The organism is Bacillus sp. FSL W8-0519 (genome assembly GCF_038005585.1).
GTDB classification, from domain to species: Bacteria; Bacillota; Bacilli; order Bacillales; family Bacillaceae_G; genus Bacillus_A; species Bacillus_A paranthracis.
The window spans coordinates 315,001-372,671 of the sequence record NZ_JBBOTL010000001.1 but is presented as its reverse complement, the minus strand read 5'-3'; the positions used below and the strand labels follow the sequence as shown (position 1 = coordinate 372,671).

55 protein-coding genes, 2 rRNA genes and 3 riboswitches (2 of these 60 only partly in view) are annotated in these 57,671 nt (G+C 36.4%); of the genes, 17 read left to right on the top strand and 40 right to left on the bottom strand.

Annotated features, from left to right (window positions below):
- The 4 genes from NST14_RS02000 to NST14_RS01985 form a co-directional block, all read right to left on the bottom strand.
- Positions 1–200, bottom strand: the beginning of a protein-coding gene (locus NST14_RS02000; protein WP_229143084.1) for an AIPR family protein. 1,801 nt of this gene lie to the left of the window's left edge; the window shows 200 of its 2,001 coding nt (coding positions 1–200); it begins with the start codon at positions 198–200; its stop codon lies off the left edge, out of view.
- A 2-nt stretch (positions 201–202) separates the two neighbouring features.
- Positions 203–1,414: an FRG domain-containing protein gene (locus tag NST14_RS01995; protein WP_229143083.1), complete on the bottom strand. Its 1,212-nt coding sequence runs from the start codon at positions 1,412–1,414 to the stop codon at positions 203–205.
- Positions 1,415–1,585: 171 nt separating this feature from the next.
- Positions 1,586–1,813, bottom strand: a complete 228-nt coding sequence (locus NST14_RS01990) for a hypothetical protein (protein WP_229143082.1) — start codon at positions 1,811–1,813, stop codon at positions 1,586–1,588.
- A gap of 82 nt (positions 1,814–1,895) precedes the next feature.
- Entirely contained in the window at positions 1,896–2,114 is a 219-nt protein-coding gene (locus NST14_RS01985) for a hypothetical protein (protein ID WP_229143081.1), read from the bottom strand.
- A 355-nt stretch (positions 2,115–2,469) separates the two neighbouring features.
- On the opposite strand from NST14_RS01985, the gene NST14_RS01980 reads away from it, so the two are divergent.
- The 5 genes from NST14_RS01980 (at position 2,470) to NST14_RS01960 (ending at position 6,663) form a co-directional block, all read left to right on the top strand.
- Positions 2,470–3,240, top strand: a complete 771-nt coding sequence (locus NST14_RS01980) for a rolling circle replication-associated protein (RefSeq protein WP_229143080.1) — start codon at positions 2,470–2,472, stop codon at positions 3,238–3,240.
- Positions 3,224–3,415, top strand: a complete 192-nt coding sequence (locus NST14_RS01975; RefSeq protein ID WP_229143079.1) for a helix-turn-helix domain-containing protein — start codon at positions 3,224–3,226, stop codon at positions 3,413–3,415. The genes NST14_RS01980 and NST14_RS01975 overlap by 17 nt, the downstream gene beginning before the upstream one ends.
- On the top strand, positions 3,412–4,149 hold the full coding sequence (locus NST14_RS01970; protein WP_229143078.1) for a hypothetical protein: 738 nt from the start codon (positions 3,412–3,414) through the stop codon (positions 4,147–4,149). Before NST14_RS01975 ends, NST14_RS01970 begins: the two co-directional genes overlap by 4 nt.
- An 889-nt stretch (positions 4,150–5,038) precedes the next feature.
- Positions 5,039–5,200: a hypothetical protein gene (locus tag NST14_RS01965; protein WP_229143077.1), complete on the top strand. Its 162-nt coding sequence runs from the start codon at positions 5,039–5,041 to the stop codon at positions 5,198–5,200.
- Positions 5,197–6,663: a recombinase family protein gene (locus NST14_RS01960; RefSeq protein WP_229143076.1), complete on the top strand. Its 1,467-nt coding sequence runs from the start codon at positions 5,197–5,199 to the stop codon at positions 6,661–6,663. The genes NST14_RS01965 and NST14_RS01960 overlap by 4 nt, the downstream gene beginning before the upstream one ends.
- 11 nt (positions 6,664–6,674) lie before the next feature.
- On the opposite strand, the gene rlmD is transcribed toward NST14_RS01960, so the two are convergent.
- Positions 6,675–8,051 carry a 23S rRNA (uracil(1939)-C(5))-methyltransferase RlmD gene (rlmD, locus tag NST14_RS01955; RefSeq protein ID WP_229143075.1) on the bottom strand — a complete coding sequence of 459 codons (1,377 nt, stop codon included), beginning with the start codon at positions 8,049–8,051 and terminating at the stop codon, positions 6,675–6,677.
- 121 nt (positions 8,052–8,172) lie between these two features.
- Positions 8,173–8,274, top strand: a riboswitch (purine riboswitch).
- A 201-nt stretch (positions 8,275–8,475) separates the two neighbouring features.
- Here rlmD and NST14_RS01950 point away from each other — a divergent pair.
- Positions 8,476–9,672: a NupC/NupG family nucleoside CNT transporter gene (locus tag NST14_RS01950; RefSeq protein WP_001200498.1), complete on the top strand. Its 1,197-nt coding sequence runs from the start codon at positions 8,476–8,478 to the stop codon at positions 9,670–9,672.
- Positions 9,673–9,724: 52 nt separating this feature from the next.
- Here NST14_RS01950 and NST14_RS01945 read toward each other — a convergent pair whose 3' ends face one another.
- A complete protein-coding gene (locus NST14_RS01945; RefSeq protein WP_000875618.1) occupies positions 9,725–10,432 on the bottom strand; it encodes a hypothetical protein in 708 nt (235 codons plus the stop codon).
- A 536-nt stretch (positions 10,433–10,968) separates the two neighbouring features.
- Here NST14_RS01945 and NST14_RS01940 point away from each other — a divergent pair.
- Both NST14_RS01940 and NST14_RS01935 read left to right on the top strand, forming a co-directional pair.
- Positions 10,969–12,051, top strand: a complete 1,083-nt coding sequence (locus tag NST14_RS01940) for a polysaccharide deacetylase family protein (RefSeq protein ID WP_073541571.1) — start codon at positions 10,969–10,971, stop codon at positions 12,049–12,051.
- A 116-nt stretch (positions 12,052–12,167) separates the two neighbouring features.
- Complete coding sequence (locus NST14_RS01935) at positions 12,168–13,397, top strand: aminopeptidase (RefSeq protein ID WP_061536379.1); 1,230 nt, start codon at positions 12,168–12,170, stop codon at positions 13,395–13,397.
- Between the two features lie 40 nt (positions 13,398–13,437).
- Here the strand turns inward: NST14_RS01935 and NST14_RS01930 are convergent, their stop codons facing one another.
- The 5 genes from NST14_RS01930 to NST14_RS01910 all read right to left on the bottom strand — a co-directional run bounded on the left by NST14_RS01930 (position 13,438) and on the right by NST14_RS01910 (position 18,987).
- Entirely contained in the window at positions 13,438–13,761 is a 324-nt protein-coding gene (locus NST14_RS01930) for a DMT family transporter (protein WP_000263254.1), read from the bottom strand.
- Positions 13,762–13,808: 47 nt separating this feature from the next.
- Entirely contained in the window at positions 13,809–15,260 is a 1,452-nt protein-coding gene (gabD, locus tag NST14_RS01925) for an NADP-dependent succinate-semialdehyde dehydrogenase (RefSeq protein ID WP_000358101.1), read from the bottom strand.
- Positions 15,253–16,620, bottom strand: coding sequence for a sigma-54 interaction domain-containing protein (locus NST14_RS01920; protein WP_000225164.1), 1,368 nt, complete (start codon positions 16,618–16,620; stop codon positions 15,253–15,255). The genes gabD and NST14_RS01920 overlap by 8 nt, the downstream gene beginning before the upstream one ends.
- 116 nt (positions 16,621–16,736) lie before the next feature.
- A complete protein-coding gene (gene gabT, locus NST14_RS01915; protein ID WP_001022108.1) occupies positions 16,737–18,101 on the bottom strand; it encodes a 4-aminobutyrate--2-oxoglutarate transaminase in 1,365 nt (454 codons plus the stop codon).
- Between the two features lie 142 nt (positions 18,102–18,243).
- Positions 18,244–18,987: an HAD family hydrolase gene (locus NST14_RS01910; protein ID WP_061185503.1), complete on the bottom strand. Its 744-nt coding sequence runs from the start codon at positions 18,985–18,987 to the stop codon at positions 18,244–18,246.
- 248 nt (positions 18,988–19,235) lie between these two features.
- On the opposite strand from NST14_RS01910, the gene NST14_RS01905 reads away from it, so the two are divergent.
- Positions 19,236–20,405, top strand: coding sequence for an SAM-dependent methyltransferase (locus NST14_RS01905; RefSeq protein WP_061185504.1), 1,170 nt, complete (start codon positions 19,236–19,238; stop codon positions 20,403–20,405).
- Between the two features lie 12 nt (positions 20,406–20,417).
- Here NST14_RS01905 and NST14_RS01900 read toward each other — a convergent pair whose 3' ends face one another.
- The 5 genes from NST14_RS01900 to NST14_RS01880 all read right to left on the bottom strand — a co-directional run bounded on the left by NST14_RS01900 (position 20,418) and on the right by NST14_RS01880 (position 25,376).
- Complete coding sequence (locus tag NST14_RS01900) at positions 20,418–21,323, bottom strand: diacylglycerol kinase (protein WP_000977677.1); 906 nt, start codon at positions 21,321–21,323, stop codon at positions 20,418–20,420.
- Positions 21,324–21,792: 469 nt separating this feature from the next.
- Positions 21,793–23,220 carry an Asp-tRNA(Asn)/Glu-tRNA(Gln) amidotransferase subunit GatB gene (gatB, locus tag NST14_RS01895; RefSeq protein WP_001047674.1) on the bottom strand — a complete coding sequence of 476 codons (1,428 nt, stop codon included), beginning with the start codon at positions 23,218–23,220 and terminating at the stop codon, positions 21,793–21,795.
- Between the two features lie 14 nt (positions 23,221–23,234).
- A complete protein-coding gene (gene gatA, locus NST14_RS01890) occupies positions 23,235–24,692 on the bottom strand; it encodes an Asp-tRNA(Asn)/Glu-tRNA(Gln) amidotransferase subunit GatA (RefSeq protein ID WP_229143074.1) in 1,458 nt (485 codons plus the stop codon).
- Positions 24,693–24,707: 15 nt separating this feature from the next.
- A complete protein-coding gene (gene gatC / locus NST14_RS01885; protein ID WP_000087000.1) occupies positions 24,708–24,998 on the bottom strand; it encodes an Asp-tRNA(Asn)/Glu-tRNA(Gln) amidotransferase subunit GatC in 291 nt (96 codons plus the stop codon).
- Positions 24,999–25,139: 141 nt separating this feature from the next.
- The gene (locus NST14_RS01880; protein ID WP_001254393.1) at positions 25,140–25,376 is read right to left on the bottom strand and encodes a YiaA/YiaB family inner membrane protein; all 237 of its coding nucleotides are present in this window, start codon (positions 25,374–25,376) and stop codon (positions 25,140–25,142) included.
- Between the two features lie 231 nt (positions 25,377–25,607).
- Between NST14_RS01880 and NST14_RS01875 the strand changes: the two genes are divergently transcribed.
- The 4 genes from NST14_RS01875 (at position 25,608) to NST14_RS01860 (ending at position 28,061) form a co-directional block, all read left to right on the top strand.
- A complete protein-coding gene (locus NST14_RS01875) occupies positions 25,608–26,090 on the top strand; it encodes a MarR family winged helix-turn-helix transcriptional regulator (RefSeq protein WP_000942473.1) in 483 nt (160 codons plus the stop codon).
- A gap of 76 nt (positions 26,091–26,166) precedes the next feature.
- The gene (locus NST14_RS01870; protein ID WP_229143073.1) at positions 26,167–27,348 is read left to right on the top strand and encodes an ArsA family ATPase; all 1,182 of its coding nucleotides are present in this window, start codon (positions 26,167–26,169) and stop codon (positions 27,346–27,348) included.
- Positions 27,341–27,532, top strand: coding sequence for a DUF3926 domain-containing protein (locus tag NST14_RS01865; protein WP_000544090.1), 192 nt, complete (start codon positions 27,341–27,343; stop codon positions 27,530–27,532). Before NST14_RS01870 ends, NST14_RS01865 begins: the two co-directional genes overlap by 8 nt.
- 58 nt (positions 27,533–27,590) lie before the next feature.
- Complete coding sequence (locus NST14_RS01860; protein ID WP_002163768.1) at positions 27,591–28,061, top strand: HXXEE domain-containing protein; 471 nt, start codon at positions 27,591–27,593, stop codon at positions 28,059–28,061.
- Between the two features lie 170 nt (positions 28,062–28,231).
- Here the strand turns inward: NST14_RS01860 and NST14_RS01855 are convergent, their stop codons facing one another.
- The 3 genes from NST14_RS01855 to NST14_RS01845 are packed head-to-tail and all read right to left on the bottom strand — an operon-like array spanning position 28,232 to position 30,782.
- On the bottom strand, positions 28,232–29,086 hold the full coding sequence (locus NST14_RS01855; protein WP_000721603.1) for a MetQ/NlpA family ABC transporter substrate-binding protein: 855 nt from the start codon (positions 29,084–29,086) through the stop codon (positions 28,232–28,234).
- A 21-nt stretch (positions 29,087–29,107) separates the two neighbouring features.
- Positions 29,108–29,773 carry a methionine ABC transporter permease gene (locus tag NST14_RS01850; protein ID WP_001261859.1) on the bottom strand — a complete coding sequence of 222 codons (666 nt, stop codon included), beginning with the start codon at positions 29,771–29,773 and terminating at the stop codon, positions 29,108–29,110.
- Positions 29,763–30,782: a methionine ABC transporter ATP-binding protein gene (locus NST14_RS01845; RefSeq protein WP_000622978.1), complete on the bottom strand. Its 1,020-nt coding sequence runs from the start codon at positions 30,780–30,782 to the stop codon at positions 29,763–29,765. The genes NST14_RS01850 and NST14_RS01845 overlap by 11 nt, the downstream gene beginning before the upstream one ends.
- A 123-nt stretch (positions 30,783–30,905) precedes the next feature.
- A riboswitch (SAM riboswitch) is annotated at positions 30,906–31,011 on the bottom strand.
- Between the two features lie 242 nt (positions 31,012–31,253).
- Here NST14_RS01845 and NST14_RS01840 point away from each other — a divergent pair.
- Positions 31,254–31,817, top strand: a complete 564-nt coding sequence (locus NST14_RS01840) for a cysteine hydrolase family protein (protein ID WP_000844901.1) — start codon at positions 31,254–31,256, stop codon at positions 31,815–31,817.
- Positions 31,818–32,039: 222 nt separating this feature from the next.
- Here NST14_RS01840 and NST14_RS01835 read toward each other — a convergent pair whose 3' ends face one another.
- From NST14_RS01835 to NST14_RS01805, 7 genes are all read right to left on the bottom strand, one after another.
- Complete coding sequence (locus NST14_RS01835; RefSeq protein ID WP_001045034.1) at positions 32,040–32,198, bottom strand: hypothetical protein; 159 nt, start codon at positions 32,196–32,198, stop codon at positions 32,040–32,042.
- Positions 32,199–32,374: 176 nt separating this feature from the next.
- Positions 32,375–33,922 (bottom strand): L-glutamate gamma-semialdehyde dehydrogenase, encoded by a 1,548-nt coding sequence (gene pruA, locus NST14_RS01830; RefSeq protein ID WP_000259550.1) that lies wholly within the window; start codon positions 33,920–33,922, stop codon positions 32,375–32,377.
- A gap of 153 nt (positions 33,923–34,075) precedes the next feature.
- Positions 34,076–34,846: a TSUP family transporter gene (locus NST14_RS01825; protein WP_000343966.1), complete on the bottom strand. Its 771-nt coding sequence runs from the start codon at positions 34,844–34,846 to the stop codon at positions 34,076–34,078.
- 95 nt (positions 34,847–34,941) lie between these two features.
- A complete protein-coding gene (locus NST14_RS01820; protein WP_000717043.1) occupies positions 34,942–36,135 on the bottom strand; it encodes a CamS family sex pheromone protein in 1,194 nt (397 codons plus the stop codon).
- Between the two features lie 16 nt (positions 36,136–36,151).
- Positions 36,152–38,161 (bottom strand): NAD-dependent DNA ligase LigA, encoded by a 2,010-nt coding sequence (ligA, locus tag NST14_RS01815; protein ID WP_000031440.1) that lies wholly within the window; start codon positions 38,159–38,161, stop codon positions 36,152–36,154.
- 15 nt (positions 38,162–38,176) lie between these two features.
- A complete protein-coding gene (gene pcrA / locus NST14_RS01810) occupies positions 38,177–40,426 on the bottom strand; it encodes a DNA helicase PcrA (protein ID WP_002163769.1) in 2,250 nt (749 codons plus the stop codon).
- A gap of 12 nt (positions 40,427–40,438) precedes the next feature.
- Entirely contained in the window at positions 40,439–41,128 is a 690-nt protein-coding gene (locus NST14_RS01805; protein ID WP_000272089.1) for a heptaprenylglyceryl phosphate synthase, read from the bottom strand.
- A gap of 337 nt (positions 41,129–41,465) precedes the next feature.
- Here NST14_RS01805 and NST14_RS01800 point away from each other — a divergent pair, with 337 nt between their 5' ends.
- The 3 genes from NST14_RS01800 (at position 41,466) to NST14_RS01790 (ending at position 43,079) form a co-directional block, all read left to right on the top strand.
- Positions 41,466–41,843, top strand: a complete 378-nt coding sequence (locus NST14_RS01800) for a YgaP family membrane protein (RefSeq protein WP_000812349.1) — start codon at positions 41,466–41,468, stop codon at positions 41,841–41,843.
- Between the two features lie 209 nt (positions 41,844–42,052).
- The gene (locus tag NST14_RS01795; RefSeq protein ID WP_000660683.1) at positions 42,053–42,898 is read left to right on the top strand and encodes an SPFH domain-containing protein; all 846 of its coding nucleotides are present in this window, start codon (positions 42,053–42,055) and stop codon (positions 42,896–42,898) included.
- Positions 42,899–42,914: 16 nt separating this feature from the next.
- On the top strand, positions 42,915–43,079 hold the full coding sequence (locus NST14_RS01790; protein WP_001085171.1) for a toxin-antitoxin system HicB family antitoxin: 165 nt from the start codon (positions 42,915–42,917) through the stop codon (positions 43,077–43,079).
- Between the two features lie 37 nt (positions 43,080–43,116).
- On the opposite strand, the gene purD is transcribed toward NST14_RS01790, so the two are convergent.
- The 14 genes from purD to NST14_RS01720 form a co-directional block, all read right to left on the bottom strand.
- Positions 43,117–44,388 carry a phosphoribosylamine--glycine ligase gene (gene purD, locus NST14_RS01785; protein ID WP_001101951.1) on the bottom strand — a complete coding sequence of 424 codons (1,272 nt, stop codon included), beginning with the start codon at positions 44,386–44,388 and terminating at the stop codon, positions 43,117–43,119.
- A gap of 278 nt (positions 44,389–44,666) precedes the next feature.
- Positions 44,667–46,202: a bifunctional phosphoribosylaminoimidazolecarboxamide formyltransferase/IMP cyclohydrolase gene (gene purH, locus NST14_RS01780; protein ID WP_000745403.1), complete on the bottom strand. Its 1,536-nt coding sequence runs from the start codon at positions 46,200–46,202 to the stop codon at positions 44,667–44,669.
- Between the two features lie 24 nt (positions 46,203–46,226).
- Complete coding sequence (purN, locus tag NST14_RS01775; protein WP_000088580.1) at positions 46,227–46,814, bottom strand: phosphoribosylglycinamide formyltransferase; 588 nt, start codon at positions 46,812–46,814, stop codon at positions 46,227–46,229.
- Positions 46,811–47,851, bottom strand: coding sequence for a phosphoribosylformylglycinamidine cyclo-ligase (gene purM, locus NST14_RS01770; protein WP_074533160.1), 1,041 nt, complete (start codon positions 47,849–47,851; stop codon positions 46,811–46,813). Before purM ends, purN begins: the two co-directional genes overlap by 4 nt.
- Positions 47,852–47,952: 101 nt before the next feature.
- On the bottom strand, positions 47,953–49,368 hold the full coding sequence (gene purF / locus NST14_RS01765; RefSeq protein ID WP_000879021.1) for an amidophosphoribosyltransferase: 1,416 nt from the start codon (positions 49,366–49,368) through the stop codon (positions 47,953–47,955).
- On the bottom strand, positions 49,353–51,572 hold the full coding sequence (purL, locus tag NST14_RS01760; RefSeq protein WP_000055582.1) for a phosphoribosylformylglycinamidine synthase II: 2,220 nt from the start codon (positions 51,570–51,572) through the stop codon (positions 49,353–49,355). Before purL ends, purF begins: the two co-directional genes overlap by 16 nt.
- A complete protein-coding gene (gene purQ / locus NST14_RS01755) occupies positions 51,556–52,239 on the bottom strand; it encodes a phosphoribosylformylglycinamidine synthase subunit PurQ (RefSeq protein ID WP_000666778.1) in 684 nt (227 codons plus the stop codon). The genes purL and purQ overlap by 17 nt, the downstream gene beginning before the upstream one ends.
- Positions 52,236–52,490 carry a phosphoribosylformylglycinamidine synthase subunit PurS gene (gene purS, locus NST14_RS01750; protein WP_229143072.1) on the bottom strand — a complete coding sequence of 85 codons (255 nt, stop codon included), beginning with the start codon at positions 52,488–52,490 and terminating at the stop codon, positions 52,236–52,238. The genes purQ and purS overlap by 4 nt, the downstream gene beginning before the upstream one ends.
- A complete protein-coding gene (gene purC / locus NST14_RS01745) occupies positions 52,483–53,202 on the bottom strand; it encodes a phosphoribosylaminoimidazolesuccinocarboxamide synthase (protein WP_001170542.1) in 720 nt (239 codons plus the stop codon). The genes purS and purC overlap by 8 nt, the downstream gene beginning before the upstream one ends.
- Positions 53,203–53,290: 88 nt before the next feature.
- Positions 53,291–54,598, bottom strand: coding sequence for an adenylosuccinate lyase (purB, locus tag NST14_RS01740; RefSeq protein ID WP_000625676.1), 1,308 nt, complete (start codon positions 54,596–54,598; stop codon positions 53,291–53,293).
- On the bottom strand, positions 54,595–55,746 hold the full coding sequence (gene purK, locus NST14_RS01735) for a 5-(carboxyamino)imidazole ribonucleotide synthase (RefSeq protein WP_000196793.1): 1,152 nt from the start codon (positions 55,744–55,746) through the stop codon (positions 54,595–54,597). Before purK ends, purB begins: the two co-directional genes overlap by 4 nt.
- The gene (gene purE / locus NST14_RS01730; protein WP_000839371.1) at positions 55,743–56,228 is read right to left on the bottom strand and encodes a 5-(carboxyamino)imidazole ribonucleotide mutase; all 486 of its coding nucleotides are present in this window, start codon (positions 56,226–56,228) and stop codon (positions 55,743–55,745) included. The genes purK and purE overlap by 4 nt, the downstream gene beginning before the upstream one ends.
- 110 nt (positions 56,229–56,338) lie before the next feature.
- A riboswitch (purine riboswitch) is annotated at positions 56,339–56,440 on the bottom strand.
- A gap of 580 nt (positions 56,441–57,020) precedes the next feature.
- Positions 57,021–57,136, bottom strand: a 5S ribosomal RNA gene (gene rrf, locus NST14_RS01725).
- Between the two features lie 49 nt (positions 57,137–57,185).
- A 23S ribosomal RNA gene (locus NST14_RS01720) occupies positions 57,186–57,671 on the bottom strand (it continues 2,437 nt past the right edge of the window).

Genomic DNA, 57,671 nt, shown 5'->3' with positions numbered 1-57,671 from the left:
TCATCATCTTCATAATTCAATGAAAGATCTCCGTTAGATAATATAAAAAAATCATTTGTTAATCTAGTTTTTTTGAATTTACACTCATATTCAGTAATTAAATTCTTAACTTTATTTTCAATATCAACAGTTGATTCATCAAGTCCTGCTTCATTTACTTGAAACAGAATTATTTTCTCCATTTGCTGAATTAAATTCACGTTTATTCTTCCTTTCCATTAATTATTTTTTTATACGGTGTTAACGTAATTTCAGTACCTTGTAAAATTACGTTAACATTATTACACGCTTGTTCTACTGTATTTTTTAATATTTTCTCTATTTCTGTAAAGAATAGCAGTTCCTTCTGGTCTTCTTCTATATTATCCTTTTCCAGGAGTTCTTTTGATTGCACAAAATCTAAATAAAAATCATAAATATAGCATTCAAATTTAATAACCTGCTCTACCAACTGTTTTCGTAGTTCATCTAATAGTTTTTTAGTAGATATATTACTATTGTCAATACCTCGCTTTTTAAGATATTCTTTGAGTGATTCACTATCTTTTTTATCAATTAGTCTCCCTATTTCTTTTAATTCATCACGTGATTCTAATATTTCACATAAATAATAATTCAAGTTACGATCAAAGTTACGAAGTACTTTTTCGATTTCAGCCTTATTGTCAAATGTATCAAAGTTTGCATAAAGATCCGTTGAACTGATAATACTTGCAACTAAGTTATTTGACTCTGGATAAACATATGCATTAGAGATACCAAATAAACGTTTTAACTCATTACGAATCTTGCTCTTAGCGGTACTTGGAATCTTTATACGTTGTAGCTTATAGTCAGGTAATGGACGAAATTCATTACCGTAAAAAATAATAAAGCCACCCTGTTGCGCTTTAATTCTTTGGTTTTTACTATAGTAATCAACCATTTTATGTTGATGTGCTAGCAACATTAGCCTATTTTTAAGCGAATTAGTATTTAGAAGCTCATTTGCATACAGTTCTTCTAGTTCAACAGAAGATGGCGAAAGCATATCCTCTACCTTAATGATCACAACTTGTCCAGGTTCACTATCTTCCTCATGTTCAAGACGATTATAAAAAGGGGTCACCGCAAAATGTAATGCAATTAAAGAATTATAAGAGATGTCAAGCAGACGACTGGGAAACCCGCCATGTTGTGCTTCAATAGCTGTTAATAAATAGGATTGGTTACCATCTAAACCTTCTGAACGAATTTTATTTAAAATATTTTTCTCAAAGTTAAAGTTCGACAGTCTGCGGTGCTCCCTAAAAATATTTGGGACACATGAAGTAGAAAAAATCTTATTTTCACCTCGGTAAACATACGCATCGGTATTTTGTGTAAGCATTGAAATTAACGAAATATATTCTGAGATATTATTTGCGATGTACATGTACTCATACTCCTTCTTATAAAAATCATTACCTGTCATCTTTGATTGTACCGTAAATTACCTTAATTGATTATATATTTATATAAAATAGAGTAGTTCCAATTAGACCACTTTAGTCTAATAAATGGTAAAAAATTTCACCGTATACACAAAATACATATATTTACTTTCTTAATAAAAAAAGAAACTGCTTACTCCCATATATATTGAAAGGCCAGGATAACGAATTTCTTTCTTTTCTCTAATGATATGATAAACAACCATTCCATCAAAAATACCTCTTATAAAGTGCCTAACTAATTTCTTATCAATATTAGGCATTCTACATATTAGTGACTTTCTAGGAGCTATACCTATTTCCATTAAATTTTGGCACATTTTTGTTGAGTTAATTTTCAATTGAGAATCTCTTCGACCATTACAAACAAATTAACATCAAAAGGACGATTATCCCTTAACCGTACATCCTCTAGGAATACAATTACTTCTTTTTAGGTTGCCTCTCCAAATCATCCATAATGTAGGAATCGTAAATTACTTTTAATGCACCAACTAAATTTGCCAACTCCTCTGGCTTAAGAATCAGACTTATCTCATCTCCACACAAAGTTTGAAATGAAAGCTCTATATTGCCATTCTCTTTGTTAGGATCAATGCTAAGTGAATTAATCCCCATTCTTAAGTCCAAAGTTACATTCACCCAATCATTCCCCATGTCCACAGATTAGCTTATATAATCACCCTAAACCCGTTGTGCATTACATTCAATACCTATTTCTTAGTAATTCAAAGAAATCAGCGGAAATTTGAAGTAATTCTAGGACCACACACAAAAAAAAGCCACAAATCACTTCACGGCATTCTAGTCTAATAACTATAGCGAGACAGTGAATTGTACATCAGGGAAGTATTAAAAATATAATAAGAGCATGAACAAAAAATAAGGAATACAACGGTGTAAACAAGTTCATATACGATAATCAATTAATAATAACTTGATAAATAGTGATTAATTTGTCCCAAATTAATCATACAGAAATAAAAGGAGTACAAACATGAAACAGCCTATGAAAGCTACCATTAGCAATAAATACATTGAAGTCACTCAACAATCCTACTCACCGTGTGTAAGTAGGACTTCATTAGGTGGACGTAAATCCTTATCGCATCAAAGCAGTAAGAATTATGAAACTAACTTAAAAATCAGCACTAATCGTGCACGTAAAAAAATTCGTAGATTACTAGAATGCAATTTTCCTAACCAATATGCATTCCTTACACTTACCTTTGCCTCATCTAAAGAAATGGATATTACAGACATTGATGGGTGCTACGAGAAGTTTATTTACTTCAAAAAGCGTCTTTCTCGTTATTTAAATAAAAAGAACCTGCCTAAATTTAAATACTTAGGAGTAACAGAGTTCCAAGATAAGAATCGTCAAGGAGCAATTCATTATCATATTATTTGTAACCTAACAGAGATTCCTTTAAAAGAATTAAAAGAGCTTTGGCAATATGGCTGGGTGTCAAGAAGAACTACTACATCTGATGCTACCGAAAATGAAACGATTTCTAACTATCTCAAAAAAGGAATTACTGACGAGAGACTCAACGGCAGGAAAAAATACTTTCATTCGCACGGTCTAAAGAAGCCCATTATCGTAGAGATTGAAAGTTCCGAAGAGTTTTATAGCAAACTAGACAAATGCCAGTCAACTTTAATAATCGGTGGCACTTATCAGTCTCCTTTTTCCGGAGAAACCAAATATGAAAATTACTATGTAAAAAATGCAGAGGAGCTAATCAAATATGTACAAGAACTTTAAAGATTATCCAGACGTGCTAAATGTGTCAGATATCCAAGGATTACTTGGCATTGGCAGAAAACAAGCTTATGAATTGGTACATTCAGGCGAATTTCATGTAATAAACATCGGAAAACGCATTAAAATATCAAAAAATGTTCTAATTAGTTGGATGGAAGGAGACAATCAAAAATGAAAAAACAAACAAAATTAGTTAATTGCGGTTCCAAAGTGTTCGTTTATGATTTCAAAAGAAAAGAGAAAATCGAGAATTTAAACTTTGAGCAGGATGGTATCAACGGTAATATTACCCATCTCGAGAGACTACTCTTAACCAACTTCATAGATGACAGTCTACTCACAAACTTCTGTCTAAGCATTCCATTAAATGAATACGAATACGTACAGAATAGATTGAATTCCTTTATAAAAAGCCTTAAAAAAGCAACTGGGCATAAACAGATTAAGTATTTAGCTATAGCAGAGCCGTCACCCCATCATAATGAAGACACTGTAGATATTCACCTTATTACAAGTATTGAGATTGATGATTTGATGATACATTCAAACGAAGACATGACTGAAGAGGAGCAAGAAGAATATTTCGCAAACATCTGGGGAGACGAGTTATATATCGATGTATGTTTCCCAAATGAACTAATTAAAACCTTTACTGTTGCTTATAAAAAATCATTAATGAGTAATGCCCTTAGAGCATATCCTAAAAGTTTTCATAGCAACCTCCAGCAACCTTCTGTGCTTTGGAATGAAGATGCTAAAGCTTTTATTAAACATCATAAACTGCTTGAAAGGGCTTTACACCACTCTACTGAGATTTATGATGATATCGGTGGATTCGTAACTATAAATGAATACTCCATGTCTAACTATGTTTCTCTCTCAGAAGAAATGGATATGGCATTCTTCTAAAAATCAAGCAAGATTACCCAAAGTTTAAAACAAGGAACTCATTATTAGAGCTCCTTGTTTTAATTATTTTATAAAGAATTTTATTAGTAAGTAGAACACTTCTTAACATTGTTCTTCTTGTATTATGCATGCACATTTAAGATATCCAATATGCTAGTTCAAAAAAACTTGATCTTAGTCACCAAGTTTAGAAAAAGAGAACTTCCTACACCCACTCACCCAAATTACTTCTACACCTTTGTCCACTCTCTAGCCAGCTTATAAATGCTAATTTACAGATTTGTTGTACATTATTTTTTACTTTTCATACATATAGTTGAATGGGATTTGTGTAACAAAACCGTTTCAACTACATGTGTGCCAACAACTGCAGCGTTAGCGAAAGGCGTTAGTCCGGTTCTAACAACACACAATTTCTGTTGATATTAAAAGCATTTCTGTACAACTTTATGCAAGTAACACTGTACATTTAGGAATAATCATTTACACCAGCTCCATCCATTTCCAAAGACTTATTAGTAAACATAATCAAAGGGGTGGGGCACCGAACTCCACTAGCCGAAGGTCCTCTAAAACCTACTCCCCCTCCAAAAATTTTTTCATATTTTTTCTATATAAGCAAAATTCCAATCTATTGAACATAAAATCAAGCATTTGGCAGAATTACGCTGATTCCTTCTAAATTTTCCGCCTTTCTCAATGCCCACCATTTCAGAGCATGCCTCCTGTCATACTGCCGACTTAGACGAAAGCTCTTTATAAAAGATATACTTATTACTAGAAATCAGCTGAAATCACTGTGAATCATCATAGAATACAATTCTTATTGATTTATAGAACTTATTGCGGGTCTATAGACCTCATTTATATGGATGAGGAGAGTATACAGATGGATATCAAAAGAGTTTTTAATGAAAGTACAAATACTACAATTCAAGATATTATACATTCTCTAATTGACGCCAAAATTGACACTTTAATTGATGAATATTACCATCAAGATAAGGTGAACACTGCTACATCTCATGCAGAAGGGAAGAACATATCATGAGATGTGCTATTTATATAAGAGTTTCTACTAACAAAGAAGAACAAAAGGCATCCCTAAATAACCAAAAAGACCTCTTTCTAAGATATATCTCTGATCGAGGATGGGATATTCATGATTTTTATATTGATGTAGAAAGCGGCACTACAGATAAACGTGAAAAATTGCAACAACTTATCAATGATGCTGAAACTAAGAAATTTGATGTTATTCTAGCAAAGGAACTATCACGCTTAGCTCGGAATGGTGGCTTATCTTATAAAATTCGTGATATCGCTGAAAGACATAAGATTCATATTATAACTTTGGATAATGCAATTAACACTGTAACTGGTCAAAATAATATGTTTGGCATTTATGCCTGGATGTACGAGGAGGAAGCTAAAAGAACCAGTGAGCGTGTCAAAGCTGCTTTGAGAAGTCGAGCCTACAAAGGATTATTTAAGGGATCAAATGCTCCGTATGGATATCATGTAAAAGATGGAAGGCTCTCCATACGCTCTGATGAGACTTCAGACATAGTAAGACGTATCTTTAGAGAATATCTTTCTGGTAAAGGCTTTGATTGTATTGCGAGGCTATTATATAACGAGGGTTTAGCAACACCTGCTCAAATTGCTGGGAAGAAAAACGCCAATGACAAATGGCAAGGTTCAACAATAAGACGTATCCTAACAAATCCTCATTATACAGGTGACTTAGTTCAGGGACGTTCTACAACTAGGAGTGTTACAAACAAAAGTAGGGATCAAAATCATTCAGATAATTATATTATTGTATCAAACACTCACAAGGCTATTATTACAAAGACAGACTTTGAAGCTGTTCAGCAATTAATACAGAGTAGAAAACGTAATCGCCCTCAAGCAGAAAAACACTTATTCACTAATACCTTATACTGTGCCGACTGTGGAAGTGGCATGCACTATAAGAAGAACAGTCGAGGTTATATTTGCGGGAATTATAATAAGCATGGTTCAAAAGCCTGTAGCAATCATTTAGTTCGAGAAGCTGACTTACAACTAACAATCTCAAATGAGCTCAAAATGTTTTCATCTACTTTAAATGAACAGGACATTTTGCTTAAAATAGAAACTAAAATGCAGCAGCAAATGCAAATTTCAAAAAAACAAATAAAAACCTTTTCTGACGAATTAGAAAGACTAAAACGAAAGAAAAAGAAAAGTCTTAATTTATTGGTTGAAGACAAAATTTCGAAAGAGGATTATGATGATTTCACAATTGACATTAACAAAGAAATCAATGATGTATCTTCTACGATTAAACATTTAGAGTCTTCTCTTCAAATCCAAGAAAGTGAGTCCATGCTTAAAGAGTTAAAAAAACAACTCGATGCTTTTATAAGCTTTCAAGAGCTCACACCTGAAATTTTACACCGGTTAATTGACCGAATTGAAATAAAAGCAGACGGTACAGCGAGAATCTTTTATAGATTCTCGCTGTAACCTACTTTTATTTAACGTAACTTTAACCACGCACAGCACTCCACGTGAGTCGTATGTGGGAACATATCAACAGGTTGTACTTCCTGTGTTTTATATCCGCCTTCTTCTAGTACTTTTAAATCACGTGCTAATGTTGCTGGGTTACATGATACGTATACGACGCGTTTTGGTTTCATGTCGATGATTGTGTTTAATAGTGCCTCATCGCAACCTTTACGCGGTGGATCTACGACCATTGTGTCAGCGATTACGCCTTCTTTATACCATTTTGGAATAACTACTTCTGCTTCTCCTACACCAAATTCAGCGTTTGTCATGTTGTTTAGTGCTGCGTTACGCTTTGCGTCTTCGATCGCTTCCGGGACGATTTCAACGCCGTACACTTTTTTCGCTTTTTGTGCTAGGAATAAGGAGATTGATCCAATTCCACAATAGGCATCAATTACTGTTTCGTTACCATCTAATTTTGCGTATTCTAACGTTTTATCGTACAGCACTTTCGTTTGTTCTGGGTTTACTTGATAGAATGAACGTGCTGAAATCGCAAATTTAATGTCACCGATAAAGTCATAAATATATTCTGATCCGTACAGTACTGTCGTTTTGTCTCCGAAGATTACGTTTGTACGTTTCGTGTTTACGTTTTGAACAATCGATTTTACTTCAGGGAATTTCGCTGCAATTTCTTCAATGATTGCTTTCTTGTTTGGCAATTCTGCTGTACGAGTAATGAAGACAAGCATAATTTCCCCTGTTACTTGTCCGTAACGAGCCATTACGTGGCGAAGTGTTCCTTTGTTACGCTCTTCATTGTACGCTGAAATCCCGTGTTTTTCACAAATACGTTTTACTTCTTGAATTAATGTATCGTTTTCTTCTGCTTGAATTAAACACGATTCCATATTAATGATGTCATGCGTTCCTTGACGATAGAATCCAGCTACAAGTCCACCTTCACGTTCTCCAATTGGTACTTGTGCTTTGTTACGGTATACCCACGGATTCTTCATGCCAAGTACAGGATGAACAGGAACATCACTTAATCCGCCGATGCGCTGCATAACGTCGCGTACTTGTTTTTCTTTCGCTTGTAATTGTCCTTCATATGTTAAATGCTGAAGCTGACAACCGCCGCACTGATTGTACACTGGGCATTCTGCATCTTTACGATATGGGCTCTTTGTATGAAGCTTCATTAAACGACCGAATGCGAAGTTTTTCTTTACTTTAATAATTTTAATTTGTGCTTCTTCACCTGGTAATCCGTTTTTAACGAAAATAGGATAGCCTTTTACTTTCGCAACACCGGCACCATCATGTGTTAAATCTTCAAATACTACATCTATAAACTCGTTTTTTTCAACTGGTGGCGTCATTTTTGTACTCATTTTCCGACCTCTCTTTTTCATAACACTGCGTTACATTTTATCATACTTATATGGTCTATTTCTATTGGAAGAAAAAAAGCTATTGACGATAGTTCTCCGTTAATGTTACGCTACTACTAATTTAATACGGACGATGTTACCTCATATATACTCGATAATATGGATCGAGAGTTTCTACCCGGCAACCTTAAATTGCTGGACTATGGGGAAAACTAATGAATATTAGCCCATGTGCAAAAAGGACTCATATTGATTAGCTTTCTCTCATAGATGAAAGTGAATCCATATGGGTCTTTTTTTATTTTTATTTTTCTAAAAGGTCAGACATCTTACGTATGACATAAAACCTCCTTGTTTTATTTTTAGTAATATAACGAGCGTTTTATGTACAAACTTTATACGAACTTCTGAAAGGGGCAACTACATGCAATATGTAATGAGCATTATCGGTATTCTTGTCGTTTTAGGTTTATGTTTTGCTTTGTCAAACAACAAAAGTAAAATCAACTTCCGTGCAATTGCTATTATGATTGGTTTTCAAATTTTAATCGGTTGGTTTATGTTTGGCACAAAGATTGGTCAACAAATCATTATTTTCATTGGTAAAGTTTTCAACAAACTAATTAAACTTGGTACGACAGGTGTCGATTTTCTCTTTAATGGGATTCAAAGAGATTTTGTCTTTTTCTTAAACGTACTATTAATTATCGTATTTTTCTCAGCACTACTTTCTATCTTTAGTTACTTAGGGGTTTTACCATTCATCGTTCGCGTTGTCGGCGGTGCCATTTCAAAAATCACTGGTTTACCACGCGTTGAATCATTCCACGCAGTAAACTCTGTATTCTTTGGTTCAAGTGAAGCGTTAATCGTTATTAAAAATGATTTACAACATTTCAATAAAAACCGTATGTTTATCATTTGTTGTTCTGCAATGAGTTCAGTTTCTGCCTCTGTTACAGCATCATACGTAATGATGTTAGATGCGAAATATGTACTAGCAGCTCTTCCGTTAAACTTATTCTCAAGCTTAATCGTTTGTTCGTTATTAACACCTGTTGATACGAAAAAAGAAGACGAAGTAGTTCAGAAATTTGATCGTACTTTATTCGGAGACAGCTTTATCGGTGCAATGATTAACGGTGCACTTGACGGTTTAAAAGTAGCTGGTATCGTTGCCGCATTAATGATCGCCTTCATCGGTGTGATGGAAGTTGTAAACTACGTAATTAGTGCCGCTTCAGGTGCAATGGGATATGCTGTTACGTTACAACAAATCTTCGGTTATATACTTGCTCCATTCGCGTTCTTAATGGGTATTCCAACTCAAGATATTATCCCAGCTGGTGGTATTATGGGTACGAAGATTGTATTAAACGAGTTTGTAGCAATACTTGATTTAAAAGGTGTTGCAGCAACATTATCTCCACGTACAGTTGGAATCGTTACAGTATTCTTAATTAGCTTCGCAAGTATTAGCCAAATTGGTGCAATCGTTGGTACAATCCGTGCCCTTTCTGAAAAACAAGGAAGCGTTGTTTCTAAATTTGGTTGGAAAATGCTATTTGCATCAACACTTGCTTCTATTTTATCTGCGACAATCGCTGGATTGTTTATTTAATAAAAAAAATCACCTTCGCTTAGACAGCAAGGTGATTTTTTATTATCATCATTTAAGAAACTGAAGAAAACTCTAATGCCTCTTCCTTATTAATAATTTCTCCCTTATATTTACCTTTCACCGAAATATCAATAATGGATTTATTTCTTGTCTCCATTTTCCCTAAAGAAAAAATATATATTAAGTCATCTTTTTTTAACATCCATTGTTTTCCGTGCCAAGGACCAGTTAACTTCTGTTCTGGCGATGCCAATATTTCTCCAAAATATTCACATTCGCCTAGAGATGTTTTTACTGTATTCTTCTCCATATCAATAACTATATATTTAAGAAGCTTTATACTTTCATTTGAGAAAATCTCTACTTCATGATCACTTTTTTTCTTGAATTTCAGCTTTCCATCCTTTGTATTAACCAATTTACTTTGATCAATTGCATTCAGTACAAACTCATACTCTTCTTTTGTAACACCGAAATTAGGATGATATGGAAAACTTTTTTTCTCTGCATGCTCTTCTACGTATTTTAAATACCATTCCATATTATTCACTAGATGCTCTCTCATTCTTTGACCAATATTCCCTACCTTTTTAAAAGTATCTGGATCCATCTCTAGCGTCATAATATCCGCCGTAACTTCCGCGTTCATAAGATGCGCTGGAATATACTCTTCCACACTGTTTGCTTTACTTACTTCACTTTGACAACCGACTATAAATAGCGATATGAAAAGGATATATACTATTTTTTTATATTTCATTTCTGTTCTCCACTCCGTACATCATTCTTACTTAATTTTATAGCGTTCTTATTATAGTCTAAAATTCTTATATTTCAATAAAATTCATTAACAATATACAAAATTGCATATTCATAAGTCTTATTACTTTAAAATTAGCTTAAATTACTTTCCAAATTATACAAATAATAAACTTCGAATGTTATAATTTGTAAAAAAACTAATTGGAGGACCTTATGAAAATTCACGCACTTGCCGATTTATTACATTTACTAGTCTTAACCCTAAAAAGCTATTATGTATGGGGAATGCCTATCTATGTCTTCATTATTCCTCTTATCTTTGTAGTAGGTTATATTATTATTAATTCTAATAAGAAACAAAAAAATACCTCTATTCAAAGTCACTAATCTATTACCTTAATAGCCTCCTAAAATTCATATTCCCCTCATTTTCTCCAAATGCTATGATGAACAAGGGTATGTCCCCACCTCTCTTACAGCGGTGGGGATTTTAAATATAAATATGTAACATAATACACAATAGAAGGTGATTTTATGAGAAAATATGCAGCAATCGCTTTATGCACATCTGCCATTCTAGCAGGTTGTAATACTAGCAATGTAAACCAGGAACCTAAAAAAGAGAAAAGGGTTCAAGAAGTTAAGAAACAAACAGAAACTGTGCAAGAACAAGGTAAAATTTCTTATCAGCCCATTACACACGAATCTACAAATACTACTATTCATATAACAGATATAAAAGATACTTTAACTGAAGTACAATATAAAATTTGGCGTACTGCTGATGGAAAGGAACACACTAAATCTTTTTCTTCTAAAGAAAAAGAGAAACAGTTTACACTTCCTTTTGATATAAAAGAATTTGAAGGAAAACGTGGTGAGTTCCAAATTGAAGCAATAGGCATAAAAGAAGATGGGAAAAGCATCCCACTCACAAAAGCTGCTATTACTTTCGAACAAAAGGTTCCCGTTCTTATGTATCATGCAATCGATGATTATCACGGACAAGGCATTAAAGATTTATTCGTCTCACCTGCTAACTTTGAAGCCCAAATGAAATATTTAAAAGACAACGGCTATACATTACTAACTTTTGAACGTTGGGGTGATATTAATAAAGTAAATAAACCTATCTTTGTTACATTTGATGACGGTATGAAAAATAATATGAATGCATTCCATGTTTTACAAAAGCTAAAAGACGATACATTTAAACCGGCGGCAACAGAATATATGATTGTTGATAACGTTGATGTAGAAGGATCACTGTCTACTTCTGAAATAAAAGAAATGGTCAATTCCGGCATTTTCTCAGTGCAATCTCATACAGCGACGCATGCAGACTTACCGAAAATTACAAACTATGAAGAGGAATTAAAAGGATCAAAAGAAAAGTTAGAAAAAATAACAGGTAAGCCCGTTATCGCAGTTGCTTATCCATTCGGTCATGTAGATGATAAAGTCGTTGCAGAAACGAAGAAATATTATCAATTTGCGACGACAACAAAACCCGGAAAATTCATTACAAAAGGTGAACCCGATGAATTGTTAAAAATGAAGCGTGTTCGCATACACCATACGACGACCGTAGAACAGTTTGCTTCTTCGATTAAATAACGATGAGGGCTCAATATATTTTGAGCTCTCTTTTTACGCTATATTTATATATATTTTTTGAATTTTCTTGTATTATATATAGTAAGAAATCTTTCAAATTAAAGGAGATTATACATATGTCATTTGAACAAACGTTAGAGAAATATGCTGCCCTTGCAGTCAATGTTGGTGTTAATATTCAACCAGGACAAACATTATCAATTAGCGCACCTCTTGAAGCTGTACAATTTGTACGCCTCGTTACAGAAAAAGCATATAAATCTGGTGCAAAACACGTATATGTGGATTGGAATGATGAGACGTTAACACGCTTAAAGTTCGATCTAGCTCCTGAAGAAGCATTCGCTGAGTTCCCATCTTGGAAAGCACACGCTCGTGAAGAATTAGCAAAAGAAGGCGCTGCATTTATGTCTATTTATGCAGAAAACCCTGATTTATTAAAAGGTGTAGAACCAACGCGTATCTCAACAGCTCATAAAGTAGCTGGTGAAGCAATGAAAGTATACCGTGATTACGTACAAGCTGATAAAGTAAGCTGGTGTGTCATTTCTGTTCCTACGAAAGAATGGGCTGCGAAAGTATTCCCTGACGTTGCACCAGAAGAACAAGAAGCAAAACTATGGGATGCTATTTTCAAAGCTACTCGTGCTGATTTAGAAAATCCTGTGGAAGCATGGAAAGAACACGATAAAACATTACATACAAAAGTTGATTACTTAAACGAAAAGCATTATAAAGCTCTTCACTATACAGGTCCTGGAACAGATTTAACGATCGAACTTCCAGAAAAACATGTATGGGCTGGTGCTGGTAGCTTAAATGAAAAGAACGTACCATTTATGGCGAACATTCCAACTGAAGAAGTGTTTACAATGCCACTTAAAACAGGTGTAAATGGCCAAGTATCTAGTACAAAACCGTTAGCATTTGCAGGTAACATTATCGATAACTTCACGTTAACATTTGAAAACGGACGTATCGTAGATTATAAAGCTGAAGTTGGAGAAGAAGCTTTAAAACATTTAGTAGAAACAGATGAAGGTTCTCACTTCTTAGGAGAAGTAGCTTTAGTACCTCATGATTCACCAATTTCAAACACAAATATTTTATTCTACAACACGCTATTTGATGAAAACGCATCTTGCCACCTTGCAATCGGAAATGCTTATGCATTTAACTTAGTTGGCGGAAAAACGATGTCTAAAGAAGAACTTGCTGAAAATGGCGCAAACGCTAGTATTACACACGAAGATTTCATGATTGGATCAGCTGAGCTTGATATCGACGGCATTACAGCTGATGGCAGACATGAACCAATCTTCCGTAAAGGTAATTGGGCGTTTTAATAAAAGCAAAAGGCTATCTTCCACACTGGAAGATAGCCTTTTATGATGCAGATGAAACCTTAAGCCCAATTACTCCTAACACGATGAAAAGAATACAAAATGCTTGGAATAGGCTAATGTGCTCTTTAAAAAAGTACACACTAATAATCGTAATAAGTAACGTCCCAACACCAGACCAAATTGCATAAGCAATACTTAAATGAATCTTTTTTACAACGATGGCGAACACGCTGAAACAAATTCCGTAAAATACAAAAATAAGTACACTTGGAATGAGCTTTGTTAAACCGTTTGATAACTTCATCGCAATTGTTCCAGCTACTTCAAAAATAATTGTTACAAGTAATAATAACCAATATACCATACTAGAATCTCCTTCTCTGTTACCTTATAGAGATTCTAGTATACTACTTATAGTCCTAATGAAATATATTTAATTTCTAAATATTCCTCGATACCGAAATGACCTCCTTCACGACCAATGCCACTCTCTTTAAAGCCACCGAACGGCGCTTGTGCAACTGATGGGAGGCCATCATTTAAACCGATAATACCATACTCTAGTGCTTCACTAATTTGGAATGCTTGGCTAATGTCTTTCGTGAAAATGTACGCTGCTAAACCGTATGGCGTATTGTTTGCACGTTCAATTACTTCTTCAACCGTTTTAAATTTCGCAACAGGTGCAACTGGTCCAAATGTTTCTTCATTCATACAAAGCATCGTATCATTCGCTAATCCAATTACAGTTGGTTGAATAAAGTGTCCATCTAGCTCTGTAACCTTTTGGCCACCATATAAAACTGTTCCACCTTTTTGAATAGCATCTTCAATATGTTCTTGTACTTTTGAAACTGCATTCTCGTCAATAAGTGGTCCTACAGTCGTTCCGTCACTGAAACCGTCCCCTACTTTTAACTGCCCTACTGCCTTTTGAAACTTCTCTACAAACGCTTCATACACTTCTTCCTGAACAAATACTCGGTTTGTACATATACACGTTTGTCCTGCGTTACGGAATTTCGAACCGATTACTGCCTCTACTGCTTTATCTAAGTCTGCATCATTCATAACAATAAACGGTGCGTGACCACCTAACTCAAGTGAAACCTTTTTCATCGTTTGTGCCGCACTAGCCATTAACTCTTTCCCAATTTCCGTTGATCCTGTAAAGGACACTTTTCGAACACGCCCATCTTCCATCCACGTATCAGCAATTGCTTTCGCACTACCTGTTACAATATTTATTACGCCTTTTGGAATGTCTGCTTCATGAGCTAATTCAGCTAATTTTAACGCAGTTAACGGCGTTTGACTTGCAGGTTTTACAACCGCTGTACATCCTGCTGCAAGCGCCGGAGCTACCTTTCTCGTAATCATAGCAGCCGGGAAGTTCCAAGGCGTAATAGCTGCCATAACACCAACTGGTTGCTTCATGACTAAAATACGTTTATTCGGATGAGAAGCAGGAATCATTTCACCATATACGCGTTTTCCTTCTTCTGCATACCATTCAACAAAACTATTTGCATAATTCACTTCACCAAGCGCTTCTGCAAAGGGCTTTCCTTGTTCTTTCGTCATGATCGCTGCAATCTCTTCTTTATTTTCCTCAATAAGTGTGAACCATTTTTTTAATTTCGCTGCACGATCTGCTGCTGTTAACTTAGACCATAATTTAAAAGCTTCATGCGCAGCATCAACAGCTTGCTTTGCCTCTGTTACCCCGCCCTTTGGTACAGTCGCAAATATTTCCTTCGTTGCTGGATTATTTACTTCGATTTGCTCTTGCAATGTAATCCACTCACCATTTATATACATCGCCTTTTTCTCTACATTTACAAACGTCGCTTTTTTATCCAATATTCTCTTCCTCCTCTATAAGTTTCTTTATTTTCCTAGTGGCAGCAGATTGACTTATTTTTAAAAACTCCGCTACTTTATAACTCGATCCATATGTTTTATATGCTTTTAAAATAATATTCCGTTCTACTTCTTCTAACATTTTATAGAGACTTTGACCGGACTGTTCAACCGTTGATTCTTGCATCGCTATTGGTAAATCTTCTATCGTAACGATATCATCGGCAGTAATAACAATTCGCTCAATCACATTTTCAATCTCTCTATTATTTCCCTCCCACGGGTAACCAACAAACATTTGTAATGTGCTAGGCGCTAATTTTACATTTCTACCATATTTCTCATTAAAGTGTTGTAAATAATGATAAATAAGTGGCAAAATGTCTTCTGTTCTTTCCCGTAGTGGTGGGATTACAATGGGAATGACATTCAGACGATAATATAAATCTTTCCGAAATGTTCCTTGTTTCACCATCATACTTAAATCTCTATTTGTTGCCGCTACAATTCTAACGTCCACCTTTTTTAATTCTCTTCCGCCTATAGGGCGAAACGTTTTTTCTTGCAACACTTGCAAAAGCTTTGCTTGAGTTTCAAGCGGCATTTCGCCAATTTCATCTAAGAATAGCGTTCCTTTATGCGCTGATTCTAATAGTCCCTTTTTTCCTTCACGATTCGCACCTGTAAAGGATCCGCCTGAGTATCCAAAAAGCTCTGATTCAATTAAATTTGTCGGCAATGCCGCACAGTTAATTTCATAGAAACTTTCATTCTTCCGGTTACTCACTTCATGTAAATGACGCACCAATCGACTCTTTCCTACTCCTGTCTCACCTAAAACGAGAACCGTACTATCTACCACGGATACTTTCTTGATTGTCTCGACTATTTTTTGCATAGCGATACTTTTAAAAATAAGTCCTTCATGTTCATATGTTTCTCTTAATTCTTTTTTATATGTTTTTAACTGATTATCCATTTCTTCTACCTTTTGACGTAATTGATAGAGTTCTGTAAGATCACGAGAGTAACTAATTACTCTTCTTAAATTGCCCTCTTCATCAAAAACAGGCCTTGTACGAACGTGTAAATACTCTCCTGATTTTGTCGTCTGAACGAGTTCGATTGGCCTCTTTTTTTCAATTACTTCTAACGTTGCTGATGGATAAAAGATACCATCTTTCTGCAATTCTTTTACATGTTTACCTACTAACTCTTTTGCAGCCAATTGATAGTGCCTTTCACATGTACTATTTACACGTACAACGATTCCCTTTTCGTCAGTCACAAAAATTTCGTCAAACGCATATTCAAATACATCTTGTAAATCCATTAACACTCGTTCCTTTTCTGCAACCATCCTAGCCACCCCTAACTTCCAATCCGTCGATTCACTTCACTACCTTTATTATAAAGTGAATTTTCTGCATTTTATATAGAGTCAGCTAGAATGTTTGCTGTTTTATTATTTAACTTTTAAACACGAGCAATATTTGCTTTCTCATAACAGACTTGCAACGATTCTTCAATGATTGTTAATCCTTCTTCCAGTTGCTCATCTGTAATCACTAATGGCATTAGCACACGAATAACATTACCGTATGTTCCTGCTGATAGTAGAAGTAAGCCGCGTTTATTTGCTTCTGCGCATAAATTAGCTGTTAACGTTTTATCAGGTGCTTTCGTCTTACGATCTTGAACGAGCTCAAATGCACACATTGCTCCTAAACCGCGCACATCACCGATGCAATTATATTTATTTTTCATCTCTTCGAATCGGTTCATTACGACTTTTCCTAATTCTATCGCTCTATCATTTAAATTCTCTTTTTCTATTACATCAAGTACTGCTAATGCTGCCGCACATCCTAACGGGCTTCCTGCATACGTTCCACCAAGTTCTCCTGGTGCAGACTCATTCATAATTTCTTTGCGCCCAATAACACCACTAATCGGTACACCAGCACCTAATGATTTAGATACCGTAATTAAATCCGGAACGACATCATAATGATCAATAGCGAAATATTTTCCTGTACGGCTAAATCCAGTTTGAATTTCATCCGCTACAAATAAGATGCCGTGTTCTGAACAAATATTGCGTACTTCTTGCACAAACTTCTTACTTGGGACGATAAATCCACCTTCCCCTTGAACAGGTTCCATTACAACGGCTGCAATCGTTTCTGGTGCTACTTCTGATACGAAGAAATTCTTAAACTCTTCAATCATAAAGTTATCGTACTGCTCTTCCGTTAATCCTTCTGGGCGGCGATATTCGTACGGGAATGGTGCTTTATAGACTTCAGGTGCAAATGGGCCAAATCCAAACTTATATGGTTTTACTTTACTTGTCATCGTCATTGTCATTAATGTGCGTCCATGGAAACCTTTAGAAAATGCAATAATACCAGGTCTTTTTGTATATTTACGAGCGATTTTCACCGCATTCTCAACTGCTTCTGCACCACTATTTAAAAATAGTACTTGCTTATCAAAACTTCCCGGCGCTAATGCCGCAAGTTTTTCTGCTAATTCAATATATGGCTCATACATCATGACATTAAAGCCAGTATGAATGTATTGATCTACTTGTTTATGGAGCGCTTCTTTAACAGCTGGGTGACAATGTCCTACGTTAATTGTTCCTATCGCTCCAGCGAAATCAATGTACTGATTACCATCAACATCAGTAACAAGAGCACCATTTGCAGATTGTACAAACGTTGGGATGCCGTTACTTACTCCTTTTGGTACTATATTTTGGCGGCGTTCTAGTAAAGACGCTGCTTTCGGTCCAGGAATTTGTTCATTTACTTTAGCAAATTTTTTTATATTCATTACGTACCCCATCCTTTTCTTTACATTGTTTTCTCTTTTCATTGCAAAATGTATGCCAATATTCTTTTCTAGTATTCATCTATTTCGCCATAAAAAATAAGTCTATAAAGACTCATTAAGAGTCTTTATAGACTTATTTTTCTTACACATTAGACTTTCCTTTTTCCCAAACAAACTCACCTGAATGAGAAATAAGGTCCCCAACAGACTGTACTACTAAATCAGCAAGTGGTTCTAATGTTTGACGATCTCCTGTACCAGATAGTACTCCAATTGCATAGCAATCACCATTTTTCGCTAAATATAAATCAGTCGGTGTATCCCCAACGACCGCTACTTCACATGCCTTTAAATGAAATTTCTCACAGAAGGATTCTATAATTCTTTTATCGGGTTTTTGTACCGCAAATGTATCTGAAGCTACAACATAATCAAAAAAGGTCTCTAATTGATACTGTTTTAAAAATAATTCTGTCGGTGCAAAATCATCCGCCGTGACAACACCTAAAATAAATCCTCTATCCTTTAAGCTTTGTAAAATTCTCGGTAAATCTGCCGTCATTTTCATGTAAGAACGATGCTCGTACATAAGGGCAAACAGTTTTTCACTTACCCATTCATGCATTTCCTCTTCTTTAGATGACGTAATATACTTACAAAGCCCCTTTGCCACATCAAGGCTTGTTCCTGCCGCTATTGCGCTACGTGGGTGAACAAATACCCCATCCACACCGATTTCTTTTAATAAAGTCGGCTGCATTGATTGTGGCAGTTGGTATAATTTTATACATTCAGCCACAAGTTCTTCAGCCACTTTTATCCAAATTGAATGAAAATCCATTAATGTCCCATCTTTATCAAATAGTATTGCTTTTACTTTCTCCATAACACCCCACCTCTCGTCTCTTATCTCCTCCAGTGTATCAATAAAGTATGGATATAAAATAAACGAATTGTAAAAATACCATGAAAATCAAACTAACTTCCAATTTACAATACAAATCGGATTGTTTGACTATTACGTAACAGAAGCGTAAAATTACTCTCATCTTATTGAAAATTAGCTAATTACTTAACCTCATTAACTATCATGATAGTTTCCTAATTCTTTTTTTAAGTAGGAGATGTTTATATATGGTTGAAGAAATATTTTATAAGAAAACATTAGAAAATCTGTTTTTAGATCCTGTTCAAATTACACTTTGGGATGGAAACACTGTACAGTACGGTGAAGGGAATCCTCAATTTCATATTACATTCCACAAACCTCTTGCCAAAAAAGAGATAATAAAAGATCCCTCCATCGCATTTGGTGAAGCTTATATGAATGGAGATATTGAAATAGAGGGTAACCTTGAAAAAGCGATTGAGTCTATTTATAAAAACAAAGACAGTTTTTTAGGTAATAACAAATTACAATACTTTACAAGCAGATGGAATTTTTCAAAACGAAAAAATAAAGAAGATATCGCCCATCATTATGATATTGGGAACGATTTTTATAAATTATGGCTAGATGAAACAATGACATACTCTTGTGCATATTTCCAAAATGAAACCGATTCTTTAACAGCTGCTCAACATAATAAAGTAAATCATATTTTAAAAAAGTTAAACCTTCAAAAAGGAGATACTTTGCTAGACATTGGTTGCGGATGGGGTGAACTCATTACAGCTGCCGCAAAACAATATGGTGTGAAAGCAACGGGAGTCACATTAAGTGAAGAACAATATGCAAAAACTCTAGAAAGAATCGAAAAAGAAAATCTCACAGATTTAGTTGAAGTAAATTTACTCGATTATCGTGATATTCACGAGCGAAAGTTTGATAAAATTGTTAGTGTAGGTATGATTGAACATGTCGGGAAAGATCACATTACAGAGTACTTTGAAACGGTCAATGCATTACTCAATGATGGTGGTATTTCCGTTCTTCACTGCATTACTTCTCCTACAGATGGCGCTACTAATAGTTGGATTGAGAAATATATATTTCCTGGTGGATACGTCCCCGCCGTTAATGAATTAATTACTAACATAACTAATCAGCATTTCTTTATAGTTGATGTTGAAAGCTTGCGCAGACATTACGGTAAAACACTTCAACACTGGGCAGAAAACTTTGAAAATACACTAGATGAAATACGTAAAACAAAAGATGAGCGATTTATTCGTATGTGGCGCTTGTATTTAAATGCTTGTGCAGCTTCGTTTTATACTGGTAACATTGATTTACATCAATTTGTATTTACAAAAGGGATTAGTGATTCCATTCCTTGGACACGTTCATATATGTATAAATAAAAAAGGATGCCTTTACAGGGCATCCTCTTGATGTTCAGGAACAAATAATTCCAGACAATGATACATATTTTCGAATTCCATCGGTGCATCTCCACCATATTCACCATCTAAATTAATCATTAGTTTATCTGGTGAATGCACTTTAATTCGGTTCGCTTGTGTGTATAGTACTTTTGGATTGTTAATATGTTCACCACGCTGCGCTTGTGTTGCAGCTTTAATTAAGTCGGCAATCGAACCTTTTTTCAGCACTAATAAATCAAATAAGCCATCGTTAATCGATGCATATGGTGCTACCTTTTCAAAGCCACCCACTGAACGAGTATTCGTAATTAAAAACATCGTAATTTCTTCTTGTAGTAATTTTCCATCATACTCAATTTCAACATATGTTGGATGTAGTGATGGTAGCATTTCGATACCTTTTAAATAATAAGCAAGTTGTCCTAATACAGTCTTTAGCTTACTTGGTACTTCATATGTTAATTCTGTAATACGACCGCCACCAGCGATGTTAATAAAATATGTATCGTTTGCTCTACCAAGGTCTAATGGCACAGTTTTTCCTTCACAAATAATATCCGCTGCTTCTTCAATAGAACGAGGTACACCGATTGCACGTGCAAAGTCATTTGTCGTTCCAACTGGAATAATTCCAAATTTCGGACGGAATTCATGACCAACTAGACCGTTTACAACTTCATTTAACGTGCCGTCACCACCAGCCGCAATAACAACATCAAATTTACGCTCTACAGCTTGCCTCGCCGCCACAGTTGCGTCTCCAGGACCCGTTGTCGCATGACAAGATGCTTCATACCCAGCTTGTTCTAATTTTTGTAATACTTCCGGTAAGCTCTTCTTAAATAGCTCACGCCCAGAAGTAGGATTATAAATAATTCTTGCTCGCTTCATCATTTATTAGCACAGGAAATTTCTTTATGTATCAAAAAAGAACATACCGAACTTCTATTCAGTATTCCCGTGCCTACCTCCTCTCATCTTCCTATCCTTCTTTTATCTCGCTCAAACAGGCAGTAAGAACCCGATTCGTGTAGCCCATCAAAAGTAAATATTCATTTCAATGGTTTTGTTTTATTTGACAAAAAATTTATGTCCATCTATTTCCTCACAACAATTTACATATAACGAATAATAATTATCTATTATTTCATGAGATGAAAAAACCTCTATTTCTAGATTTATCATTATTCCCACCTTTTTGCAACTATCATACCATAGTTGCTATACAAACATTTTTCCACTTTTGACAGTTAATCAAACGTTTGTTTAAATAATTTTCTCTCATTTAAACAAACGTTTGATTAACCTAGAAAAACACCCATGTACGGGTGTTTTTCTGCTTAATCTTTAAAAGTTACTACTATTATCGCTTATTAATCTCTTCAAGTAAGATTTTGTTAACAAGCGGTGGATTTGCTTGCCCTTTTGTAGCTTTCATAATTTGACCAACTAAGAAGCCAATTGCACGGTCTTTACCGTTTTTAAAGTCTTCGATAGATTGCTCATTATTATCAAGAATTTCTGTTACAACTTTACGAAGTGTACCCTCGTCAGAAATTTGAACAAGGCCTTTCGCTTTAACGATTTCTTCTGGGTCTCCACCTTTTTCAATTAATTCGTTAAATACTTTCTTCGCAATTTTAGAAGAAATTGTACCTTTTTCAATTAATTGAACCATTTTAGATAAACCAGCAGGCGTTAATGCAACGTCTTTTAATTCTTTTTGTTGTTTGTTTAGGTATGCAAGTACTTCACCCATTAACCAGTTTGATGTTAATTTCGCATCAGCACCGTCTGCAACAGTTGCTTCAAAGAAATCAGACATTTCTTTCGTTAATGTTAATACGTGTGCATCATAAGCTGGTAAGCCTAATTCTGCAACGTAGCGAGCTTTACGTGCATCTGGAAGTTCTGGAATAGAAGCACGAACTGCTTCTTTCCACTCATCGTCGATGTAAAGTTCAACTAAGTCCGGCTCTGGGAAGTAACGGTAATCATCAGATCCTTCTTTCACACGCATTAAGATTGTTTTCTTCGTTGCTTCATCATAACGACGTGTTTCTTGTTGGATGATACCACCAGATAATAATTCTTTTTCTTGGCGAGCTTGCTCAAACTCAAGACCTTTTTGTACGTAAGTGAAAGAGTTTAAGTTTTTCAGTTCCGCTTTTGTACCGAACTTCTCTTGTCCAACTGGACGAAGGGAAATGTTCGCATCACAACGCAAGGAACCTTCTTCCATCTTACAATCAGATACGCCAGTGTATTGAATGATTGATTTTAACTTCTCTAAGTATGCATATGCTTCTTCTGGCGTACGCATATCTGGCTCAGATACGATCTCAATTAAAGGCATACCTTGACGGTTGTAGTCTACTAATGATCCGTCAGCTGTATGCGTTGATTTACCAGCATCTTCTTCTAAATGAAGACGTGTAATACCGATACGTTTCTTTTTACCGTCTACTTCGATTTCAATCCAGCCATTTTCACCAATTGGCTTATCAAACTGAGAGATTTGGTAAGCTTTCGGATTATCTGGATAGAAATAGTTTTTACGGTCAAACTTTGTTTCTGTTGCGATTTCACAGTTTAATGCCATTGCAGCTTTCATTGCAAAGTTAACTGCTTCTTTATTTAAAGTAGGAAGTACTCCTGGGTATCCTAAGTCAATTACACTTGTTTGTGTATTTGGTTCCGCTCCGAATTCTGTTGGACTCGCAGAGAAAATTTTCGAATTTGTTTTTAACTCAACGTGAACCTCTAAACCAATAATTGTTTCTAAATTCATCTATGCTCGCCTCCTTACAGACTTGCTTTTTTTGTATGATGGTCTGTTGCTTGCTCAAACGCATGTGCAACGCGGTAAATTGTCGCTTCATCGAAGTGTTTACCAATAATTTGTAAACCAAGTGGCATGTTGTTAGCACCGAATCCACATGGAACAGAAATCGCTGGAACGCCTGCTAAGTTTACTGGGATTGTTAAAATGTCATTTGCATACATTGTCATTGGATCATCAACTTTTTCGCCCACTTTAAATGCCGGAGTTGGCGTTGTTGGTCCAATAATAACATCGTAGTTAGCAAATACATTTTCAAAGTCGTTTTTAATTAATGTACGTACTTGTTGTGCTTTTTTGTAATATGCATCATAGTAACCAGAGCTAAGAGCAAATGTACCAAGCATAATACGACGTTTTACTTCATCACCGAAGCCTTCGCTACGTGTGTTTTTGTAAAGATCCATTAAGTTATTCACATTATCAGAACGAACACCATAACGTACGCCATCAAAGCGTGAAAGGTTAGCTGATGCTTCAGAAGAAGATAATAAGTAATACGTTGCTAGAGCGTATTTAGAGTGTGGAAGAGATACTTCCTCCCAAGTTGCACCCATACCTTCTAATACTTTTAAAGCAGCTAGTACTGACTCACGAGCTTCTTCGCCAACACCTTCTCCTAAGTATTCTTTCGGTACAGCAATGCGTAAACCTTTAACGTCGCCTGTTAAACCAGCTAAGTAGTTTCCTACTTCAACGTTAGCAGAAGTTGCATCCATACGGTCAAGACCTGAAATAGCTTGTAATAAGTATGCATTGTCTTCTACTGTACGTGTAATCGGTCCGATTTGGTCAAGTGAAGATGCAAATGCTACTAATCCGTAACGAGATACACGCCCGTAGGTTGGTTTTAAACCTACAACGCCACAATATGCAGCTGGTTGACGGATAGAACCACCCGTATCAGAACCTAGAGAGAATAATACTTCTCCTGCTGCTACAGCTGCTGCAGAACCACCACTAGATCCGCCTGGAACGTAATTTAAGTTCCATGGATTTTTCGTAGCGTAGAAACCTGAGTTTTCATTTGAAGAACCCATTGCGAACTCGTCCATATTTAATTTACCGATTGTAATTGTGTCAGCAGCTTTTAGCTTTTGCACAACTGTCGCATCATAAATTGGATCGAAGTTTGCTAACATTTTGCTCGCACAAGTTGTACGAAGACCGTTAGTTACAATGTTATCTTTTACACCGATTGGCATACCGAATAATAAACCATTATCTTCAGCACCAATCTTTGCATCTAATTCTTTCGCTTTCGCGCGTGCATTTTCTTCATCTAATGTAAGAAAAGCTTTTACGTTATCTTCAACATCCGCAATACGTTTATAAGATTCTTCTACTAAATCCGTAACGGAAATTTCTTTGTTGTTTAACTTCTTATGTAACTCTGATACTGAATGATCAAATAATGACATCGAAATTCCCCTCCTCTATTCTAATACTGCTGGAACACGGATTTGATTATCTTTGTGATCCGGTGCATTTTTTAATACTTCTTCTACTGGTAAACCTTTTTCTGGTACATCTTCACGCATAACATTTTTCATAGTTAATACATGAGTTGTTGGTTTTACGTTTGTTGTATCTAATTCATTTAACTGTTCTGCAAAAGTAACAATTGCATCTAGTTGTTTTTGAAATTTTTCTGCTTCTTGATCAGTAATTGCAAGACGTGCTAAATGTGCTACGTGCTTTACATTCTCAACGGAAATTCTTGACACGGCTAGGCCACCTCCATAATATATCGTTCAATCTACAATACTATTGATGATACCAAATTTTCAGTACTTCAAGCAAGTCAACACACGGTACTTACACCATTTTTACATAAAAAAAGAAAGGCAAACGCCTTTCTTTACGATTTACTCTTTATCTAACGGTTTATTTTTCGGAAATCTCTCGTTATCTTCTTCATTATCACGAATTGTTTTTTGTAATACAAAACAAGACATCGTTAAAAATAATGTTCCAATTAAATAATATCCTTTTACACTAAGCGTTTCATCTAGCGTATAAATACCAATTAGCATACCTGAAAGCGCACAAACAAATGAAGTCCATGCTAAAAACGTGAACGCTTGCGTATTACGTCTTCTCATCGTTCTCCCCCTCGTTAGCAGTACATCCATTATAGATAAGTATATTTACCATGATGGATTTTTATGTAAATTCTAGTTTTATATTTATAAATCTATCCTAAAAGAATACTATTTTAAAGAAAGTTTTCTGCCTAATCTGAAAAAACAATTAAAATCATTGACAATTATTTCTATTCTACATAAAATAAAAATAAATATTACGAACCTCGAAATATACGGGAGTGGAATTAATTGTTGCAATATGAACATTTTTTAGACTTACTGCTAGATAACGCCAAGAAACTTTTCTATCCTGAAGAATGGGTAAGCCTAGATTTAACACTTTCTAAAACAGAAGTATTTTGTTTACTTTGGATGGAACGAAATACAGATATTACAATGACGAAAATTGCTGATCTTCTTGATATACCAATGAGTACAACGACAGGTGTTGTAAATCGCCTTGTAAAAAAGGGATATATTGAACGCTACCGTGATGAAAATGACCGACGTATTGTATTAATTCGTTTAACAGAAAACGGCGTAATACTCGTTCAAGAAGTAAAACAAAATGCAGCCCATTACTTTAGCCTAGTAACAGAAGCATTATCGGAAGAAGAAAAAGCATTTTTACTACAGATCTTCCAAAAGATTATGAATCACATTGCTACGTCACAACAAAAAACAGAAGAAAAGGTTTCAACACCTAAAATGAAAAACATTCCGATTGAATAAAACCCTAATAGGGTTTTTATTCAAAAAAATATTTCGACACTCGTAATATTCGACATTCGAAACAAAGGGGATATGAATGATGAGAATTATTTTGTATACAGGTAAAGGCGGCGTAGGAAAAACTAGCATTTCAGCGGCAACTGCACTTCAAAGCGCAAAACAAGGATTAAAAACTTTAGTAATGAGCACAGACCCAGCTCATAGTTTAGGAGATTCATTTGGTATAAAACTATCTTCTGAACCATTAGAAATTCGTGAAAACCTATGGGCACAAGAAATTAATACGATTTATGAAATGGAAAAAGGCTGGGGAAAATTACAGAAATATATTACACTACTCTTCACTTCCAAAGCAGCTGATGATATTACAACAGAAGAGTTAACGATGTTTCCTGGTATGGAAGATTTAATTAGCTTACTTCGTGTACTCGATTATTATAAACAAAACACATATGATGTTATTATCATTGATTGTGCCCCAACAGGAGAAACATTAGCCATGCTCAGCTTTCCAGACATGCTCGGCTGGTGGATGGAAAAATTATTCCCTATTAAAAGAAAAGTTTTAAAAGTCGTTCGTCCCGTAGCCCAACCACTTCTTGGTGTCCCCCTTCCAACCGATGATATTATGGACGAATTAACAAATACACTTGAACAACTTGGAGAAATGAGAGATATTTTATCAAACCGAGACGTAACAAGTATCCGCATCGTTGTAAATCCCGAAAAAATGGTTATTAAAGAGGCTCAGCGTAGCTTTACGTATTTAAATTTATACGATTATAACGTAGATGCGATTATGATTAACCGCGTCATCCCTAACACTGTCATCGATCCTTATTTTCAAGCTTGGAAAGATACCCAAAAGAAATATAAAACATTAATTCAAGATAGTTTTGATCCACTTCCTATTTACGAAGCTCCAATGTTTGAACAAGAAGTTGTTGGCTTACCTATGTTAGAACGCGTTGGAGATGCTTTATTTAAAAAAGATTATTGTCCTACTGAAGTAAAATTTAACGGTCGCACTCAATATGTAAAAAAAGATGGCGATGAGTATATTTTCGTTCTGTCCATTCCCTTCTCTAACAAAAGTGAACTTGCATTAAATCAAAAAGGTGACGAGCTTATCATTCGTGCTGGTTCTGTTAAACGAAACATCACATTACCCAAAACGTTAACACACCTTTCTATTCAAGGAGCAAAATTTGAAGATGATGTACTAAACATTCGTTTTGGAGGTGTCGTACATGCATGAAGAACTACTAAGGAAAGTCATCCGTACAAAAATAAAAGTAGGTATGCATATATTAGAAGAGTTACCTGCCCCAATCCAGCAATCAGCTAAGCAAATACTAAATATTTTACAAGAGGAGCTAGCTGCTTATCCGAAAGAACAAGGGCATCGTGAAGATAATTTGAAAAGTATTATAATTGAATGAACATCTCTGGATAGAGGGCCTTTCTAGGCTTTCTATCTCTATATTGGAGTGATGTAAGTTGTTTAAAAAACATTCCACTATTATGCTTTGGAAGATTCCCTTGTTATTTCTCATTCATAACCTTGAAGAATCTTTCCAAATGCCACAATATCTTGCTAATCAATTTTCAATTACTTTTATAACTAGTCAACAATTTTCCATTGCGATTTCTATATTGACTCTCTTTGTTTTACTTATCGTCTTTCTATATCAAATAAACATCTTGTCTTCTATATACTGGATTATTTTTATACAAGGGGCAATTTTCTTCAACTCTGTTCAACATATTATTTTGTTTTTCATTTACCGTTCTTATAACCCTGGCGTAATATCCGCAGTTTTCATTGCCATCTTTTCTATTTTCTTTTTTTTATCCCAAAAACACTTAATTCATAAAAATAAATTCTTAATTACACTCGCTTTCAGCTTATTTTCTTATCCTATTATAATTTGGATTACCTTACTATTCGCTAGCTACTTTCATTCATAAAAAAGACCAGGAAAACTCCTGGTCCATTACTCTACTTAACAAACATTGGATTCTATGTTATACAGAATTGGAAGGTACAGAATTAGGGTTGTTTTGTTTGTTAAGTAGATTATATGTTGAACGAACTAACAGCGGAGGGGTTCCTTCTGTTAGTCCATTAAACCCAATCATTATTTTACGATTTTTTCAAGCTCATCAAGTGAAAGATCTACTGAAATTGAACCATCATTTGTTTCTTTCTTAATTGCATCTGTTACTTCTTTTGAATGATATAATTCAATTACTTTTTTCAGTGTTGGATCATCTTTATCTTTCGTACGAGCTGCGAAAATATTAATATATGGCTTCGCATTTTCATTCTTTGGATCTTCTAAGAAAATTGGATCCTTCGCTGGATCTAATCCAGCTTGACCAGCAACACCGTTATTAATAACTGAAGCTGCTACATCTTTTAATACACGAGGTGTTTGCTGTGCGATAACCGGTGTAATTTTTAACTTCTTCGGATTTTCAGCAATGCCGCTTGGATCTCCAAATAGACCAAAGTCTTTTTTAAGCTTTAATAACCCAGCTGCATCAAGAAGTTTTAATGCACGTGCTTGGTTCGTCGGATCATTTGGAATCGCAATTTCTGAACCATCTGGAATTTCATTTGCTTTCTTATGTTTTTCAGAGTATAAACCCATTGGTGCAATTTGCGTTGTACCAACAGCTGTAATATCTAGCTTATGCTCCTTTTTAAATTGCTCTAAGAATGCAATATGCTGGAATGAATTTAATTCAATATCTCCATCAGCTAACGCTTTATTTGGCGTTGTGTAATCAGAGAACTCAACCAGTTTAATTTTAATTCCTTCTTTTTCAGCTTTCCTCTTCAAAATTTCCCAAGCGTCTCCATCCGTTCCAGTTACACCGACGCGAACTACTTTTTCTTTCGCTCCTGCCCCTGTGTCTCCACTTGAGCAGCCGCTTAATGCTGAAACCCCTACAATCGCTGATAATGCAAATGCTAAAATCTTCTTCATTCTCTTTTCCCCCTCTTCCTTTTATGATCTGCGTAAAAAGACTTTCGCAAAGTAGTTTCCTAAGTTTTGAGCTAACTGTACAAGAATGATAAGTAAAACGACCGTTACGAACATAACTGATGTATCAAAACGTTGATAACCATATGTCATTGCTAAATCACCAAGGCCGCCACCACCGACAAGCCCAGCAACTGCAGAAAATTCAATTAAACCAACTGTCATAAATGTAACACCTAAAATTAATGGTGCTAACGCTTCTGGTACAAGGATTTCAAAAACAATTCTAATTGGTGAAGCACCCATCGCTTGCGCTGCTTCAATTACCCCTTTCGGAACAGAAACAAGATTTGTTTCAACCATTCTAGCGATACCAATTGATGCAACTAACGTCATTGGAAAAATTGCTGCCGCCGTTCCAATTGTCGTTCCGATAACACTTCTTGTTAGCGGGCTTAAAGCTACTAAGAATATGATGAATGGAATTGGACGAATTGTATTAATGATAATATTAAGAATAGAAAAGACCCATTTATTTTCTAAAAAGTTTCCTTTTCTCGTCACATATAAAAGTAAACCTAGAGGTATACCAAGAATTGTAGCGAATATAAGGGTTACAATTACCATTAAGAGGGTATCCCCCGTCGCATCTAATATGCGCGGCCAAAATATACTCCAATCAACTCGCATGAGCTTCTACCTCCTTCAGCTGCACTTGCAGTCTTAGATGTTGTAATGCTTTTTGAATTTCCCTCTGTTCACCTTGCAATTCTACAAGAAGATTTCCAAATAGCACATTTTGAAGTTCAATAATATTTCCGTACAGTACATTTACATCGACATTATAGTTTTTTGCGATATATGATAGTACCGGCTGTCCTGTTTCCTCACCAGTAAATGTTAGGCGATAAATCTGACCACCATTTTGAATTTTCGCTAAAACACTTTCCGGTAAATGATCATTAATAACAGAACGTACAAAGTTTTGAGTCGTCGTTGTTTTTGGTTGTGTGAAAACATCAAACAGTTTTCCTTCTTCAATAACTTTTCCTTTTTCCATTACAGCTACACGGTGACAAATTTCTTTCACAACATGCATTTCATGTGTAATAAGAAGAATTGTTAAATTATATTCTCGATTTACTTTCTTTAATAAGTTTAGAATTTCTGTCGTTGTTTCTGGATCTAAAGCTGATGTTGCCTCATCACATATAAGAATATCTGGTGATGTTGCAAGTGCTCTAGCGATACCTACACGCTGCTTTTGTCCACCTGATAGCTGCTCTGGGTAATTGTTTGCTTTATCTTCTAACCCTACAAACTTCAGCAATTCATTTACTCTTTCTTTTATTTCATTCTTTGGTACTTTTGCTAACTTTAATGGATAAGCAATATTCCCAAACACTGTTCTTGAATTAAATAAATTAAAGTTTTGAAAAATCATCCCGATTCTTTGTCTTAGCTTCCGTAATTCTTTCGTCGATAATGATGTAATATCTTTATCATCTATTGAAATCGTTCCTGCCGTTGGTCTCTCTAACATGTTTACTAGGCGTAATAATGTACTCTTTCCAGCGCCACTAAAACCGATAATGCCAAAAATTTCGCCTTTCTCAACTGATAACGTTACATCCTCCACCGCATGAACAGATTGCCCACCTGATTCATATACTTTACTTACATTATTAAAAGAAATCATTTTTCCCCCTCCTATATGCTGTAAAAACTTGAAGTAGAGCTTTCGAGGTAAAATAAAAAGTGCTCTCCTTCTTATCAACCATAAAGATAAGAAGGAGAGCACTTATATGTACTCGGTCACATCTTCTCATCTTCCAAGCCTTTCATAGGCTTGCTGGAGTTAGCACGGTATTAAAAAACCCGTTGCTGAGGTATCGTAGGGCCAGTCCCTCCACCTCTCTGGATAAGAATGTATCGATTTAATTGTCGTTTAATTAATTCTCATTATAGAACTCAGAATAATAAGAGTCAATACATTTTTTAGAAAAATATTAATTATTTCTTTATTAAAATTTTCAGATGAAAAATTCAAGAAAAAATAGTAATCTTTAAAGTTATGTAAAATTCTCCTCTTGCATATTTTTTAAAAGGATAATCTTCTCTACTAATTGAATACCATTATTTGAATATGAAATTGGAGGAAGGTAAATATATGAAAACAGCTCTTTTACTCGTTGATATTCAAAATGATTATTTTCCACATGGAAAAATGGAATTGCGTAATCCAGTAGAAGCAAGCGAATATGCTAGTCAGCTACTACAATTCTTTAGAACGAAAAACGAACCTATTTTTCATATCCAACATGTAGCAATAAAAGAGGACGCTACTTTTTTCCTCCCCAATACAGAAGGTGTACATATTCATGAAAGCGTACGCCCACTTAAAGAAGAAACCGTTATACTCAAACATTATCCAAATAGTTTTCGCGAAACCGATCTTCTAGAGCAATTACAACGTTTAAATATTGAGCACCTCGTCATATGCGGGATGATGACTCATATGTGTATTGATGCTACCGTAAGGGCTGCCTTTGATTTCGGCTTGCAATGTACTGTTATACATGATGCTTGTGCGACAAAAGATCTTTCTTTTAAGAATGCTACGATACCCGCTGTTTATATTCATAATACAATTTTAGCTAGTTTAAATGGCGTATATGCAAATGTAATGAGTACAGAGGAGTTTTTAGCTACAAAAAAACACTCTCTTCAGTGAGCAAAACCGAAAAGAGTGTTTCTTGTCAAACCATAGATTTTCTTTCAAATTGTATTATACAGGAAATCCTTAAAATGAATACAAAAAAATGTGACTAATAAGTCAACTTTTCTCATTGTTTTATTTCTATTTACATGTTTATCCCGATATGAATAGGGTTTAGCTAGTTCTATTTGCCTAATGGTAATATATAGCATTTTAAATTCGAACTAGTTTCCCCTATTATTTATCTGTTTGTTTTTGTTTCTTTTTCAAATACTCCGCACGCAATTTTTCAATTTGCTGCTTTTTATCAAATTTGACAGGCGTCTGTTTTTCATGGAACTTTGCGACAGCTACCTGACCTTTGTAATCCAATTGATATTTTCCCACTTTGTTCACCTACTTTTCTTCTCTTTAAAGAGAATCTATTCAACAAATATAATATACCTTATTTTACTGAAATAAACCTTAATACTTAATCAGTTTTTCTACTGACACCTATCTTACTCCACATATAGAAAGTTTTTCAAAAAAAAGAGATCTTCGCAGACTGCGAAGATCTCTTCTACTATTTCTTATAAAGTTTCAGAAGTAGTTTTTGCTTGCATGTGAAGCGCTAAGTAGTCAGGGCCACCAGCTTTAGAGTCTGTACCAGACATGTTAAAGCCACCGAATGGTTGGTATCCTACGATTGCACCAGTACATCCACGGTTGAAGTATAAGTTACCTACATGGAAGTCTTCACGTGCTTTTTCAATATGGTCACGGTTGTTAGAGATAACTGCTCCTGTTAAACCGTATTCTGTATTGTTTGCAATTGCAAGTGCATGGTCAAAGTCTTTTGCTTTACAGAATGCTACTACTGGTCCGAAGATTTCTTCTTTCATTAAGCGAGCATCTTCTGCAACGTCAGCAACGATTGTTGGTTGGATGAACCAGCCTTTAGAATCGTCTCCTTCGCCACCTGCTAAAATTCTACCTTCTTCTTTACCAATTGCAACATAGCTCATTACTTTATCAAATGCAGCTTGGTCATTAACAGGACCCATGTTTGTACCTAATACAGCTGGGTTAGCAACTGTTAATTCTTTTGTTAATTCAACAGCACGATTTAATACGTGATCGTATACATCTTCGTGGATTACTGCACGAGAACATGCAGAACATTTTTGTCCTGAGAATCCGAATGCTGATGCAACGATAGATTTAGCTGCTAATTCAAGATCTGCTTCTTTATCAACAACGATTGTATCTTTACCGCCCATTTCAGCGATAACGCGTTTTAACCAAATTTGGCCTGGGTTTACTTTCGCCGCGCGCTCATAAATACGGATACCTACATCACGAGATCCAGTGAAGCTAATGAAACGTGTACGAGGGTGATCTACTAAGTAGTCACCAACTTCAGAACCATTACCTGGTACGAAGTTTACTACGCCAGCTGGTAAGCCAGCTTCTTCTAATACTTCCATGAATTTCGCTGCTACTACAGGAGTTGTACTAGCTGGTTTTAGTAATACTGTGTTACCAGAAACTAAAGCAGCTGTTGTCATACCTGCCATAATTGCGAATGGGAAATTCCAAGGAGAAATGATAACACCTACTCCTAATGGAATGTAAGAGAAACGATTATATTCAATTGGACGGCTTTCTACTGGAATTCCGTCTTTTAATTTCAACATTTGACGACCATAATATTCCATAAAGTCGATTGCTTCTGCTGTATCAGCATCTGCCTCATTCCATGGTTTACCTGCTTCTTTTACAAGAATAGCAGAGAATTCATGTTTTCTACGACGAACGATCGCTGCAGCACGGAATAAAATGTCTGCACGCATTTCTGGCTTTGATTTTCTCCAAGTTTGGAATGTTTCATCCGCTACTTGCATTGCTTTTTCAGCTAACTCACGGCTTGCTTTTGAAACACGACCAACAAGTTCCTCTTTATTTGCAGGGTTTACAGAAACAATTTTGTCTTCTGTAGTGATTTTTTCTCCCCCAATAATTAATGGATAGTCTTGCCCAAGATAAGATTCTACTTTCTTTAAACCTTCTTCAAACGCTAATTTGTTAGCCTCCACTGAAAAATCTGTAAATGGCTCATGTTTGTATGCTACTACCATTATTTTTAGCCTCCCCTTAGAAAAACGTTTACATTTTACAACATTATTCTACACGATAATTTAGATTTATTCAAATATTCCTAGACTTATATTTTAAAAATTAATTAATTTTTAAAATATAATAAAAAAACAGAGTTATACAAATGTATAACTCTACAAAATATGAGTATATTCCAAAACGTTTTTGCTAATCAATAAAATAGTTACTAACAAAAATAAAGTCCTTACATATCCAACACCTTTTTGAACTGCAAACTTCGATCCAAAATAAGCGCCAAAAATCATCGATAACCCCATAATAATACCGTATTCAAAATGAATTACGTCTAAAAATAAAAAAGTGATTAACGATACGATATTACTAACAAAGTTCAAAAGTTTTCCAGATGCTGCCGCTTGAATAAAATCCAAACCAATTAATAAAAATGCAAAAATTAAAAAGGATCCCGTCCCTGGTCCAAAAAATCCATCGTAAAACCCTATCATTAAAATAACAAAGAAAAATATTAATGTTTTTCTTTTCGTCATCTTCTTATAGGTAGACACACTTCCCCAATCCTTTTTCGCAATAATATAAATAGCAATAAATACCAACATTACAAGCACTAACGGACGTAAAATATCTGGAGGAATAAACTTTACTACTAAAGCACCTGCTACTGCTCCTATAACAGTTAATGGGATTAACTTTCCTACAATTTTAAAATCGACCTTTCCCGATCGAATAAAGTAAATCGCACTCGTAAACGTCCCCATCGTTGCAGCTAATTTATTCGTTGCAATTGCCGAAGCTGGCGGTAAACCAACAAACATAAGTGCCGGAAGCGAAATTAACCCTCCACCGCCAACAACTGAATCAATAAAAGCTGCTAAAAAACCGAATGCGATTAATAAAATAATGACTTGAAAACTTAATTCGTCCATGCGCTTTACCCCTTACCCCATTATTTATAACATTTTAAATTATAACAAAATTACCCAAGAAAAAAAGCCGTTCCATAAAGGAACGGCCCTTCTATTTAATCTAAAATTTTCACATACGGCTCATCTTGCTTCGCCTCACGTATAATAATCGCTTCTGGACGTTCTACAGATTTAATCGTTACTTGTACTTTCATATAATTCGGGAAGTATTCCATAACAAGCCCGGCTACATATTGTGTAAAGCCAATTATTTCTGCTTTCCCATTAAACTGGACAGGAATATCAAGCTTTATTTCTCTTAATTCATCGTCTCTATACATACCAGTACCGATAACAGCTGTATAGTCACCTTGGAAATAATCGCTTAATTTTGCCTTGAAGTTTGATACTCTCGCCAAGTCTTCACGTTTATTATCTGTTTTCGCTTGTTCAGATGGGAACAAATAATATTTCTCATTAATTTGTTTCCAATCCTCAACCGTTTCACTACCTTTTTCGACATTCGCATAAGAAACAAAGTTACCTGGCACGAGCGAAGACTTCGGAGCCTGACGATAAATTGCAAATGTTATCGGAAGGTTTTTTGTCTCAGGATCTTGTTGATGCATAACTTTCAAGATTTCTGGCACCATTTTTTTCCCTTCAGCTAACATCTTTTCATTCGAAATTGCAGCCTCACGCGGGTACCCATGCTCTTCCTCATAATAATGAACCGAATTCATTGCTAATCCAACTACAATGCCACTACGCTCATCTTTTTCGCCTTTGTTCACATAATAATCATGCTCTAAAATATTTGAAATATATATTGGATTTTTTTTATTTTTCACTTCTAATGATTCGGATCCTGTACCTAATGCAGGATTTAACCCTATGTTCGGGAATTTAACCGCATCTTTTTTTAATGTATCTTCTAGTTCCTTTTGTTCTGCATCTGTACGTTTTCTTTTAACAAGCATCTGTATATACTGAGTAGTTAGGGATTTTCCACCTTTGAAAACATTATCTTTCGTACTAAATGATTCTTTCGCAATACGCATTAATCCTGTTTCAAATTCATCTATATCAAGACGATTACTTACTCCTTGCACAACTAAGCCACGTGCGTTTCCTCCCACAAATGGAATAGTCGTCTTATAATATTCATCCGAAATAGAGTAATTCGGGACGATTGCTTGCTCTTTTGCTTTCCCCGATTTCTCAACCACTTTTTCATCTTTATCGGCACCTGCACTACACCCACTTACAAGTAGGCCAAGGCTTAATACCGCTAATGCTATTTTTTTCATGGTAAGTTTGCACCTCTTACTTATTTAGCTCTTGTAAGAACCTCTCTTCATTCCAAACCTCGACATTATGTTTCTCCGCTTGTGCTAATTTCGAACCCGCCGCTTCACCTGCAACAACTAAATCTGTACTTTTACTAACACTTCCTGTTACTTTTCCACCTAATGCCTCAATCTTTTTCTTCGCTTCACTACGTCCCATAACTTCTAATTTCCCTGTTAAAACGACAGTTTTTCCTGCGAAGTACGACTCAACGTTTTGTAAATCAGCAATTTTCATGCCTTTATATGTCATGTTCACGCCGTATTCTTTAAATTGTTGTAATAACTCTAATACGTCTTCATTATCGAAATACGTTACTACGGATTGAGCCATTTTTTCACCAATTTCATTAATTGCTTTTAGTTCTTCTTCCGTTGCCTTCACAAGCGCATCCATCGTTTCGAAATGCTCTGCAAATGTACGTGCCGCTTTCGCTCCAACATGGCGAATACCAAGACCGAATAATAATCGCTCTAATGAGTTTTCTTTAGAATTCTCAATTGCTTGTACTAAATTCGTTGCTGATTTTTCTCCAAATCGTTCTAGCTGTAATAATTGCTCTTTCGTCAACGAATATAAATCAGCAAATGTACGAATATAATCTGCCTCAAAGAGTTGTGTAATGACACGTTCTCCAAGTCCATCAATATTCATTGCATTTCTTGAAACGAAATGGATTAACCCTTCTCGAATTTGAGCAGGACAAGTTGGATTTATACAACGAAGTGCTACCTCTTCTTCTAAACGAACTAGTTCACTCTCACATGCTGGGCAATGCGTTGGCATATGATATTCTTCTTCCTCACCAGTACGCTTATCGAAAATAACATTCACAACTTCAGGAATAATATCTCCAGCCTTCTTCACAACAACGTAGTCACCAATTCGAATATCTTTTTCACGAATTAAATCTTCGTTATGTAAAGAAGCACGACGAACGATCGTACCAGCCACTCGCACTGGCTCTAGCTCTGCAGTCGGTGTTACAACCCCTGTACGACCAACACTTAATTCAATGCCTGTTAATCTTGTTACAACTTCTTCAGCTGGGAATTTATAAGCAATTGCCCATCTTGGACTCTTTGCTGTAGTGCCTAGACTTTCTTGAAGAGCAACATCATCTACTTTTATAACGATCCCATCAATTTCATAATCAAGATGCGGACGTTTTTCTTGCCATTCTTCTACATAAGCTATAACTTCTTCAATTGTTTCACATGTGCGTCGATTTGGATTTGTTTTGAATCCAAGTTCACCTAAGAAATCAAGCGATTCACTATGTGATAGGATTGTTTTTTCTTCTACATTCGCAAGACCGTATACAAACATAGATAAGTTACGCTTCGCTGCAATTTTCGGGTCAAGTTGGCGGATTGAACCTGCTGCCGCATTACGCGGATTCGCAAATACATCTTCACCATTTTGCTCTTTTTCTTCATTTAACTTAACGAATGAACGCTTCGGCATATAAGCTTCGCCTCGTGCCTCTAACGTTACTTCTTCATTTAAACGAAGCGGGATTGCTTTAATCGTTTTTAAATTTTGGGTAATATCTTCACCTGTTACACCATCACCACGTGTTGCCCCTTGAATGAAGCGTCCTTTTTCATAATGAAGTGAAACAGCAAGTCCGTCAATTTTTAATTCGCATATATATCTTACATTCGCATCATCAATTCCTTGACGTACTCGTCGGTCAAAATCACGTAAATCTCCTTCGTTAAATGCATTTCCTAAACTTAACATCGGTGACTTGTGTGTTACTTTTTCAAATATATCAAGAACCGTTCCCCCAACGCGAACGGAGGGAGAATCTTCACTCATAAACTCTGGGTTCTCTGCTTCTAATTTTATAAGCTCCTGCATATTACGGTCATACTCCGCATCAGAAACAGAAGGATTGTCTAACACGTGATATTGATAGTTAAATGTATTTAACAAATCACGTAGTTCTTCTATACGTTTTTTTGCTATCTCTTTTGACATATCCTCATTCCTTTCCTATTGTTTCGTCACAGGTGCAAATTTTGCTAACAAGCGTTTAACACCAATTGGGCTTGGGAACGCAATATCTAATTCTTTTGCATCACCTTCACCTTTTACACTTACAACTGTACCGATTCCCCATTTTTGGTGGGAAGCTTTATCGCCTACTGCCCAGCCGATTTGTTCGCCGCCTGTCGTCTTAGCTGCAGGACGCGCGAAAGCTGAGCGAGAACGTGTTGTAGTTGTAGTTGTCGTTTTACTGCTACTTGCCACTCTTCCTTTTGCACCAAACGAAGTTTCACGCTTCGGCGCTGTTTCATTTAATGATTCCACTAGTTCTGTCGGGATTTCTGTAATAAATCGAGATGCGGCATTCATACTTGTTCTACCAAATAATGTACGCATTTGTGCATTGGATAAATACAACTCTTCTTCTGCACGAGTAATACCGACATAAGCAAGACGACGCTCTTCTTGCATTTCATCTTCTTCCATTAGAGAACGAGTATGCGGGAATATTCCTTCCTCTAAACCAACAATAAAGACAACTGGGAATTCTAGTCCTTTCGCTGAATGCATCGTCATTAAAATAACTTCCTCACCAGCAGTTGGGTCTTCATCTACACGATCAATATCTGCAACAAGTGCTAAGTCTGTTAAGAATGCAACAAGACTCTTATCTTCGCTTTGAGATTCAAATGTTTGCGTAACAGATAAAAACTCATCTAAGTTCTCTAGACGACCTTCTGCTTCTAACGTACGCTCGTTTTTCAACATGTCGCGATAGCCTGTTTTCTCAATGACTTCTTCTACCAATTCTGTAACAGATAAATACTCTTGCATATTTACCCAGTTGTGTAATAAACCTGCGAATTCCTTTACTGCCTTTGTAACCTTTGCACTTACTCCAACATGCTCAATCTCATCGAATACAGCTGTTAATGAAATTCCATTTTGTACACCGTAATTAATAATTTTGTCGATAGAAGTCGCACCAATTCCACGCTTTGGCACGTTAATAATACGTGCGAAACTAATCTCATCATCTGGATTCCCAATTAAGCGTAAATACGCCAAAATGTCTTTAATCTCTTTACGGTCGTAGAACTTCGTACCGCCGACAATTTTGTAAGGAATATTAGATTTCAGGAAAATCTCCTCGACCATACGAGACTGCGCATTTGTACGATATAACACTGCAAAATCAGTATATTTTCGTTTTCCCATTTGAATATCGTCGCGAATTTTTTTCGCAACAAAGTATGCTTCGTCCTTTTCGGTTGCAGCACGATAATACGAAATTTTGTTTCCAACTTCATTATCTGTCCATAATTTCTTCGGTTTACGATTCGTATTTCTTTCAATAACCGCATTCGCTGCATTTAAAATATTTTGTGACGAACGATAATTTTGTTCTAACAGGATAACTTGCGCATTCTCATAGTCTTTTTCGAATGACAAAATGTTGGAAATGTCCGCACCACGCCAGCGATAAATTGACTGATCTGAGTCACCTACAACACATAAATTTTTAAAACGTGCTGCCAAATGTTTAACAAGAAGGTACTGCGCTTTGTTCGTATCTTGATACTCATCCACGTGAATATACTGGAATTTGCGCTGATAAAACTCTAGTACTTCTGGAACACGTTCAAATAGTTGAATCGTCGTCATAATTAAATCATCAAAGTCTAATGAGTTATTTTTCAAAAGACGTTTTTGATATTCTGTATATACATCGCTCGTTAATTTTTCATACGGATCAGCAATTGTAATTTTCTTCGCATATTTATCCGCAGATAACAATTCATTTTTCGCATTACTAATACCAGCTAAAATAGAGCGCGGTTCAAATTTCTTCGGATCAATATTGCGCTCTTTCATAATTTTTTTGACTACAGTTAACTGATCACCTGAATCTAAAATTGTAAAGTTACGATTAATACCAATGCGATCGATATCACGTCGTAAAATACGTACACACATAGAGTGGAACGTAGAAATCCAAATATCTTCAGCTTCTGGTCCGACAAGTGTATCAATACGCTCGCGCATTTCACGAGCGGCTTTATTTGTAAAGGTAATAGCTAGTACATTCCATGGCGCTACTCCTTTTTCACCGAGTAAATACGCAATACGATGTGTTAACACGCGTGTTTTACCACTACCTGCGCCTGCCATTAATAGAAGTGGTCCGTTCGTTGTTTGTACTGCTTTTTGTTGCTGCGGATTTAAACCATTTAATAATCTATCTGTCATACTCATATACGCCTGCACCTACTCTCCTTTTACTGCTTTAACCGTTTTTAACGCTGCTTTTATATCATCATAAATAATATTTCCGACAACTACTGTATCAGCATGCTGCGCCATTTCCTTCGCCTGTTCAGCATTAGAAATACCGCCGCCATAATATAACTTAGCTTGTTTCAATTCTGCTTTCACATTTTTAACAAGTTCAACATCTCCATACGTACCGCTATATTCTAAATAAAATATCGGTAAACGTAATAGCTTGTCTGCTAAACGCGCGTATGCAATCACATCATCTTCTGTTACATCACACTTTGCATCTGTAAGCTGGGCTACTTTCGCTTCAGGATTTAAAACACAATATCCTTCCATAAAAATTTCGTCCCAATCCATAATATCCCCAAATTCTTTCAAAGCCTCATGATGAACGCCTGTTACCCATTCCACCTTTCGGCTATTTAAAACGCTTGGGATATAATAAAAATCGAATCCTGGTGTAATTGCTTCCACATCAGAAACCTCTAACACACAAGGAACTGCATATCTACGAATGCTAACTAGCATGTGTAGTACATTATCAATTGTCACCCCATCACTTCCGCCTACAATAACAGCATCTGTTCCAGACTCACAAATCATTTCTAAATGTTCGTCACTTAATTCCTTATTCGGATCAAGCTTAAATACATGTTTCCATCCGGAAATATCGTACATGAAAACACCCTTTCTTTTCTCAAGTTGTATATATTTCTGTTTAAAATAACAGTTTATTTTCATCATTATTGTTTTAACTTCATCTTAAATATTTGTTTAAAACGGAGAATTAAGTTTGGAATTACCTCTTCCATATTTTTTAAACTAGAGGATTTAATTTTGAAGTTCCTTTTATGCATTCTTTCATTATAACAAAAAAAGTTACTTACACACACGCACATTCCAACATCTTTTTCCACGTCAAATGTTGGATTACATATCCGAAAAATCAAAAGGGATACTAATAAAAGAAATAGTATTATCTATTTCAACTTTCATAAAAAGGAGTGTTTTTCTAATGAAGCAAAATATCGGTACAATAAATGCCCTAATTCGAATTACACTCGGACTTGTCCTCTTCGGTTGTAGTGCAACGAAACTCGTGCGCAAACCTTGGTGCACTTGGTCTAACATTTTGCTATGGATTGGTGCAATGAAAGTTGCAGAGGGAATTGTTCGTTTCTGCCCTATTGTTGAAATGTGGAAATTCGGAAAATACATGAATATGGGGGCATTTAAAATGCCTAGCATGGATTTTGCTAAAAAGGGACATACTAAAGAAGAAGCGAATCAAACCTCCAATCACGACAAACCACAGTCAAATGGAAGTTATGACGCTTCTGACAAAGAGATTGAGTCAGCGATTGAAGATATAATCCTGGCAAAACCGCTTTGAATCATTTGTCACGATGTAAGATGCTCTCAAAGGGACTTAGCTGCTGCAGTGGGCGGTTAAGTCTTCTTTATTTTACCACGAAACAGAACATACATTCTTATTTTAAGTATTTAAATATACATAATCAATAAAATTCAGAAAATTAGGTGTAAACCCCTTGCTTAAAATGATATAAAAGTGATATCATTTTTATATCAGGAGGCGATCATATGAAAGAAAAACAAGTATTTTACGTTAATGGTTTTCTTGGGATTATTGGAATTTTAATTTTAGCCGCTATCGGTGTATTTTTCCTTGTACAAGAAATTTTCATAGGAGCAGCATTAACTATTATTTTAGCTGCAGTTCTTGCTACAGGTATCGGGATTGTTCAGCCAAATCAAGCAAAAGTCATTACGTTTTTCGGTAATTATTTAGGAACAATTCGTCAAAACGGTTTATTTTTAACGATTCCGTTCGCGTTCCGTCAAACTGTATCGTTACGTGTTGAAAACTTTAATAGTAAAAAATTAAAAGTAAATGATGTCGACGGCAACCCAATTGAAATTGCAGCTGTTATCGTATATAAGGTTGTTGATTCTGCAAAAGCAATGTTCGGCGTTGAACATTATGATCGATTTGTAGAAATTCAAAGCGAAACGGCAATCCGCCACGTTGCAACGAAATATCCTTATGACAATTTTCAAGATGAAACTTGCATTACGTTACGTGGAAACACTGAAGAAATCTCTGAAGAATTAAAACGCGAGTTAGAAGCACGCCTTGAAATTGCTGGCGTAGAAGTATTAGAAACTCGTTTAACACATTTAGCTTACGCAACAGAAATTGCCCATGCAATGCTACAACGTCAACAAGCAAAAGCAGTATTAGCTGCTAGAAAAGAGATTGTTGAAGGTGCTGTGAAGATGGCAAAAGATTCAATCCATATGTTAGATGAAGAAGGCGTACTAGAACTCGATGACGAGCGTAAAGCAAATATGGTGAACAACTTATTAGTTGCCATCGTTTCAGACAAAGGTGCGCAACCAGTTATTAATACAGGAAGCCTATACTAAAAGGTTGCAAATCCTTATGGCTAAAAAGAAAAGCTTTCCATTACGTATTGATCCTGAATTACACGCAGTCATCGAAAAATGGGCGAATGATGAGTTTCGTAGCGTCAATGCACACATCGAATATTTACTTCGAGAAATGGCAAAGCAAAAAGGGAAATTAAAAAAGGATAAAGATGCATAAAAAATCCCGCTGAGGAATCAGCGGGATTTTTCACATATTAATTTCTCGTCATCTCATGCCCAATTGCACGATATCCTATATCACTTCGGTAAAATAGACCATCACTCTCAATTTTACCGATTTCTTTATATACTTTATCTTTTGCTTCTTGTAAACTATTCGCCTTACAAGCAACAAATAGTACACGGCCACCGTTTGTCACAAAGTCACCATGTTTCATTGCTGTACCCGCATGGAAAACAATTACATCTTGCAATGCATCTAGCCCTTTAATAATTTCACCTTTTTTATATGCTTCCGGGTATCCTTTCGAAGCAAGCACAACACCAATTACCGATTCCTCTGACCATTGTAACGTTAACTCACTTTCATCTAATACAGCGTTACATACATCCACTAAATCATTTTCTAAACGGGGTAATACAACTTCAGTTTCAGGATCGCCAAAACGTGCATTAAATTCAATTACCTTTGGACCATCATTTGTTAAAATAAGTCCCGCATATAAAATTCCTGTAAACGATCGATTTTCTTGGATCATCGCTTTAGCAGTTGGATGTAACACCGTTTCAATCGCCTCTTGAACTGCTGACTCCGAAATTTGTGGTACTGGAGAATATGCACCCATTCCGCCAGTATTTGGACCTTTATCACCATCAAAAGCTCGTTTATGATCTTGTGCAATTACCATCGGATGTACAGTTGTTCCATTCACAAATGCCATTAATGAAAATTCTTGTCCATCTAAAAACTCTTCAATAACAACTTTCTTACTCGCTTCCCCGAACTTTACATCTTGCAGCATTTCTTTCACAGCTTGTAATGCCTCTTCAAGTGTCATTGCTACCGTTACACCTTTACCAGCCGCTAAACCGTCTGCCTTAATAACAATTGGTGCACCAACCTTTTCAATGTACTTTACTGCTTCTTCATAGTCTGTAAAAGTTTCGTACGCTGCAGTTGGAATATTATATTTTTTCATAAGCTCTTTTGTAAAAGCTTTACTACCTTCAATAACAGCAGCCGCTTGATTCGGACCAAATACGCGAAGTCCCTCTTCTTTAAAACGATCAACAATTCCATTCATAAGTGGAATTTCTGGTCCAACGAAAGTTAACTCAACATGATTCTCTTTCGCAAATAAAACTAATGCATCAAAATCATTTTCATCAATATCAATTGGTGTTGCAACATCACGCATACCTTCATTACCTGGTGCTACATATACCTTTTCTACTTTTTCAGATTGTGCAAACTTCCAAGCTAAAGCATGCTCACGCCCACCGCGGCCAATTACTAAAACATTCATATTTCATCCCCCAATATTTAAATAAGTACAAACTAGAAGCTATGCTCCTAGTTTGTTTTTTCATATCAATCAAAGTTTAAAAAGGAAGGTTATCTTAACCGGACTTTTTAAACTTCCATATCAATCAAAGTTTAAAAAGGAGGATTAAGAGAACCGAGCAGGTCGAGGCGCATTTGCCAGGAGGACACGGAGTGTAGTTTTCCTACATGAGTACCGCACTGGCATTGCAACGACGACATGCGAAGGTGATCTTAACCGGACTTTTTAAATATCCTCTATTAGTGTTTGAAATGACGTACGCCAGTGAACACCATAGCAATCCCATATGTATCCGCCACTTTAATAGAATCTTCATCACGGATTGATCCGCCTGGTTGAATGATTGCTGTAATTCCTGCTTTTGCTGCTTCTTCTAATGTATCTGGCATTGGGAAGAAAGCATCAGATGCAAGCGCGCTACCTTGTGCTTTTTCACCAGCTTGTGTAATTGCGATTTTTGCAGAACCTACACGGTTCATCTGTCCCGCACCGACACCAATTGTCATATCATCTTTCGCTAAAACAATTGCATTTGACTTCACATGTTTTACAACTTTCCAAGCTAATTTTAAATCTTTCCATTCTTGCTCTGAAGGTTCACGTTTTGTTGGAATTGAAATTGTACTTTCATCTAATGATAACGTATCTTCCTCTTGAACGAGAAGGCCACCTTGTACAGAAGTTAGTTTTTTGCTCGCGCTTGTCGATTTTTCAATATTTACAGTTAGTAAACGTAAGTTTTTCTTACTTTGCAATACTTCCAAAGCTTCTTTTGAGAAAGAAGGTGCAATAATAATTTCTAAGAAAATTTCATGTAACTTTTCAGCTGTAGCTTTATCAATTTCACGATTCGCTGCAATAATGCCTCCAAAAATGGATACTGGATCCGCTTCATAAGCACGTGTGTATGCTTCATGAATATCCGTACCTACTCCAACACCACATGGATTCATATGTTTTACCGCTACTACTGCTGGTTCTGTAAATTCTTTCACGATGCTAAGCGCTGCGTCTGCATCATTAATATTGTTATACGATAATTCCTTACCGTGTAATTGTTCTGCGTATGCAACAGAAGAAGTTGCTGCGAATGGCGCTTTATAGAAAGTTGCTTTTTGATGTGGGTTCTCGCCATAACGTAAGTCTTGCTTTTTCTCAAATGTCACAGTTAATGTTTCAGGACTTTCTTCACCCATTTGCTCTGTTAAGTAATTAGAAATTAGTGCATCATATGCTGCTGTATGACGGAATACTTTTGCTGCTAGTTTACGTTTTGTTTCCTCTGCTACTTCACCGTTCTCTTTTAATTCAGCTAATACAACATCATAATCTACTGGATCTACAATTACAGATACGAATTTATGATTTTTCGCAGCAGAGCGAATCATTGTCGGGCCACCGATATCAATATTTTCAATTGCATCAGCAAATGTTACATCAGGCTTAGCGATTGTTTCTTTGAATGGGTATAAGTTAACGACAACAAAATCAATTGGCTCTATACCTAACTCATTCATTTGTGCTACATGCGTTTCATTATCACGAACTGCTAATAGACCACCATGAATATTTGGATGTAATGTTTTCACACGACCATCCATAATTTCTGGGAAACCAGTTACTTCAGAAATACCGATTACTTGTAAGCCGTTTTCTTCTAGTAATTTTTTCGTACCACCTGTTGATATAACTTCGATCCCTTGTTCTAGTAAACCTTTAACAAATTCTACTACTCCTGTTTTATCTGAAACACTTACTAATGCACGCTTTTTCATTTACCCTTCACCCCTGGTTGTATGTTAGTTAACAGTTGGTTCTTTCGTAGATTGAACAATTTGATTCACTGTATTTACGTATAATTTATGTTCAACTTGTTGAATTTTCTTTTGTAAGCTTTCTCTCGTATCCCCTTCAGAAACAACTACTGCTTCTTGTGCAATAATTGGCCCTGTATCCATACCTGCGTCTACATAATGAATCGTTACTCCAGTTACTTTCACACCTGCTTCTAACGCTTGACCAACAGCATCTTTCCCTGGAAAACTCGGTAATAGTGATGGATGAATATTAATAATCCTTCCGCCGTAAGCTTCTAGTAAAGTTGGTCCAATTAAACGCATATATCCAGCTAAAATAACATAATCAATTTCATACTCTTCTAGCTTCTTTAATATCTCTTTTTCAAACGCTTCTTTTGACTCATATGCTTTCGCTGAAAAAGCGAAACACGGGATATGATGATAATGTGCTCGCCCAACAGCGCGTGCTTCTGGTTTATCACATACTAATAAACTAATTTCTGCATCCAATCTTTTTTCTTCTACTGCATTAACGAGAGATTGAAAGTTAGATCCGCTTCCAGAAGCAAAAACTGCTAATCTACTCATAGCACTGTGCCTCCATTAAAAGTAACGCCAGCTCCTTGTACAGTGCGTCCAATAATACGAGCAGTTTCTCCTTGCTCTTCAAGAAGACGAACAACATCTTTTGCATCTTCTTCCTTCACCGCTACTACCATACCAATACCCATGTTAAAAATATTGAACATTTCTTTCTCTTCCAGCTTGCCAACTTCTTGAAGTAAACTAAAGATCGGCTGAATTTCCCAAGATCCTAATTCAATTTCTGCACCGATTTCTTCTGGTAACATACGTGGAATATTTTCAATGAATCCGCCACCTGTAATATGTGCCATACCGTATACTTCATATTTCTTCAATAGTTCTAAAATAGGTTTGACATAAATTTTCGTTGGTTTTAATAATTCTTCACCAAGAGGTAGCTCTAAGCGTCCGTAAATGCGATCTAAAGATAGCTCTCCATCTTCTAGTAATACTTTTCGTACTAAAGAATAACCGTTACTATGAATACCGCTAGATGCCAAGCCAATTAATACGTGACCAGCTTCAATTTTTTCACCTGTTACAATTTTCTTTTTATCAACGATCCCAACTGTAAAACCAGCTAAATCGTATTCTTCTGTAGAATACATTCCTGGCATTTCAGCTGTTTCTCCACCAATTAAAGCACAACCTGCTTGGCGACAGCCCTCTGATATACCTTTGACGATGTTTTCAATTTTACTAGGTTCAGCTTTACCACAAGCAATATAATCAAGGAAGAAAAGCGGCTCTGCTCCTTGGACAACAATATCATTTACACACATTGCTACTGCATCAATACCAATTGTGTCATGTTTATCTGCCATAAAAGCGAGCATCAATTTCGTTCCCACGCCATCTGTTCCAGATACTAATACAGGTTCTTCTAATGCAAATTTTGATAGATCAAACATACCTCCAAAACCGCCTAAACCGCCTAGTACTTCTTTTCTCATTGTTGTTTGTACGTGTTTTTTCATGCGAGATACCGCTTCATATCCAGCTTCAATATCTACTCCTGCTTGCTTATATGCATTCGCCATCGTTATTTACACCTCGTCTTTTAATTTCTCCCTATCCTGTGCGGGCCGTTTTAAGAAAGAAGCTAGCTTCTACATCAAAAGAAGTAGAAGCTTTTTTCTTCTTATTTCATACTTTCTAAAAGCTCTTGCTCATAATCATAAAGAGCTGTTGGATAATCTCCATTGAAGTACGCCATACAAAGGCCACCGTATTTCCCTTCATATGGACGTCCAATTGCATCTACTAATCCATCTTCACTTAAAAATGTTAATGAGTCTGCACCGATCATTTCACGAATTTCTTCTACCGTATGATTTGCTGCAATTAATTCTTTTCTCGTTTGAATATCAATGCCATAGAAACATGGATATTTCAAAGGTGGTGAAGCTATTCTTACGTGAACTTCTGTCGCTCCAGCCTCGCGAAGCATACGAACAATTCGTTTACTCGTTGTTCCTCGTACGATAGAATCATCAATCATAACAACTCGTTTCCCCTCAACCACACCTCTTACTGCTGAAAGCTTCATCTTAACCCCTTGCTCTCGCAGTTCCTGAGAAGGTTGAATAAACGTACGTCCAACGTAACGATTTTTAATTAATCCTAACTCATATGGAATGCCTGTCGCCTCCGCATAACCAATTGCTGCTGAAATGCTAGAGTCTGGTACACCAGTAACAACATCAGCTTCAATAGGAGCTTCTGCCGCCAGACGTTTCCCCATGTTTTTACGTGCTGCATGGACATTAACACCAGCGATATTTGAATCTGGGCGTGCGAAGTAAATGTATTCCATACTGCAAATTGCATGTTCTACATCATTTGTAAAACGATCTACGTGAATTCCATCATCATTAATGATAAGTAATTCACCCGGTTCTACATCACGAATGTATGTTGCACCTACTACATCAAAAGCACATGTTTCTGATGCTACAACGTAAGCATCTCCCATCTTTCCAATTGAAAGGGGACGGAATCCATTTGGATCTAGCGCAACAATCATTTCATTTCCAGTTAGTAAAAGATATGCAAACGCACCTTTCACTTTATTTAAAGCTTCTTTTACACTTTCAATTAACGAATCTTTCGTACTACGTTTAATAAGATGTAAAAGTACTTCTGTATCTGAACTTGTTTGAAAAATACTTCCCTCTGCCTCTAATTCACGACGAAGCATTTTGGCATTAATTAAATTCCCGTTATGAGCTAATGCCATACTATGATCAGAAAAACGGAATAGTAATGGTTGAACGTTAGCCACTTCACTTCCACCAGCCGTCGCGTATCGTACGTGTCCGATTGCTGATTTTCCGTTCAATCCTTCTAGCTCTCCTCTTGAAAACACTTCTGATATTAAGCCTAACCCCTTGTGACCGACGATTTTTTCTCCATTATTTACGACAATGCCTGCGCCTTCTTGTCCACGGTGCTGTAAACTGTGCAATCCGTAGTATGAAACTTGTGCCGCATTTTCATGCCCCCAAATTCCGAAAACGCCACATTCTTCGTTTAACCCCTTTATTTCAGCAAGCATGGGATTGCCCCTTTCCAAGCCTTTCTCATTTCATCTACATTTGCTGTAAGTAATACTTCATTTTCTTCATTATGAATTGTTACTTCATTTGTATTTGTTACTTCTCCAACTTGAATTGCTTCTACCGCTTTTTCGAACGCTTCTTTATTTTCACGTTTTACAGTTATTACGAAGCGGGATTGTGATTCCGCAAATAATGCCGCTGTTGCTTCCCCGTCTAATTTCACAGTAGCACCTAAGCCGTTAGCACCAATTGCACTTTCTGAAATTGCAACTGCTAAACCACCTTCAGCAACGTCATGTGCAGATTGAACAAGGCCAGCTTGAATGGCTGCTAATATTTGTTTTTGACGTTTTAATTCTACGTCTAGATCGATACTTGGTGATTGACCGAAAATTTTGCCGTGAAGCATTTTCTGTAATTCACTTCCACCAAACTCAGCTTTCGTCTCTCCGATAACATAAACTAAATCGCCAGCTTGCTTAAACTCTTGTGTTGTTACATGTTTTAAGTCATGTACTAGTCCGACCATCCCAACTGTCGGTGTTGGATATACCGCTTCACCACTACGTTCGTTATACATTGATACATTTCCGCCAATAACTGGTGTTTGTAATGTGCGACAAGCTTCACTCATACCATCTACTGATTTCTCAATTTGCCAGAAGATTTCTGGTTTTTCTGGGTTACCGAAGTTTAAGCAATCTGTAATTGCAAGTGGCTCCCCGCCAGAACATACGATATTACGTGCTGCCTCTGCTACTGCAATTTTACCGCCCACTTCTGGATCTAAATAAATGTAGCGAGAGTTACAATCTGTCGTCATTGCTAATCCTTTTTCTGTACCGCGTACACGTACAACTGCTGCATCTGAACCTGGTGTAACAACTGTGCTTGTGCGAACTTGATAATCATATTGATCATAAACCCACTCTTTACTTGCAATCGTCGGTTGTTGTAATAGAGCGAATAACGTTTCTTTATAGTTTTCTACTTTCGGCGTTTCCATTTTCATTTCTTGGAACTCAGCAAAATATGCTGCTTCTTGTGATGGTTTATGGTAAATTGGTGCTTCTTCTGCAAGAGCATCTGCTGGTACTTCAGCTACCATTTCACCTTTATGGAATAAACGAAGCATTTTGTCTTCCGTTACTTTCCCCATCGTAACGGCTGCAAGACCATACTTCTCAAATAAATCTACTATCTCTTGTTCTCTACCTTTTTTCACAACAATTAACATACGCTCTTGTGATTCAGATAGCATCATTTCATATGGTGTCATTCCTGTTTCACGCTGTGGTACATCATCTAAGTACATTTCAATACCCATGCCTGCTTTACTTGCCATTTCTGCAGAAGATGATGTTAAACCAGCTGCACCCATATCTTGAATTCCAACAAGTGCATCCGATTGAATAAGTTCTAAGCAAGCTTCGATAAGAAGTTTCTCCATAAATGGATCTCCTACTTGAACTGCTGGACGCTTCGCTTCTGAGCTTTCAGATAACTCTTCAGATGCGAATGTTGCACCGTGGATACCATCACGACCAGTTGATGCTCCTACGTACATTACTGTATTTCCAGCACCGTGCGCTTGCCCTTTTTTAATGTCCTCGTGGTTAATTAAGCCTACGCACATTGCATTTACAAGTGGATTTCCTTCATAACATGGATCAAACTGTACTTCGCCGCCAACCGTTGGAATACCGATACAGTTACCGTATCCTGCAATTCCTGCTACTACTTCTTCGAATAAGTATTTCACACGTGGTGATTGTAATTCTCCAAATCGAAGTGAGTTTAATAGAGCTACTGGACGTGCTCCCATAGAGAATACGTCACGAATAATACCGCCAACACCTGTTGCTGCTCCTTGATATGGCTCAATAGCAGAAGGGTGGTTATGACTTTCCATTTTAAATACAACCGCTTGATTATCACCGATGTCTACAATGCCAGCACCTTCCCCAGGCCCTTGCAAGACGCGCTCACCTGTTGTTGGGAATTTTCGAAGTACTGGTTTTGAATTTTTATAACTACAATGTTCAGACCACATAACAGAGAATAATCCTGTTTCTGTATAATTTGGCAGACGGCCTAAAATCTTTTCAACCATGGCAAACTCTTCGTCTGTTAGCCCCATTTCCGCATATATGCGCTCTTCTTTAATTTGTGTTGGATTTGGTTCAAGCATTAACGACATATGTTTCCCTCCACTGTTTTAAGATAGATTGAAAGACTTTTAACCCTTCAGCACCGCCAAGTAATTCATCTACAGCACGCTCTGGGTGTGGCATCATACCAAGTACATTTCCTTTTTCGTTTACAATACCAGCAATATCTGAAACGCTTCCGTTCGGGTTTTCTACGTAACGGAATGCGATTTGATTATTCTCTTCTAATTTTTTAAGAGTCTCTTCATCACAATAGTAATTCCCCTCACCATGTGCAATTGGAATATTGATTACTTCATCTTTTTCATATTGTGATGTAAACATCGTTTCATTATTTTCAACACGTAACTGAACTGTTCGACACATAAATTTTAAGTTTTCATTTCTCATTAATGCTCCTGGTAATAATCCTGATTCAACAAGAATCTGGAATCCATTACATACACCTAAAATTGGCTTTCCTTGCTCAGCAGCTTTTTGTACTGCTTTCATTGCATTTGCAAAGCGAGAAATAGCACCGCAGCGTAAGTAGTCACCGTAAGAGAAACCACCTGGTAGTAGAATTGCATCATATTCATCTAAATTCTCTGTATCGTGCCAAACGTAATCTACTTCTTCGCCAAGCTCATCTTTAATTGCATGGAACATATCGACATCACAGTTCGAACCTGGAAATACTATTACGGCAAATTTCACTGTGCGACAACCTCCTCAACTTCATAACGGAAGTCTTCCGTTACAACGTTTGCTAATAGTTTTTCACACATTTCCTTTACCTTACTATCTAAGTCAGTTACCGATTTATCAATTGTTAGTTCCATGTACTTTCCAATTCGAACATCTTGTACTTCTGTGAATGAAAGGCTATGAAGTGCTCCTTTTACTGCTGTTCCTTGTGGATCTAATACGCTTTCTCTTAATGTTACATATACCTTAACTTTATACATGTGAAATTCCCCCTAAACGTTTTAAAATCTCTTCATAAGCATCTGTTAAATTTCCAAGATCACGACGGAATACGTCTTTATCAAACTTCTCATTGCTCGTTTCATCCCATAAACGGCAAGTATCTGGTGAAATTTCATCTGCTAAAATGATTTCTCCTTCATCCGTTACACCAAACTCTAATTTGAAATCTACTAATCTTACACGACAGCTTGCGAAATGATCAATCAACACTTGATTGATTTGTAGAGCCATATCTCGTAATACGCTTACTTGCTCTGGCGATGCAACGTTTAATACACGAATATGATCTTCCGTTACAAGCGGATCTCCTAAATCATCATCTTTGAAGTAAAATTCTACGATTGGTTCTGCAAGTACAGTTCCCTCTTCCATTCCTAATCGTTTTGAAAGACTTCCTGCAATTACATTTCTTGTGACAACTTCTAAAGGAATAATACTCACTTTTTTAACAAGTTGTTCTGTTTCAGATAGCTTCTCAACAAAGTGTGTTTTAATTCCTACTTCTTGTAACTTTCTGAACAATAAAGTTGTAATCTCATTGTTCAAACGACCTTTTCCTGTAATCGTCTCTTTTTTCTCCCCATTGAAAGCAGTCGCACTATCTTTGTACTCTACCCAAACCATATCTGCTGATTCTGTACGATAAATTCTTTTTGCCTTACCTTCATACAGCAATTCTAGCTTTTGCATTTCGCAAGCCCCCTGTAGTTTGAAAAATGTGAATAATGTTTTTATAAAGAATGGCACAGAATGACTCTATTCTGTGCCATATGAAATTTTACGCTTCGTTTAATCCTAGGCGTTCAAAGATTGTATCAACGTGTTGCATATGATGCTCATAGTTGAAACATTCATTAATTTCTTCTTGTGTTAACTTGCTCGTAATACGCTCATCAGCTTCTACAAGCTCTTTAAATTGTACTTGTGTTTCCCAAGCTTCCATCGCTTTAGGTTGTACGATATCGTAAGCTTCTTCACGCACCATACCTTTATCGATTAATGTAAGCATTACGCGCTGAGAATAAATTAAGCCGTATGTTCTTGTCATATTGCGTTTCATATTCTCTGGGTATACAGTTAAGTTTTTAACGATATTACCAAAGCGATTTAGCATGTAATTTAACGCGATTGTAGCATCTGGTAAAATTACGCGTTCTGCTGAAGAATGAGAAATATCACGCTCATGCCATAATGGAACATTCTCATAAGCTGTCATCATATAACCGCGGATAACACGAGCTAAACCAGTCATATTTTCAGATCCAATTGGATTACGCTTATGCGGCATTGCAGAAGAACCTTTTTGACCTTTTGCGAAAGCTTCTTCAACTTCACGTGTTTCACTCTTTTGTAAACCACGAATCTCAACTGCCATCTTTTCAATAGATGTTGCGATTAATGCAAGTGTTGACATGTAATGAGCATGGCGATCACGTTGCAATGTTTGTGTTGAAATTGGTGCTGCTTCTAATCCTAAGTTTTCACAAACATACTTTTCTACGAATGGATCGATATTTGCATATGTACCAACCGCACCAGATAATTTACCAACACGAACTGTATTAGCAGCTTGTTTGAAACGCTCTACGTTACGTTTCATTTCTTCATACCAAAGACCAAGTTTTAAACCGAATGTTGTTGGTTCTGCATGAACACCGTGTGTTCTTCCCATCATGATCGTGTATTTATGCTCTTTTGCTTTATTAGCTAAAATACTTAAGAAGTTTTCTAAGTCTTTTAATATGATTTCATTCGCTTGTTTTAAGATGTAAGATAACGCTGTATCTACTACGTCTGTAGATGTTAAACCGTAATGAATCCATTTACGTTCCTCGCCTAATGCTGGTGTTTCTGATACAGCACGAGTGAATGCAACTACGTCATGACGTGTCTCTTTTTCAATTTCATAAATACGATCAATATCAAATGATGCATGCTCACGAATTTTCTTAACATCTTCTTTCGGAATATCGCCAAGCTCAGCCCATGCTTCACAAGCTAAAATCTCAACTTCTAACCACGCTTTAAATTTGTTCTCTTCCGTCCAAATTGCACCCATTTCTGGGCGTGTATAACGACTAATCATCTTTTTCCCTCCAACAGTTGTTCTTGATGGTCCCAAATATGCAAACTCTTCGCTTTTTCTAGAGCGACTTCAATATTATCATTTAAAATATTAACATGCCCCATTTTTCGCTGCGCTTTTGCTTCTTCTTTTCCATACAAGTGTAAATAGCACCCGGTTAATCTATTCACTTGTCTTAGGACCCCTTCTATATGTTCGCCTAAAATGTTTACCATGACAACTGGTTTTAACAAATTTGTTTCTCCAAGAGGTAAATTACAGATTGCTCGAATATGTTGACCGAATTGACTCGTTTCACATGCATCCTGTGTATAGTGTCCTGAATTGTGAGGTCTTGGTGCTAATTCATTAATGTAAATCTTACCATCAGCTGTAACAAACATCTCTACCGCTAGTGTTCCCACAAGTTCTAGTTCATCCGCAAGCACTTTTGCATAAGCAATAGCTTTTTGAGAAAGTTCTTCTGTAATGCGAGCCGGAACGATGGATTCATGCAAAATGTTATTTACATGAATATTTTCCGCTACCGGAAATACTTTCGTTTCACCACTTACACTACGAATGACAATAACTGATACTTCTTTTTCAAAAGGCACCCATTTCTCTAAAATACACTCTGCTGCATTCGCAAGCTCTCGCGCTGTATCAACGTCATCCTCACTTCTTAAAACAACTTGCCCTTTCCCATCATATCCGCCTGTCGTCGTTTTTAAGACGGAAGGATATGATAATTCAGCGATTGCTTCAGTAAGCTGATCTTGATTTTGAACTAATCTATACGTTGCTACTGGTAATCCTGCTTTCTCAATCGCATTCTTTTCTGTAAAACGATTTTGTGTTTTACTTAACAACTGACTGCCTTGCGGTAAGTAAGCATGTTTTTCAAGCCATTGTAAACATCTATAATCAATATTCTCAAATTCATATGTGACAACATCACTGATCTCCGCTAAATGCTGAATTGCTTTTAAATCGTCATATGATGCAACAATTTCAATATCAGCAACTTGTGCACATGGTGAGTTTTTTGTAGGATCTAAAACAGCAATTTTATATCCCATCTCCTTAGCTGCCAATGCCATCATTCTTCCTAGCTGGCCGCCTCCAATAATACCGATTGTTTTTCCAGGTAAAATGATTCTCGTCATACTAGCTCACTACCTTCGCGCACATCTTTTTCAATTGCTTCTCTTCTCAATTCTAATGCATCATATATGTCATCATGGAATGATCCAAGTATTTGTGCAGCAAGTAAACCAGCATTTGTTGAACCAGCCTTACCAATTGCAACAGTTGCAACTGGAACCCCTCCTGGCATTTGGACGATGGATAATAATGAATCTAAGCCGTTTAACGCTTTTGATTGAACTGGCACTCCGATGACAGGAAGATTCGTCTTCGCTGCAACCATTCCTGGTAAATGCGCTGCTCCACCAGCTCCAGCAATAATAACTTTCAATCCACGTTCACGAGCCGTCTCTGCATATTCAAACATATAATCCGGAGTCCGATGAGCGGATACAACTTTTTTCTCATACGGTATATTTAATTCATCTAAAATGTCACAAGCATATTTCATTGTTTCCCAGTCTGACGTGCTTCCCATTATGACTCCAACTAGTGATTTCATATTAGAATCCCCCCGATTCAAATAAAAAAAGCCTGAAATAGAACATTTTCTCTTTTACTATGAGAGAAAGCGCTCTACTCAGGCATACGTATCCCTTGTGAATAGAAAAATACCGAGTGACTTTCCCTCATAGTCTAACGAATAACGGTCGTTAGGTAGAGACTTGCAGGCCATATCCCCGCGATTATATGAGGTCTTATATATTATTCTTTCTATGGCTATATTAACAATATTTTATAAACAATGTCAACAAATAATCGAATGTTTTTTTATTACTAACCAATAACGTTCGTGTTTTAGTTATATTCAAAAGAATAATTGTAACTATATACAAGAAGGATAAGCAATTAGAATATATATTTCTAGAGATCTACCATACACAAAACGGTTTGTATATTAATTCTGTATGCTTTTATATAAAGTGAAACTTTAATCAACCCTCACCAATCGGGCTTTTACGGGCAGTAAGACCCCCACCTAGCTTCTTTGCTTCCGCTGAAATTTGAGGTGGGGGTCTTACTGCCCGTTAATGCGGAATAAAGCATATCGTTTCTATTCCTTTGTATCGCATTCATTACTGTAATGATTGAATACTTATTTTCATTCTTATATCATCCCGCTTTTCTTACTCTCATTATGTAAAATATATACTTGTAGTAAGAAATAACAGTTACCCTCAATAGCCTCATTTTCATTCTTTTCTCTCATTAAGATTACTAAATTTACGGATTATGTCATTTGATATATATAAATAAACACAAAAAAACCTAAGTCGAAACGACTTAGGTTTTTGCTTGGCGACGTCCTACTCTCACAGGGACAAGGTCCCAACTACCATCGGCGCTAGAGAGCTTAACTTCCGTGTTCGGTATGGGAACGGGTGTGACCTCTCTGCCATCATCACCAAACTATTGAAGGCATATTCCTTCAAAACTAGATAACATTGCTACATATTATATGGTTAAGTCCTCGATCTATTAGTATTCGTCAGCTCCACATGTCACCATGCTTCCACCTCGAACCTATCAACCTGATCATCTTTCAGGGATCTTACTAGCTTACGCTATGGGAAATCTCATCTTGAGGGGGGCTTCATGCTTAGATGCTTTCAGCACTTATCCCTTCCGCACATAGCTACCCAGCTATGCCCTTGGCAGAACAACTGGTACACCAGCGGTGCGTCCATCCCGGTCCTCTCGTACTAAGGACAGCTCCTCTCAAATTTCCTACGCCCACGACGGATAGGGACCGAACTGTCTCACGACGTTCTGAACCCAGCTCGCGTACCGCTTTAATGGGCGAACAGCCCAACCCTTGGGACCGACTACAGCCCCAGGATGCGATGAGCCGACATCGAGGTGCCAAACCTCCCCGTCGATGTGGACTCTTGGGGGAGATAAGCCTGTTATCCCCGGGGTAGCTTTTATCCGTTGAGCGATGGCC

Coding starts and splice junctions, on each gene's coding strand:
- NST14_RS01995 (WP_229143083.1), bottom strand. CDS start 1,414: ATGTACATCGCAAATAATATCTCAGAATATATTTCGTTAATTTCAATG.
- NST14_RS01980 (WP_229143080.1), top strand. CDS start 2,470: ATGAAACAGCCTATGAAAGCTACCATTAGCAATAAATACATTGAAGTC.
- NST14_RS01975 (WP_229143079.1), top strand. CDS start 3,224: ATGTACAAGAACTTTAAAGATTATCCAGACGTGCTAAATGTGTCAGAT.
- NST14_RS01970 (WP_229143078.1), top strand. CDS start 3,412: ATGAAAAAACAAACAAAATTAGTTAATTGCGGTTCCAAAGTGTTCGTT.
- NST14_RS01965 (WP_229143077.1), top strand. CDS start 5,039: ATGGATATCAAAAGAGTTTTTAATGAAAGTACAAATACTACAATTCAA.
- NST14_RS01960 (WP_229143076.1), top strand. CDS start 5,197: ATGAGATGTGCTATTTATATAAGAGTTTCTACTAACAAAGAAGAACAA.
- rlmD (WP_229143075.1), bottom strand. CDS start 8,051: ATGAGTACAAAAATGACGCCACCAGTTGAAAAAAACGAGTTTATAGAT.
- NST14_RS01950 (WP_001200498.1), top strand. CDS start 8,476: ATGCAATATGTAATGAGCATTATCGGTATTCTTGTCGTTTTAGGTTTA.
- NST14_RS01945 (WP_000875618.1), bottom strand. CDS start 10,432: ATGAAATATAAAAAAATAGTATATATCCTTTTCATATCGCTATTTATA.
- NST14_RS01940 (WP_073541571.1), top strand. CDS start 10,969: ATGAGAAAATATGCAGCAATCGCTTTATGCACATCTGCCATTCTAGCA.
- NST14_RS01935 (WP_061536379.1), top strand. CDS start 12,168: ATGTCATTTGAACAAACGTTAGAGAAATATGCTGCCCTTGCAGTCAAT.
- NST14_RS01930 (WP_000263254.1), bottom strand. CDS start 13,761: ATGGTATATTGGTTATTATTACTTGTAACAATTATTTTTGAAGTAGCT.
- NST14_RS01920 (WP_000225164.1), bottom strand. CDS start 16,620: ATGGTTGCAGAAAAGGAACGAGTGTTAATGGATTTACAAGATGTATTT.
- gabT (WP_001022108.1), bottom strand. CDS start 18,101: ATGAATATAAAAAAATTTGCTAAAGTAAATGAACAAATTCCTGGACCG.
- NST14_RS01910 (WP_061185503.1), bottom strand. CDS start 18,987: ATGGAGAAAGTAAAAGCAATACTATTTGATAAAGATGGGACATTAATG.
- NST14_RS01905 (WP_061185504.1), top strand. CDS start 19,236: ATGGTTGAAGAAATATTTTATAAGAAAACATTAGAAAATCTGTTTTTA.
- NST14_RS01900 (WP_000977677.1), bottom strand. CDS start 21,323: ATGATGAAGCGAGCAAGAATTATTTATAATCCTACTTCTGGGCGTGAG.
- gatB (WP_001047674.1), bottom strand. CDS start 23,220: ATGAATTTAGAAACAATTATTGGTTTAGAGGTTCACGTTGAGTTAAAA.
- gatA (WP_229143074.1), bottom strand. CDS start 24,692: ATGTCATTATTTGATCATTCAGTATCAGAGTTACATAAGAAGTTAAAC.
- NST14_RS01880 (WP_001254393.1), bottom strand. CDS start 25,376: ATGAGAAGACGTAATACGCAAGCGTTCACGTTTTTAGCATGGACTTCA.
- NST14_RS01870 (WP_229143073.1), top strand. CDS start 26,167: ATGATGAGAATTATTTTGTATACAGGTAAAGGCGGCGTAGGAAAAACT.
- NST14_RS01865 (WP_000544090.1), top strand. CDS start 27,341: ATGCATGAAGAACTACTAAGGAAAGTCATCCGTACAAAAATAAAAGTA.
- NST14_RS01855 (WP_000721603.1), bottom strand. CDS start 29,086: ATGAAGAAGATTTTAGCATTTGCATTATCAGCGATTGTAGGGGTTTCA.
- NST14_RS01850 (WP_001261859.1), bottom strand. CDS start 29,773: ATGCGAGTTGATTGGAGTATATTTTGGCCGCGCATATTAGATGCGACG.
- NST14_RS01845 (WP_000622978.1), bottom strand. CDS start 30,782: ATGATTTCTTTTAATAATGTAAGTAAAGTATATGAATCAGGTGGGCAA.
- NST14_RS01840 (WP_000844901.1), top strand. CDS start 31,254: ATGAAAACAGCTCTTTTACTCGTTGATATTCAAAATGATTATTTTCCA.
- pruA (WP_000259550.1), bottom strand. CDS start 33,922: ATGGTAGTAGCATACAAACATGAGCCATTTACAGATTTTTCAGTGGAG.
- NST14_RS01825 (WP_000343966.1), bottom strand. CDS start 34,846: ATGGACGAATTAAGTTTTCAAGTCATTATTTTATTAATCGCATTCGGT.
- NST14_RS01820 (WP_000717043.1), bottom strand. CDS start 36,135: ATGAAAAAAATAGCATTAGCGGTATTAAGCCTTGGCCTACTTGTAAGT.
- ligA (WP_000031440.1), bottom strand. CDS start 38,161: ATGTCAAAAGAGATAGCAAAAAAACGTATAGAAGAACTACGTGATTTG.
- pcrA (WP_002163769.1), bottom strand. CDS start 40,426: ATGAGTATGACAGATAGATTATTAAATGGTTTAAATCCGCAGCAACAA.
- NST14_RS01805 (WP_000272089.1), bottom strand. CDS start 41,128: ATGTACGATATTTCCGGATGGAAACATGTATTTAAGCTTGATCCGAAT.
- NST14_RS01800 (WP_000812349.1), top strand. CDS start 41,466: ATGAAGCAAAATATCGGTACAATAAATGCCCTAATTCGAATTACACTC.
- NST14_RS01795 (WP_000660683.1), top strand. CDS start 42,053: ATGAAAGAAAAACAAGTATTTTACGTTAATGGTTTTCTTGGGATTATT.
- NST14_RS01790 (WP_001085171.1), top strand. CDS start 42,915: ATGGCTAAAAAGAAAAGCTTTCCATTACGTATTGATCCTGAATTACAC.
- purD (WP_001101951.1), bottom strand. CDS start 44,388: ATGAATGTTTTAGTAATTGGCCGCGGTGGGCGTGAGCATGCTTTAGCT.
- purH (WP_000745403.1), bottom strand. CDS start 46,202: ATGAAAAAGCGTGCATTAGTAAGTGTTTCAGATAAAACAGGAGTAGTA.
- purN (WP_000088580.1), bottom strand. CDS start 46,814: ATGAGTAGATTAGCAGTTTTTGCTTCTGGAAGCGGATCTAACTTTCAA.
- purM (WP_074533160.1), bottom strand. CDS start 47,851: ATGGCGAATGCATATAAGCAAGCAGGAGTAGATATTGAAGCTGGATAT.
- purF (WP_000879021.1), bottom strand. CDS start 49,368: ATGCTTGCTGAAATAAAGGGGTTAAACGAAGAATGTGGCGTTTTCGGA.
- purL (WP_000055582.1), bottom strand. CDS start 51,572: ATGTCGTTAATGCTTGAACCAAATCCAACACAAATTAAAGAAGAGCGC.
- purS (WP_229143072.1), bottom strand. CDS start 52,490: ATGTATAAAGTTAAGGTATATGTAACATTAAGAGAAAGCGTATTAGAT.
- purC (WP_001170542.1), bottom strand. CDS start 53,202: ATGCAAAAGCTAGAATTGCTGTATGAAGGTAAGGCAAAAAGAATTTAT.
- purB (WP_000625676.1), bottom strand. CDS start 54,598: ATGATTAGTCGTTATACACGCCCAGAAATGGGTGCAATTTGGACGGAA.
- purK (WP_000196793.1), bottom strand. CDS start 55,746: ATGACGAGAATCATTTTACCTGGAAAAACAATCGGTATTATTGGAGGC.
- purE (WP_000839371.1), bottom strand. CDS start 56,228: ATGAAATCACTAGTTGGAGTCATAATGGGAAGCACGTCAGACTGGGAA.